The 57,671-nt window shown below is 65.0% G+C and carries 47 protein-coding genes (2 of these 47 cut by a window edge); 29 read left to right on the top strand and 18 right to left on the bottom strand.

Features of this window, described 5'->3' with window-relative positions:
* The 10 genes from H7X47_RS12990 to H7X47_RS13035 form a co-directional block, all read left to right on the top strand.
* A protein-coding gene (locus tag H7X47_RS12990) for a GcvT family protein (RefSeq protein ID WP_193369111.1) crosses the window boundary here: on the top strand, positions 1-1,623 show its 3' portion. The gene continues 795 nt to the left of window position 1, outside the view; the window shows 1,623 of its 2,418 coding nt (coding positions 796-2,418); its start codon lies beyond the left edge, outside the window; the stop codon is at positions 1,621-1,623.
* A 154-nt stretch (positions 1,624-1,777) separates the two neighbouring features.
* Positions 1,778-1,987 (top strand): hypothetical protein, encoded by a 210-nt coding sequence (locus H7X47_RS12995; RefSeq protein WP_193369112.1) that lies wholly within the window; start codon positions 1,778-1,780, stop codon positions 1,985-1,987.
* Positions 1,988-2,281: 294 nt separating this feature from the next.
* Positions 2,282-3,421 (top strand): TRAP transporter substrate-binding protein, encoded by a 1,140-nt coding sequence (locus tag H7X47_RS13000; RefSeq protein ID WP_319633600.1) that lies wholly within the window; start codon positions 2,282-2,284, stop codon positions 3,419-3,421.
* 105 nt (positions 3,422-3,526) lie between these two features.
* Positions 3,527-4,156, top strand: coding sequence for a TRAP transporter small permease subunit (locus H7X47_RS13005; protein WP_193369116.1), 630 nt, complete (start codon positions 3,527-3,529; stop codon positions 4,154-4,156).
* The gene (locus tag H7X47_RS13010) at positions 4,149-5,504 is read left to right on the top strand and encodes a TRAP transporter large permease (RefSeq protein WP_193369117.1); all 1,356 of its coding nucleotides are present in this window, start codon (positions 4,149-4,151) and stop codon (positions 5,502-5,504) included. The genes H7X47_RS13005 and H7X47_RS13010 overlap by 8 nt, the downstream gene beginning before the upstream one ends.
* A 13-nt stretch (positions 5,505-5,517) precedes the next feature.
* The gene (locus H7X47_RS13015) at positions 5,518-6,867 is read left to right on the top strand and encodes an amidase (RefSeq protein WP_319633601.1); all 1,350 of its coding nucleotides are present in this window, start codon (positions 5,518-5,520) and stop codon (positions 6,865-6,867) included.
* Positions 6,868-6,921: 54 nt separating this feature from the next.
* Positions 6,922-7,110, top strand: a complete 189-nt coding sequence (locus tag H7X47_RS13020; protein ID WP_193369119.1) for a hypothetical protein — start codon at positions 6,922-6,924, stop codon at positions 7,108-7,110.
* A 37-nt stretch (positions 7,111-7,147) separates the two neighbouring features.
* On the top strand, positions 7,148-8,098 hold the full coding sequence (locus H7X47_RS13025) for a D-2-hydroxyacid dehydrogenase family protein (RefSeq protein WP_193369120.1): 951 nt from the start codon (positions 7,148-7,150) through the stop codon (positions 8,096-8,098).
* Positions 8,099-8,189: 91 nt separating this feature from the next.
* The gene (locus tag H7X47_RS13030; RefSeq protein WP_193369122.1) at positions 8,190-9,017 is read left to right on the top strand and encodes a DUF547 domain-containing protein; all 828 of its coding nucleotides are present in this window, start codon (positions 8,190-8,192) and stop codon (positions 9,015-9,017) included.
* A 153-nt stretch (positions 9,018-9,170) separates the two neighbouring features.
* Positions 9,171-10,523 (top strand): tetratricopeptide repeat protein, encoded by a 1,353-nt coding sequence (locus H7X47_RS13035; protein WP_319633602.1) that lies wholly within the window; start codon positions 9,171-9,173, stop codon positions 10,521-10,523.
* A 13-nt stretch (positions 10,524-10,536) separates the two neighbouring features.
* Here the strand turns inward: H7X47_RS13035 and H7X47_RS13040 are convergent, their stop codons facing one another.
* Positions 10,537-11,325 (bottom strand): DUF1194 domain-containing protein, encoded by a 789-nt coding sequence (locus tag H7X47_RS13040; protein ID WP_193369124.1) that lies wholly within the window; start codon positions 11,323-11,325, stop codon positions 10,537-10,539.
* 124 nt (positions 11,326-11,449) lie between these two features.
* Complete coding sequence (locus tag H7X47_RS13045; RefSeq protein ID WP_193369126.1) at positions 11,450-11,677, bottom strand: hypothetical protein; 228 nt, start codon at positions 11,675-11,677, stop codon at positions 11,450-11,452.
* 508 nt (positions 11,678-12,185) lie between these two features.
* Between H7X47_RS13045 and H7X47_RS13050 the strand changes: the two genes are divergently transcribed.
* Positions 12,186-15,101: an HD domain-containing phosphohydrolase gene (locus H7X47_RS13050; RefSeq protein WP_193369128.1), complete on the top strand. Its 2,916-nt coding sequence runs from the start codon at positions 12,186-12,188 to the stop codon at positions 15,099-15,101.
* 49 nt (positions 15,102-15,150) lie between these two features.
* Complete coding sequence (locus H7X47_RS13055) at positions 15,151-16,470, top strand: ABC transporter substrate-binding protein (RefSeq protein ID WP_322096483.1); 1,320 nt, start codon at positions 15,151-15,153, stop codon at positions 16,468-16,470.
* A gap of 22 nt (positions 16,471-16,492) precedes the next feature.
* On the opposite strand, the gene phnN is transcribed toward H7X47_RS13055, so the two are convergent.
* From phnN to H7X47_RS13070, 3 genes are read right to left on the bottom strand one after another with little or no spacing between them, the layout of a single operon-like run.
* Positions 16,493-17,062, bottom strand: a complete 570-nt coding sequence (gene phnN, locus H7X47_RS13060) for a phosphonate metabolism protein/1,5-bisphosphokinase (PRPP-forming) PhnN (RefSeq protein WP_193369129.1) — start codon at positions 17,060-17,062, stop codon at positions 16,493-16,495.
* A 1-nt stretch (position 17,063) separates the two neighbouring features.
* Positions 17,064-17,663, bottom strand: a complete 600-nt coding sequence (locus H7X47_RS13065; RefSeq protein WP_193369131.1) for a phosphonate degradation HD-domain oxygenase — start codon at positions 17,661-17,663, stop codon at positions 17,064-17,066.
* Entirely contained in the window at positions 17,660-18,430 is a 771-nt protein-coding gene (locus H7X47_RS13070) for a DUF1045 domain-containing protein (protein WP_193369132.1), read from the bottom strand. The genes H7X47_RS13065 and H7X47_RS13070 overlap by 4 nt, the downstream gene beginning before the upstream one ends.
* Positions 18,431-18,779: 349 nt before the next feature.
* On the opposite strand from H7X47_RS13070, the gene H7X47_RS13075 reads away from it, so the two are divergent.
* Together H7X47_RS13075 and H7X47_RS13080 are read left to right on the top strand one after the other, a co-directional pair.
* Entirely contained in the window at positions 18,780-19,580 is an 801-nt protein-coding gene (locus H7X47_RS13075; RefSeq protein ID WP_193369133.1) for a UDP-2,3-diacylglucosamine diphosphatase, read from the top strand.
* 5 nt (positions 19,581-19,585) lie between these two features.
* Positions 19,586-20,593, top strand: a complete 1,008-nt coding sequence (locus H7X47_RS13080; protein ID WP_193369357.1) for a glycosyltransferase family 4 protein — start codon at positions 19,586-19,588, stop codon at positions 20,591-20,593.
* Positions 20,594-20,745: 152 nt separating this feature from the next.
* Here the strand turns inward: H7X47_RS13080 and H7X47_RS13085 are convergent, their stop codons facing one another.
* On the bottom strand, positions 20,746-21,219 hold the full coding sequence (locus tag H7X47_RS13085; RefSeq protein WP_193369134.1) for a hypothetical protein: 474 nt from the start codon (positions 21,217-21,219) through the stop codon (positions 20,746-20,748).
* Positions 21,220-21,229: 10 nt separating this feature from the next.
* Positions 21,230-23,023 (bottom strand): hypothetical protein, encoded by a 1,794-nt coding sequence (locus H7X47_RS13090; protein ID WP_193369135.1) that lies wholly within the window; start codon positions 23,021-23,023, stop codon positions 21,230-21,232.
* A gap of 256 nt (positions 23,024-23,279) precedes the next feature.
* Between H7X47_RS13090 and H7X47_RS13095 the strand changes: the two genes are divergently transcribed.
* Positions 23,280-24,188 carry an SMP-30/gluconolactonase/LRE family protein gene (locus H7X47_RS13095; protein WP_193369136.1) on the top strand — a complete coding sequence of 303 codons (909 nt, stop codon included), beginning with the start codon at positions 23,280-23,282 and terminating at the stop codon, positions 24,186-24,188.
* A 159-nt stretch (positions 24,189-24,347) separates the two neighbouring features.
* Here H7X47_RS13095 and H7X47_RS13100 read toward each other — a convergent pair whose 3' ends face one another.
* The 7 genes from H7X47_RS13100 to H7X47_RS13130 form a co-directional block, all read right to left on the bottom strand.
* Positions 24,348-25,079, bottom strand: coding sequence for an ATP-binding cassette domain-containing protein (locus H7X47_RS13100; protein WP_193369137.1), 732 nt, complete (start codon positions 25,077-25,079; stop codon positions 24,348-24,350).
* 31 nt (positions 25,080-25,110) lie between these two features.
* A complete protein-coding gene (locus tag H7X47_RS13105; RefSeq protein ID WP_193369138.1) occupies positions 25,111-27,384 on the bottom strand; it encodes an ABC transporter permease in 2,274 nt (757 codons plus the stop codon).
* Between the two features lie 89 nt (positions 27,385-27,473).
* On the bottom strand, positions 27,474-28,475 hold the full coding sequence (locus H7X47_RS13110; RefSeq protein ID WP_227010448.1) for a substrate-binding domain-containing protein: 1,002 nt from the start codon (positions 28,473-28,475) through the stop codon (positions 27,474-27,476).
* A gap of 333 nt (positions 28,476-28,808) precedes the next feature.
* Complete coding sequence (locus H7X47_RS13115; RefSeq protein WP_193369140.1) at positions 28,809-29,810, bottom strand: ABC transporter permease; 1,002 nt, start codon at positions 29,808-29,810, stop codon at positions 28,809-28,811.
* 10 nt (positions 29,811-29,820) lie between these two features.
* Positions 29,821-30,846, bottom strand: coding sequence for an ABC transporter permease (locus tag H7X47_RS13120; protein WP_322096484.1), 1,026 nt, complete (start codon positions 30,844-30,846; stop codon positions 29,821-29,823).
* Complete coding sequence (locus tag H7X47_RS13125) at positions 30,843-32,408, bottom strand: sugar ABC transporter ATP-binding protein (protein WP_322096485.1); 1,566 nt, start codon at positions 32,406-32,408, stop codon at positions 30,843-30,845. The genes H7X47_RS13120 and H7X47_RS13125 overlap by 4 nt, the downstream gene beginning before the upstream one ends.
* 70 nt (positions 32,409-32,478) lie before the next feature.
* Positions 32,479-33,600: a substrate-binding domain-containing protein gene (locus H7X47_RS13130; RefSeq protein WP_227010449.1), complete on the bottom strand. Its 1,122-nt coding sequence runs from the start codon at positions 33,598-33,600 to the stop codon at positions 32,479-32,481.
* A gap of 349 nt (positions 33,601-33,949) precedes the next feature.
* On the opposite strand from H7X47_RS13130, the gene H7X47_RS13135 reads away from it, so the two are divergent.
* From H7X47_RS13135 to H7X47_RS13180, 10 genes are all read left to right on the top strand, one after another.
* On the top strand, positions 33,950-34,648 hold the full coding sequence (locus H7X47_RS13135; protein ID WP_193369141.1) for a pentapeptide repeat-containing protein: 699 nt from the start codon (positions 33,950-33,952) through the stop codon (positions 34,646-34,648).
* A gap of 280 nt (positions 34,649-34,928) precedes the next feature.
* Complete coding sequence (gene xylF, locus H7X47_RS13140; protein WP_322096486.1) at positions 34,929-35,966, top strand: D-xylose ABC transporter substrate-binding protein; 1,038 nt, start codon at positions 34,929-34,931, stop codon at positions 35,964-35,966.
* Between the two features lie 118 nt (positions 35,967-36,084).
* Positions 36,085-37,344: a sugar ABC transporter permease gene (locus H7X47_RS13145; protein WP_193369143.1), complete on the top strand. Its 1,260-nt coding sequence runs from the start codon at positions 36,085-36,087 to the stop codon at positions 37,342-37,344.
* Positions 37,345-37,354: 10 nt separating this feature from the next.
* Entirely contained in the window at positions 37,355-38,143 is a 789-nt protein-coding gene (locus tag H7X47_RS13150) for an ATP-binding cassette domain-containing protein (RefSeq protein ID WP_193369144.1), read from the top strand.
* A gap of 59 nt (positions 38,144-38,202) precedes the next feature.
* On the top strand, positions 38,203-38,964 hold the full coding sequence (locus tag H7X47_RS13155) for an SDR family NAD(P)-dependent oxidoreductase (RefSeq protein WP_193369145.1): 762 nt from the start codon (positions 38,203-38,205) through the stop codon (positions 38,962-38,964).
* A 609-nt stretch (positions 38,965-39,573) separates the two neighbouring features.
* Positions 39,574-42,591: a molybdopterin oxidoreductase family protein gene (locus tag H7X47_RS13160; RefSeq protein ID WP_193369146.1), complete on the top strand. Its 3,018-nt coding sequence runs from the start codon at positions 39,574-39,576 to the stop codon at positions 42,589-42,591.
* Positions 42,588-43,340, top strand: coding sequence for a 4Fe-4S dicluster domain-containing protein (locus tag H7X47_RS13165; protein ID WP_193369147.1), 753 nt, complete (start codon positions 42,588-42,590; stop codon positions 43,338-43,340). The genes H7X47_RS13160 and H7X47_RS13165 overlap by 4 nt, the downstream gene beginning before the upstream one ends.
* A 15-nt stretch (positions 43,341-43,355) precedes the next feature.
* Positions 43,356-44,306, top strand: coding sequence for a dimethyl sulfoxide reductase anchor subunit family protein (locus tag H7X47_RS13170; protein WP_193369148.1), 951 nt, complete (start codon positions 43,356-43,358; stop codon positions 44,304-44,306).
* 135 nt (positions 44,307-44,441) lie between these two features.
* Entirely contained in the window at positions 44,442-45,362 is a 921-nt protein-coding gene (locus H7X47_RS13175; RefSeq protein ID WP_193369149.1) for a sulfite exporter TauE/SafE family protein, read from the top strand.
* A 1-nt stretch (position 45,363) separates the two neighbouring features.
* On the top strand, positions 45,364-46,107 hold the full coding sequence (locus H7X47_RS13180) for a TIGR02186 family protein (RefSeq protein ID WP_193369150.1): 744 nt from the start codon (positions 45,364-45,366) through the stop codon (positions 46,105-46,107).
* A gap of 7 nt (positions 46,108-46,114) precedes the next feature.
* Here H7X47_RS13180 and mdoH read toward each other — a convergent pair whose 3' ends face one another.
* From mdoH to H7X47_RS13195, 3 genes are read right to left on the bottom strand one after another with little or no spacing between them, the layout of a single operon-like run.
* The gene (gene mdoH, locus H7X47_RS13185; protein ID WP_193369151.1) at positions 46,115-48,151 is read right to left on the bottom strand and encodes a glucans biosynthesis glucosyltransferase MdoH; all 2,037 of its coding nucleotides are present in this window, start codon (positions 48,149-48,151) and stop codon (positions 46,115-46,117) included.
* Between the two features lie 13 nt (positions 48,152-48,164).
* A complete protein-coding gene (locus H7X47_RS13190; protein ID WP_193369152.1) occupies positions 48,165-48,671 on the bottom strand; it encodes a hypothetical protein in 507 nt (168 codons plus the stop codon).
* On the bottom strand, positions 48,668-50,212 hold the full coding sequence (locus H7X47_RS13195) for an OpgD/OpgG family glucan biosynthesis protein (protein ID WP_319633603.1): 1,545 nt from the start codon (positions 50,210-50,212) through the stop codon (positions 48,668-48,670). The genes H7X47_RS13190 and H7X47_RS13195 overlap by 4 nt, the downstream gene beginning before the upstream one ends.
* Before the next feature lie 997 nt (positions 50,213-51,209).
* Between H7X47_RS13195 and H7X47_RS13200 the strand changes: the two genes are divergently transcribed.
* On the top strand, positions 51,210-51,590 hold the full coding sequence (locus tag H7X47_RS13200) for a hypothetical protein (RefSeq protein WP_193369379.1): 381 nt from the start codon (positions 51,210-51,212) through the stop codon (positions 51,588-51,590).
* 253 nt (positions 51,591-51,843) lie between these two features.
* Here H7X47_RS13200 and H7X47_RS13205 read toward each other — a convergent pair whose 3' ends face one another.
* Positions 51,844-52,809 carry a patatin-like phospholipase family protein gene (locus H7X47_RS13205; protein ID WP_193369153.1) on the bottom strand — a complete coding sequence of 322 codons (966 nt, stop codon included), beginning with the start codon at positions 52,807-52,809 and terminating at the stop codon, positions 51,844-51,846.
* 219 nt (positions 52,810-53,028) lie between these two features.
* On the opposite strand from H7X47_RS13205, the gene H7X47_RS13210 reads away from it, so the two are divergent.
* The 3 genes in view from H7X47_RS13210 to metH are tightly spaced (at most 14 nt apart) and all read left to right on the top strand, a layout consistent with a single transcriptional unit that may run on beyond the window.
* Entirely contained in the window at positions 53,029-53,982 is a 954-nt protein-coding gene (locus H7X47_RS13210) for an ArsR/SmtB family transcription factor (protein WP_193369154.1), read from the top strand.
* Between the two features lie 14 nt (positions 53,983-53,996).
* The gene (gene metF / locus H7X47_RS13215) at positions 53,997-54,959 is read left to right on the top strand and encodes a methylenetetrahydrofolate reductase [NAD(P)H] (protein WP_193369155.1); all 963 of its coding nucleotides are present in this window, start codon (positions 53,997-53,999) and stop codon (positions 54,957-54,959) included.
* Positions 54,956-57,671 carry the 5' portion of a methionine synthase gene (gene metH / locus H7X47_RS13220; RefSeq protein WP_193369156.1) on the top strand. The gene runs 785 nt beyond the window's last position, so 2,716 of the gene's 3,501 nt are visible here — the first part of the coding sequence; the start codon lies at positions 54,956-54,958; its stop codon lies beyond the right edge, outside the window. The genes metF and metH overlap by 4 nt, the downstream gene beginning before the upstream one ends.

Below are 57,671 nucleotides of genomic sequence, written 5' to 3' on the forward strand. Positions count from 1 at the left end.
ACCTACGAGCGCAACTGCGTGCCCTGGTCGCCCAAGCAGACCCCCTGGGACTTCGGCCACGAGTTGCTGCAGCCGGACCTCGACCGCATCTCCGGCAATCTCGACCTTGCCTTCGACCATTTCCCGGCGCTGGAGACCGCCGGCATCAAGCAGGTCATCAACGGGCCCTTCACCTTCGCGCCCGACGGCAACCCTCTGGTCGGCCCGGTGCGCGGCCTGAAGAACTTCTGGGTCGCCTGCGGCGTCATGGCGGGCTTCAGCCAGGGCGGCGGCGTCGGCCTCGCGCTCTCCAACTGGATGGTGGAGGGCGACCCGGGCTTCGATGTCTTCGCGATGGACGTGGCACGCTTCGGGGACTTCGCGACCATGGCCTACACCAACGCCAAGGTGCGGGAGAACTACGGCCGGCGCTTCCGCATCACCTTCCCGAACGAGGAGCTGCCGGCGGCGCGCCCGCTGCGTACTACGGCGATCTACGATTGCCTCAAGGAGGAGAACGCCGTCTTCGGCGCGTCCTACGGCATGGAGCACGCCCTGTGGTTCGCACCCGAGGGAGAGGAGCCGGTGGAGACGCCGAGCTACCGCCGTTCCAATGCCTTCGAGCACGCGAAGGCCGAGTGCAAGGCGGTGCGCGAGGCGGTCGGCATGACGGAGACGGCCATCTTCGCCAAGTACGAGGTGACGGGCCCTGGGGCCGAGGGCTGGCTCTCGCAGCTGCTGGCCAACCGCATGCCGCGGGAAGGCCGCCTGGTGCTCACGCCGATGCTGAACCCCGGCGGCAAGATCATCGGCGACTTCACCGTCGCCAAGGCGGGGCCGGAACGCTTCTTTATCTTCGGCTCGGGCCCTGCCGAGGACTATCACCTGCGCTGGTTCGAGCAGCACCTGCCGGAAAGCGGCGTACGCCTGCAGTCCCGCAGCCGCGATCTTCAGGGTTTCATCATCGCCGGGCCGAGGTCGCGCGAACTGCTCGCGCGGCTCACCGACGACGACGTTTCCAATGCGGCTTTTCCCTTCATGGACTTCCGCCGCATGGATCTCGGCATGACGCCCGCCTGGGTCGGCCGGATCAACTTTACCGGCGACCTGGGCTACGAGCTCTGGGTGGCGCCCGATGGCCTGCGCCGCCTCTATGACGACCTGCTGGCGGCGGGCGAGGACCTGGGCCTGCGCCAGTTCGGCCTTCGCGCCATCCTCTCCCTGCGCCTGGAGAAGAGCTACGGCACCTGGGCGCGTGAGTACCGCCCGATCTACACCCCCGCCGAGGCCGGCCTCGACCGCTTCGTCGACCTGCGCAAGAACGACTTCATCGGCCGTGACGCCGTGCTGAAGGAGAAGGAGGCCGGCGGCCCCAAGCTGCGCCTCGTCACCTTCACGGTGGACGCGGACGGCGCCGACGTCGTCGGCGACGAGCCCGTCTGGCACAACGGCGAGGTGGTCGGCTGGGTTACTTCCGGCGGCTACTGCCACTGGGTCGACCGCTCGGTGGCGCTGGCCTACGTGCCGGCCGAGCTGGCGAAGGCTGACGGCGGTTTCGAGATCGAGATCCTCGGCGACCACCGCGCGGCAAAGCTGCAACCGGAGCCGCTCTTCGACCCCAGGCGCGAGCGCATGCTGGGGTAGGGGAGCCGCGCGGTGCGAATTAGCGCCGTGTCGGCTCCCGATGGTCCTGGCTAGCTGTCGCGGCGAACAAGCCGGTGATTGCTGCTGACCCTGGTTGCATCTGCGATAGTGCGATGCCGCACAATGGACAACGCCCTCCAAACGGGAAATTGGTATGAAAAACAACCCGCTGCGGGACCAATTTCTGACCAATTTCTGTTGTGGTCACAAAGAAATGTCGTGCAGTATGGAACGGGTTTCCGGTCTGCGGGAATTCGCCACGATGAAAGCCTCGGAACAGAGGCGGTGGAACGAAATGGTTTTTGGGGAGGAAAGCAGCAGCGCGCCGCAGGGCGTTGAAAAGCGCCGGTATCGCTCGGTCTAAAGCCTGGCCGTCGAACCGTAAGTCGACACCCCCTGCGTCCACGAAAATCCGTTCATGCAAATGCCTGCAATGCCACGGCGGCAGCGGTTTTCCGCCGGTGCCGGGCAACCCGGCAGGGGTATGACCGGCTCTGCTCGCGGTATTGCGGCGCGTTCACGATTTGTGGATTTGCACAAGAATCTGAGACGAATTGTGCTAGTTTTGACGGGTTGGTGACGTCTGAACTCGATGCCAGCCAAAGTCCGTAAAGGGCCGGCCCACAACGGGCCAACAATGAAAAAAGGGAGGAAAGCTGTGAAGAACAAGTCTGAAACCAAATCACTCTCGCGCCGTAAGCTGCTGAAAGGCGGCGGCGTTGCCGCCGGCGCGGTGGCGGCCGGCGCCATTGCCATGCCGAACGTCTCGCGGGCCCAGACGAAGACTCTGAAGATGCAGGGCTCCTGGGGGGCCTCGGATGTCTTCAGCGACATGGCCCGGCAGTACACCGAGCGCGTCGAGAAGATGTCCGGCGGGCGCCTCAAGATGGACTATCTGCCCTCCGGTGCCGTGGTGAAGGGCTTCCAGGTTCAGGACGCGGTCAACGACGGTGTTCTCGATGCCGCCCACACGGTGACGGCCTACTGGTACGGCAAGAACAAGGCCGCCTCGCTGTTCGGCACCGGTCCGGTCTTCGGCGCCAACGCCTCGCAGATCCTGGCCTGGATCCACTACGGTGGCGGCAAGGAGCTCTACAAGGAACTGACCCAGGATATCCTCGGCCTCAATCTCGTCGGCTTCTTCGCCATGCCGATGCCGACGCAGCCGCTGGGCTGGTTCAAGAATCACATCGAAAACGTCGAGCAGATGCAGGGCCTCAAGTACCGCACCGTCGGCCTGGCCACGGACATCATGCAGGGCATGGGCCTGAAGGTGACCCAGCTTCCGGGCGGTGAAATCGTGCCGGCGCTGGAACGTGGCGTGATTGAGGCTTTCGAGTTCAACAATCCCACGTCGGACAGGCAGTTCGGCGCTCAGGACGTCTCCAAGCACTATCACATGGGCTCCTACCACCAGGCGGCCGAGTTCTTCGAGATCATCTTCAACAAGGATCTCTTCGAATCGCTGCCGGCGGAGCAGCAGGCCATCCTGGAGTACGCGGCCGAGGCGGCCAACACCGCCAACTACGGCATGGCCATGGACAGCTACTCCAAGGATCTGCAGACCCTGATCAACGATGACGGTGTGAACGTCTACCGCACCGACGAGTCGATCATGGCGGCACAGCTGGTCTCCTGGGACAAGACGCTGGAGTCCCTGACGCAAGATCCCTTCTTCAAGAAGGTGGTCGACAGCCAGAAGGCTTGGTCGGAGCGGGTTGCCTTCTACGACTTGATGAACTCCGCCGACTACAAGCTGGCCTACAAGCACTACTTCCCGGGCAAGATCACTTTCTAACCGAAGCTGGTCGAAGCCATGAGGTGACAGAGGGCGGCACCCTATCGTGCCGCCCTCGCCTTAAGACAACGCATTCCGGCTGATCTACTTTATTTGAGGCGCTCCATGGAAGGGTATATCCACTTCGCCGACAAAGTGTCGGCTTGGTTCGGCAAGGCTTTCGCCTGGTTGATCCTGGTCATGACCTTTGGCGTGGGCTATGAGGTCTTCGTGCGCTACGTGCTGCGCGATCCCACTTCCTGGGCGTTCGACGTCAGCTACATGATGTACGGCACGCTCTTCATGATGGGAGGCGCCTATACCTTGTCACGCGATGGCCACGTGCGCGGCGACTTCGTTTACCGGCTGTGGAAGCCGAAGGTTCAGGCCACCGTGGAGTTGATACTCTATCTCTTCTTCTTCTTCCCCGGCGTCATCGCGCTGATCCTTGCCGGATGGAAGTACGCCGCGCGCTCCTGGAGCTATACCGAGGTCAGTGTTATGAGCCCCGCGAACGTGCCGATTTTCCAGTTTAAGACGGTGATTATCGCCGCCGGCATCCTGCTGCTGATTCAGGGAATCGCGCAGGTATTTCGCTCGGTAATCTGCATTCGAACAGGCGCATGGCCGAAGTATTCCGAGGAAGATGTCGAAGAAATGGAAAATGTACTCCTGCGCGAGCACGAGAAGGAGGTGCTGAGGCACGGCTCAGAGACCATCGACGTGGTTCACACCCAGGAGCGTCGCGATGACTGATCCTCAAATTGCGGTGATGATGCTTGGCATCTTCATCATCGTCATCCTGCTCGGATTCCCGATCGCCTTCACGCTGATGGCCATGGGCGTCGGCTTCGGCTACTACGCCTATTACGACCCGGAGCGGATGAGGACGATCTTCGACAACCGGATCTTTGACCTCTTCGTCAACCAGACCTATTCGGTGATGGCAAACGATGTGCTCACCGCGGTGCCGCTCTTCTTGTTTATGGGCTACATCGTCGAAAGGGCGAACATCGTCGACCGCCTGTTCCACACGCTTTACATCGCCTCGCGGCGCCTGCCGGGCTCCATGGCGGTGGCCGCCCTGGCTACCTGCGCCATGTTCGCCACGGCAACGGGCATCATCGGCGCGGTGGTGACCCTGATGGGCATGCTGGCCTTCCCGGCGATGCTGAAGGCGCGTTACGACACCAGCTTCGCCTCGGGCGTTATCTGTGCGGGCGGCTGCCTGGGCATCCTGATTCCGCCCAGCATCATGCTGATCGTTTATGCGGCGACCTCCAACGTCTCCATCGTCAAGCTCTATGCCGGCGCCATCATCCCCGGCTTCATGTTGGCGAGCCTCTACATGGTCTATGTCATTGGTCGCGCCATGATTAACCCCAAGCTGGCGCCCAAGCCACGGGCGGACGAGGTCGAGCATATCACCGCGGGGCAGGTGGCTTTCCAGCTCTTGACCTCCTTCTTCCCGCTGGCCTTTCTCATTCTTTCGGTGCTGGGCGCTATTCTCTTCGGCCTGGCGACGCCTTCGGAGGCGGCCTCCATCGGCGCCCTGGGTGGTCTGGTGCTGGCCGTTGCCTATCGGGCCTTGACCTGGCAGCGCCTGCGCGAGTCGGTCTACCTGACGGTCAGGACGTCGGCCATGGTCTGCTGGCTTTTCGTCGGCTCCTGGACCTTCTCCTCGGTCTTCTCCTATCTCGGCGGCGAGCAGCTCATCAACGATTTCGTGCTGGGCCTTAACCTCTCGCCGCTGGCCTTCCTGCTGATGGCGCAGCTGATCATCTTCCTGCTGGGCTGGCCCCTGGAGTGGTCGGAGATCATCATCATCTTCGTGCCGATCTTCCTGCCGCTGCTGCCGCACTTCGGCATCGACCCGCTGTTCTTCGGCATCCTCGTGGCGCTGAACCTGCAGACGTCCTTCCTGACGCCGCCTATGGCCATGGCGGCCTACTACCTGAAGGGCGTCGCGCCGCCACACGTGCAGCTGGTGGAGATTTTCAAGGGGGTTCTGCCCTTCCTCTCGATGGTCTTCCTGGCCATGTTCCTGCTGTACGTCTTCCCGGAGATCGCCCTGTGGCTGCCCGAGAAGGTCTATGGGCACTGATGGAAAAGGTAGTGTGGTGGATCAACTAGCCTCACCGGAGAACCTGAGCGCGGCAGAGCAGGCCGCGCAGATCGCCGCGGGCAGTCTTCGCTCGGTCGAACTGGTGGAACGCTGCCTCGACCGCATCGCGTCGAGCGAGGAAGCGGTGCAGGCCTGGACCTACCTTGATCCGGACTATGCCCTGAAACAGGCGCAGGAGAGGGACGAGCAACGCGGACTGGGCTTTCCCATTGGCCCCCTGCACGGTGTGCCGGTCGGGCTGAAGGATATCATCGACACCGCGGACATGCCGACGGAGAACGGCACGGTCATCGATGCCGGGCGCAAATCGCGCAACGACGCAACGCTGGTTTCCCGTCTGCGCGCGGCGGGCGCGGTTATCCTCGGCAAGACCGTGACCACGGAGCTGGCCTTCTATGCGCCGGGCAAGACGCGCAACCCGCACAATCCGGAGCATACACCCGGCGGGTCTTCCAGTGGGTCTGCCGCGGCGGTGGCGGCGTGGCAGGTGCCTCTGGCCGTCGGAACCCAGACCAACGGTTCGGTGATCCGGCCAGCGTCCTTCTGCGGCGTCGTGGGCTACAAGCCGACCCACGGCCTCATTTCCCGTCACGGTCTGCTGTCGCAGTCGCCGCCCCTGGACACGGTGGGTGTCTTCGCCCGCAGCGTCGAGGATGCTGGCCTGCTTGTCGACGTCATCGCCGGTTACGACCCGGCGGATGCGCACACCCGCCCCATGGCGCACCCGCGTCTCCAGGAAACCGCGCGCAGCGCGCCGCCGCTGCGGCCCTCCTTCGCTTTGGTCAAAGGCCCGACCTGGGAAGCGGCCTCCGCCGATACCCGCGACGGCCTGGAAGAGCTGCGCGCTTTCCTGGGCGAGGCCTGCGACGAGGTGGCGTTGCCCTCCGCCTTCGCCCAGGCGCACGACCTGCTGCGCCTTCTCATGGTCGCGGGCTTCGCCAAGAACCTGGCCCCCTACTACGAGAAGGGGTGGGATCAATTGAGCGATGTCATGTGTGCCGCCATCGAGGAAGGCCGCAAAGTCCTGGCCGTCGACTACAATCTGGCCGTGGAGTGGATCGAGGTCCTGAATGCCGGGCTGGGCGAGGTCTTCGAGCGCTATGACGCCATCCTGACGCCCGCCGCGGTCGGCGAGGCGCCGCAGGGCCTCTCGTCGACGGGCGATCCGACCTTCTGTACCCTTTGGAGTCTCTGCGGCACGCCTGCCGTCACCCTGCCGCTGTTGCAGGGCGGAGCGGGGCTGCCGATCGGCGTTCAAGTGGTGGGACGGCGCGGCGACGACGCCCGCCTGCTGCGCGCTGCCCACTGGCTTTCGGCGCAAGTGGCGGCGGATAGTGAATGATTGTTGCTTGCTTGGAGCCTTGCCGCGCGGCAAGGCGCGTAAGGAGGATTTGAAATGCCCCTGACCGACAAGGTATTGGCGGTTCTCTCCATGGCACTCGTGATCGCCTTCCTGGGAATCCTGGTCTGGTGGGTGCGCGAGCCGGACCTGATCGCCGTGGTCGTTCTTGTTTGTGGGCTGGCAATCTACGATTTCTACAAGGGCGCCGGCCACGACCAGACCATCCAGATGCACAAGGACTAATACCCCGCGGCAGGAAGCATAGGATAGGGGAAGTCATATGAAGGTCGCCCTCTTGGACGACTATCAGGGGGTGGCGCTGAGTTGCGCCGACTGGTCGGCGGTGCAGGCGCAGGCCGAAGTCACGGTATTCCGCGACACCATCACCGATCCGGATGCCCTGGTGACGCGGCTGCAGGATTTCGAGATCATCGGCATCATGCGCGAGCGCACGCCTTTCCCCAAGGCTCTGCTGGAGCGCCTGCCCAAGCTGAAGCTGCTGGTCACCACCGGCCACCGCAACGCCTCGGTGGACGTGGCGGCGGCCAAGGAGTTGGGCGTTACGGTCTGCGGCACACCGTCCTCGGCCCATGCGGCGGCGGAACTGACCTGGGCGCTGATCATGGCGGCGGCCCGGCGCCTCGACCTGGAAAACCGCTCCTTCCGCGAAGGCGGCTGGCAGGCCGGCCTCGGGCGCGACCTGCACGGCGCCACCCTGGGCGTCGTCGGCCTGGGCCGGCTCGGCAGCCTGGTTGCGGGCTACGGCCGCGTCTTCGGCATGAAGGTCATCGCCTGGAGCCAGAACCTGACGCCGGAGCGCGCAGCGGAGTGCGGGGCCGAGGCGGTCGACAAGGAGTCCCTGTTCCGCGAGGCCGATTTCATCACCCTGCACCTGAAGCTCAGCGACCGCAGCCGTGGCCTGGTGGGGAGTGAGGAACTGGCGCTGATGAAGCCGGATGCCTGGGTGGTGAACACCTCGCGCGGCCCGATCATCGACCGCACCGCCCTCCTGGCGGCCCTGGAGGAAAAGCGCATCGGCGGCGCCGTTCTCGACGTCTTCGACGAGGAACCACTGCCGGCGGAGGACCCGCTGCGCCGCCTGGACAACGTGGTGGCGACGCCGCACGTCGGCTATGTGTCGCGGGAGAACTACGGCACTATGTACCGCGTGACGGCGGAGAACATCGTCGCTTTCCTGGACGGCAAGCCACAGAACCTCATCGAGCCCTAGGCGGCCGGCCGCTCGCGGGAGGTTGATTTTGCCTGGCGGGTGAAGGGCGGCAGACTGCGGCAATTGTCGTCCCCAGACCTTCGGAACGCCCATGCGCCGGCTTGCCCTGCTGCTTTTCCTTATCCTGCCCCTCGGCGGCTTTACCTCGTCCGAGCGCCTCTTCGCCCCCTCGGCGGACCTCTGGCCGCGCTGGGAACGCCACGACCCTGCCAGCCGGGAAAGCCTCGACTTTGCCGCCTGGGACGCCCTGCTGCGGCGGGTCGTGATCAGTGGTGGCGACGGCATCAACCGGGTCGACTACCGTGGCCTCGCGGCGGCGGACGCGCTGGCGGGGATCGTCGCGGACCTGGCCGCGGTGCAGGTCTCTGCCTACGACCGTGACCAGCAGCTCGCCTACTGGATCAATCTCTACAACGCGGTGACGCTGCAGGTGGTGGCGCAACACTACCCCGTGGTGACGATCCGGGACATTGACATCTCCCCCGGGTGGTTCGCCGACGGCCCCTGGGACGCGGAAGTGGTCACCGTGGAGGGCGAGGCCCTGACCCTCAACGACATCGAGCATCGGATCCTGCGGCCGATTTGGCGCGACCCGAGGGTTCACTACGCGGTCAACTGCGCCTCGCTGGGCTGTCCGAACCTGGCCCGCGAGGCTTACCGTGGGGAGACGGTCGATCGCCAGCTTGAAGAAGCCGCCAGGGTCTACATCAATCATCCGCGCGGGGTCACAATCGCCGACGGGGAGGTCACGGTCTCGAAGATCTACGACTGGTTCCTGGAGGACTTTGGCGGCTCCACCGAGACCCTGCTGGCGCACCTTCGCCGCTATGCCGGACCCGAACTGGCGGGGCAGCTGGCGGCGGCGGGCGATATTGACGGCACGGCCTACGACTGGACGCTTAACGACGCGTCGGAGTAGGCCGCCGGGCGGTTGCCGCCGCAGGTATTCGGTTTCAATTGTAGCTCTGTGACCTTTCGCACAAGGAAGCGTCGCCTTTCAGCGGTAGAGGAGGGGCATGACACTGTAAGCCAGTGTCGTAAGCCGCAGGTGGTGTGAAGGGTTGAAACCGAAATGATGATCACTCGTGTCGATGCGAGAGGAGAACCGGTGAGCGGCGCCTCGGCGGCGGCGATCGCTCTTTATGAACAGGCGCTGGCCGAACTGCAGTGCTACAGCGGCGATCCGCTGGCGACCATCGACGAGGCCCTGGCCGAGAGCCCGGATTTCGTTATGGCTCATTGCCTGCGCGCCTATGTCTTTGTCCTGTCGACGGAGGCCCAGGCCGCCCCCGAGGTCCAGGCCAGTTTCGACGCCGCGGCTTCGCTGCCCAGCAACGCGCGCGAACGCCGCCACCTGGTTGCCCTGCGTCAGTTTCTGCAAGGCAGCTGGGACGGCGCGATCGGTGCTCTGGAGGATGTGCTGATCGACTATCCGCGCGATGCTCTGGCGGTGCAGGCGCTGCACCTGGCGGACTTCTTCGTTGGCGATGCCCGCAACCTGCGCGATCACGTGGCGCGCGTGCTGCCCGAGTGGTCGCCCGACGATTCGGGCTATCACGCTCTGCTCGGCATGTACGCCTTCGGTCTGGAGGAGTGCGGCGACTATAGGCGCGCTGAAGAGGCGGGACGCCGTGCCATCGCACTCAATCCCTGCGATGCCTGGGCGCAGCACGCCGTGGCGCACGTCATGGAAATGCAGGGGCGGGCCCAGGAGGGGATCGACTGGATGACGGGGCGCCAGGGCTTCTGGGCCACGAACAGCTTTTTCGCCGTACACAACTGGTGGCATCTAGCGCTGTTCCATTTGGAACTGGAGCAGGTCGACCGGGTTTTGGCGCTCTATGACGGACCGCTGCGCGGCGAGCGCTCGCAGGTGGTGCTGGACCTCGTGGACGCCTCCGCCCTGCTGTGGCGTCTCTACCTGCGCGGCATCGACACCGGCGATCGCTGGAACGAACTTGCCGCGGCCTGGGAACCTCTGGCCACCGACGGGTTCTACGCCTTCAACGACGCCCACGCGATGATGGCTTTCGTCGCCGACGGCCGGGATCGGGCCGCCGACGCCCTGCTCGCGGCCCAGCAGCAGGCGATCTCCAGCAGCACCGGAAATGCGCGGATGACCTGGGAGGTCGGCTATCCGCTGTGTTCGGCTCTGCGCGCTTTTGGGCGTGGCGACTATAGCACCTGCCTCAGCCTGCTGCGGCCGATCCGCAGCCGTCTCAACCGCTTCGGCGGCAGCCACGCCCAGCGCGATGTCTTCGACCTGACCCTTCTGGAAGCGGCCCGCCGGGACGGCCACTACGCCCTGCTGCGGGGATTGGCCAACGAGCGCATCGAGTTGAAGCCGTCCAGCCCGTTGAGCCGGCGCTACCGCCAGGACGCGGCGCGCTGGGCCGCCCAGACCGCGGGCATCGCCGCGATTTAGGTCTTTGCAGGGGTCAGCCGGCGGCGGACTCGGGCAGCCCGGCGATGAGGTCCTGCCAGAACTTCTTTTCCAGGGCTATCGGCAGGTCTGCCGGCTTTTGCACGGTCATCAGGAAGGCGCCGGGCCCGCCGACGATGTTGCGGCGGAAGTAGTCGGGCAGGTCCGGCATGTTTCCGAAGACCACGCCATTGATGGTCATGCCCTGGCGAATGGCCTCGTCGCGCACGACTTGCGGGTTCTGGCCATTGTTGTCGACCCCGTTGCTGAGGACGTTGATCACGGAGCGGCCGGCGGAGAAGGGTGCGGTCATGCTGATTTGCAGGGCGGACCTAACGGCCTCGGCGATATCGGTCATACCACGCGCGCCCTGATCCAGGCTGGAGGGGCGGAACATGCCGAAGCCCCTGCGGTCGATCCGCGGCGCGGCGTCGAGCAGGGCCGCTACCCGGGCGCCGTCGGCGCGGTCCTCGATCACCGTCCAGGGCACGACGATCCTGATGTCGCCACCGCTGGACCAGGTAAAGACCAGGAACCCGACACGCTGTTCCAGGCCTTCGGCAACGCGTGCGAGAAAGCGCGGGTCGACCACGCCGCGGGACAGCCCGTCGTACTGCAGTTTCTCTTCCTGCTGGGTGATTGAATCCGAAACATCGATGGCGGTGATGATGTTGATGTCCGTCCCGATCGGCATCGGATGATCGCGCGAGGCCAGCGACGTCCCGGCGAGATCATCCGCCGCCGCCGGCGCAGCGGCGGCGAAGGCCAGCCCGAAAAGGGCGGCGATCAGGCGTCTGAACAGCATGGCCAAAACAGCATCGATCGTGCTCCTTGGCCCGAAGTACAGCAGGTAGATGGAAAAAAGCGGTTAACGGGTCGCTAAGTATAAAATCCGGTGGCCAAGCGCGGTGCCCGCCCGAGGCGGGGCCTCAGGCGGCGATGCCCGACGTGGGCCAGGCTTTCGGCAGGCTGAAGCGCTTGGTCAAGGGGTTGAACATGACCCGGTAGCGCGCGACGAGCTCATCCAGGCAGGCGGCGGCTGTCACCGGATCCAGCCTTGTGGCCTCGGCGATTTCCTGCGCGGTTGAGGGCAGCATGTCGGCCAGGGCGTCGCAGATCAGGCGGCGCGGATCCTCGGAAATGGTCTCTTTGTCCATGTTGAGATCGGCCTTCTTGCTCAGGCGCTCTTTGCACCCGGAAAGGCGGGCGCAGAACGATACGACGGGACTCTCGACGGCAAACATATAACGCTTCCTTAACCAAAAGAGCTTTTGTGGCAAATACCCCTTTGGGGTATTCGCGGCAAGCGCGGGTGGCTTCCTGCTTCCAGTTACGGGTTTCCCCGCTGCGGGGTTTCATCGCCGTCGCGAATTATGCGGCTGGGCGGAACGGCGGCGATGGAATCGCGCCTAGATTTATTGATAAATCTAGAAAACAAGTGAAAGTTGCTGTCTCTGGTACCCTGCTGGTCCGGCTAAAAGCGGTCCATGACAGCCGCGAGATGAGGCGAAACGGGGCGCGCACACTCCTTTAGGTAGCTGATTCGTCTTTCATTCCCGGAAGAGATGTGCTTATGATTTTTCCCACTTAAGGGGTAAGTGGCGTGGAGGCGTGCTTTTTTTGGTCGCTTAATCGGTCCCTTGGTCGAGATGAGGACGAGCGCCGATGAGAGTCTTTGCCCTACCGCTGGTCGTACATCTATCGACCCTCTTCGGTCTCCTGACCATCGTGACCGTCGCGGTGCTGACCTGGGTCGGCTATCAGCGCACGACGGAGTTGATGGAGAACGATGGCGCGCAACTTGCCGAGCGCGCGGCCACAGAAGTGCGCCAAGCGTTCAGCAATATCATTGAGCCCGTCGAGTTGGGGGTCGCCCTCATCGGCCAGCACCAGGTTAATGAAGAGACGAAGTGGTACGGGCGTCTCGATCACCTGCCTGTCTTTGCCCAGGCGCTGGATTCTTCGCGCGGAGTCAACGCCTACTACGTCGGCTATCGGGACGGCGATTTCTTCATGGTGCGCCGCCTTCGCTCGACGATGGAGCACTTCCTGTTCGATGTCGGCGACAACGTTCACTACATAGTCCAAAGCATAGACCGGGAGCCCGGATCGGTTGACGGGCGATTCATTTACCTCGACAGCAACGGGGATATCGTCGGCCAGGTCGTTAAGCCGAGTTACCCGGACGAATTCGATCCACGCCTGCGGCCGTGGTACCGCAAGGCACTCGTGACCATCGGGGTCGCGCGGACGGAGCCCTATATCTTCGCGACGACGCACGAGCTGGGGATTACCTTCGCGATCAGCAGCAGCCGGGCCGACGCCGTCGTGGGGGCCGACTACAGCCTTGCCTCGGTGGCCGATCTGCTCAGCGCCCGCAAGCCGACACCTTCATCCCGCGTTGTGCTGGCAACTGAAAACGGCCACGTGATCGCCGCCGATGATGCGAGCAGCCTGGTCGTGTCCAGGCTCAACGGAACCTTGGAAATGAAGAGCCTCGGCGATTTCGATTCGGAGCCGGTGCGCGTCTTCAGTGGGGGAGGCCTGAAAAGAGAAGGTCTGCGGCGATTTGAAGTCGGCGACGAGGCCTATCTCGGTTGGAACTTTCTGGTCAACCTGCGAGGCGGCAGCCCGCATAACCTGATCATCACCATTCCGGAACGCGAGCTGCTCGCCGAGGCCTACGAAACGCTGCGGGATATGCTGATGTTCTCGGCCCTGGTCTTCGTCGTCGCCCTCTTGCTGACGCTCATCGCCGCCTTCTCGATGAGCCGCTCTCTGGTGAATTTGACGGTTGCTGCCGATCGCTTTCGGAAGTTCGACTACGACACGCCGCTATCCAACCGTTCCTGGATAGCGGAAGTTCGTAACCTGACGGAAGGCTTCCAGTCGTTGCAGGCGACCTTGAACCGCTACTCTCATCTACTCGATCTCATTTCCCGCGAGAAAAACCTCACTTCCCTGCAGCCAACCATCTTGAGCGAACTCTCGGCCGTCCTTCAGGTGGACAGGGCGGTTCTCTACGTCGTGCCTCAACAGGTCGACGGTCTCGCCCCCGTTGCGTTTAAGGACGGTGAGAATATCGAGCTCTTGAAGGTCAGGAAGGAGAGCGCCGATCCGGTTCCCGACCTGGTGAGTCGGACCTTGGATGCGGGGCAGCGCAGAGCACTGACCGGGACGGTCGTGGCTGACGAGATGGGGCTGCCGGGTTTGGCGGCGATCGACAGCAACGATACCTTTCCCAACGCGCTCTGCTATCCCCTGCGCGACCGCAAGGATGACTATATCGGCGCGATCCTTTTCCTCGATGCGGAGAACGCGTCACATGGCGCCCAAGCGCTCGTCGGCGCGCTCACCGGTATTGCCGCCGTGTCCCTGGAAACGCGACAGCTCATCGCCACGGAGAAGATGCTCTTCCAGGCCTTCATTGCGCTCATCGCCGGCGCCATCGACGCGAAGAGCCCCTATACCGGCGGCCACTGCGAACGCGTTCCGGAGCTGACCAAGATGCTTGCCGAAGCGGCGGAAGGGGCGCAGGAAGGCCCCTTCAAGGACTTTGCGCTGAGCGAGGACGAATGGGAGGCGGTGCATGTGGCCGCCTGGCTGCACGACTGCGGCAAGATCACCTCGCCGGAATACGTCGTCGACAAGGCGACCAAGCTGGAGACCATCTACGACCGGATCCACGAGGTCCGCATGCGCTTCGAGGTGCTGAAGCGAGACGCGGAGATTGCGAGGCTGGTGGCGGTTATGGCGGGGAAAGATCCGGCGGCGGCCGAAGCGGTCCGCGACGAGACCTGGCGCCAGCTCGACGAGGACTTCGACTTCGTGGCGCAATGCAACGAGGGCGGCGAGTTCCTCAGCGACGACAAGATCGAGCGGCTTCATGAAATCGCTGGGCGGACCTGGACGCGGACCCTGGATGACACCATCGGAATTTCCAACGACGAGCGCAAGCGCAAGCTGTCAACGCCTCGCCCTGTCCTGCCGGCAGTCGAATCTCTGCTCGCCGACCGCCCTGACCACATTGTCCGGCGGCCGGAGCGCGAGGTACTGGGAGAAGAGAATGAATGGGGCTTCAAGATGAAGCAGCCGGAGCATCTCTACAACCGCGGCGAGCTCTACAATCTCGCGGTGCGGCGGGGCACGCTCAGCGACGAGGAACGTTACAAGGTCAACGACCACATCATTCAGACGATCATTATGCTCTCGGCCCTGCCTTATCCGCGCCATCTGCGCAACGTGCCGGAGCTTGCGGGCGGTCATCATGAGCGGATCGACGGCAAAGGCTATCCCCGTAACCTCACGGGCGACCAGATGAGTCCCGTTGCCCGCATGATGGCCATTGCGGACATCTTCGAGGCGCTGACCGCCGCGGACCGTCCTTACAAGAAGGGGAAGTCCCTGTCGGTCGCCATCAAGATCATGTCGGGCATGGCCGACGAAGGACACGTCGATCCGGATCTCTTCAACCTCTTCCTGACGTCGGGCATCTATCGTGCCTACGCAAAACGCTACATGACGAAAGAGCAGATCGACGACGTGCGCATCGAGGATTATTTGACTTCAAAGGCGGCATAGAGGGAGGCCAACACGCAAAGGTGCCGGCCGTCTGGTGCAAGGGGGTAGATTGGAGAAGAAGCGGATGCAGCCAATGCGGATTCTTCGACGGATTGTCCTTGTTTCAGGCGTCTCTATTGCGCTCTCTGGCGGAGCGGCGCAGGCGCAACAGGCGGCGGAGGTCATCAAGATCGGCATCCTGCACTCGCTCAACGGCGAGATGTCGCTCTCGGAGACCAGCCTCAAAGACTCCTTGAAGATGCTGGTCCAGCTGCAGAACAAGAACGGCGGACTGCTGGGCCGGGAAATCGTCGCGATCCAAAGGGATCCCGCTTCCGATCCGGAAGTCGCCGCCCAGTTGGCCCGCGAGTTGATCGAAGAGGAAGGTGTGGTCGCGATCTTCGGCTGCTGGACTTCGTCCTGCCGAAAGTCCGTCAGGTCGGTGGTCGAGGAGCTGAACGGACTGCTGTTCTATCCCGTGCAATATGAAGGGCAGGAGTCCAGCCGCAACATCATCTATACCGGCGCGACCCCAAATCAGCAGGCGCTACCCGCTGTCGACTTTCTGATGGGCGCGCGCCGCATCGAGCGCTGGGTATTGCTGGGTTCCGACTACGTCTATCCGCGCGTCACCAACGGCATCCTCTCCGCCTATCTGCGGGGTAAGGGCGTCGCAGCAGAAGACATCCTGGTGCGCTATGCGTCGTTGGAAGAGCGGGATTGGCATGACGCTGTCGCCGAAATCGTGGCCTTTGGATCGCAAGGCAAGAGGGCGGCGGTCGTCTCGACCATAAACGGCGAGTCCAACATCTATTTCTATCAGGAAGTGGCGCGGGCGCAGATCAGCGCCAGGGACATCCCCATCATGGCGTTCTCGGTCGGCGAGGAGGAACTCGTCGGTCTCGATACCGCGCCCCTGGCCGGGCACTTGGCAGCCTGGAACTACTTCATGTCCGTCGATAACGCCTTCAACCGCACCTATATCAAGCTGTGGCAAAACTTTGCGCAGAACCCGCGCCGAGTCACCAAGGACCCCATGGAGGCCCAGTTCATCGGCTTCAGGCTCTGGGTGAAGGCGGTGGAGCAGGCGCAGAGTACTAAGATTGAAGCGGTGTTGAAGGAAATGGTCGGCCTTTCCGTGGACAACCTTTCCGGCGGCATCGCCACCGTGCTCCCCAATCACCACATCACCAAGCCGGCTTTTGTCGGTGAGATCCAGGGCGACGGGCAGTTCAAGGTGGTGTGGGAGTCGCCGGAAACAATCGCGGCCGACGCCTGGTCGGATTACTTGCCTTCTACCGCGAAGCTGACCGCGGACTGGCGCCCGCCGGTTTCCTGTGGGCGTTACAACACGGTGACTGAATCCTGCGAGGGCTTCGTCGGCGAATAGGGCTTGTGGTCCCGTCGCCCGCTCAGGTCTCGGCGGGGGCCTTCAGCACCGCGAGAAAACGCTCCACCGCGCGCTCCAGAGGGCCGTCGTTCACGATGGTGACCACGTTGGCGCCGGCGGGCAGGGCGGCGCTGCGGGCCAGGCGCCGCTTCACCGCCGCGGCATCTTCGCGTCCGCGCGCCAGCAGGCGCTGTGTCAGAATCTCCTGTGGGGCGGTGACGAAGACCACGGTAGTGGCGGGGTGGCGCCGGCGCGCGTCGTCGATCACCCTGCGCGAGACGTTGGCGATGACCGTGCTGCCGCCGGCAAGAGCATCGGCGATGGAACCGGGCAGGGCATAGCGCAGCTCATGCGCGCCCCAATGCAGGAAAAAGGCGCCGGCGGCCAGCTGCACGTCGAATTCGGCCTCGCTGAGGGTGAAGTGGTCCTCGCTGGCCGGGTCGCTCTGGCGGGTGATGACGCGCCGGGGGAAGACGAACTGCGGCAGGCCGGCGAGCGCCTGGCGGGCGCCTTCGATCAAGCTGTCCTTTCCGGCGCCACTGGGGCCCACCACCAGGAACAGATGACCGGTCTTGCGGCCCGCCTGGGGCATCTCAGGCCTCCCGGCGCTCGGCCCGCTCCAGCACCGGTCGGAAGGCCTCCAGCGTGGGCGTCGCCATCTCCGGGTCCTTGGCCAACTCGTCCCAGCGCCGCAGCGCCACGGCGTCCTGGGCGTAGGGGCGGGCCAGGAAGTCGGCGGCCTGCGCGGCGTCGAAGGGACCGCCCTGGACCGCGAGGCTGCGCACGGATTCTTCCGACAGGCGATCGAAGTAGCCGTCTTCGGCCTGGCAGAGATAGCGCTTGGCCGCCACGTGCTGGGCGACCGGCGCGGTGACCGCCGGGCCGAACCAGCGCGCCAGGTAGTTGGCCCCGACCTTCTCGTGGGCGGCGTCTATGCCGCGCAGGGTGGCGTCTTCGTCCTTGGGGTTCACCAGGTGCCCGATGTCGTGCAGCAGCGCGGCGGCGACCAGGCTGTCGGAGGCGCCCTCGCGCTGGGCGAAGGTGGCGCACTGCAGCGCGTGAGCCAGCTGCGTCACCTCTTCGCCGCCGTAGCGGTCGCCCCCCAGTTCCTCCAGCAGCCAAAGAAGATGCCCGATGGGGTCGGTGACCGCCGCGTCGCCGCCGTGGATTTGGGGTTCGGGAGACTGGGTCATGAAATCACGGGTCCTTCCACGCTGTCGGCGCTTCCCTCCACCGAGGCGGTTGGTCCGGCGCCGAAGCGGAATCGGTCCACCAGGGTGAAGGGCTTCTCGGCCGAGTTCTGACTATAGAGAGAGATTTCCCCGACCGGAACGGGCTCTGCGAGCACCGGGCGGAAGAGGGCGGTGAGCTTGCTCCGCAGCACCTCGCGACGGCTTTCCTCGGCAATCGGGCCGGTCAGGGTCATATGAAAGCGGAACTCCTCCAGCACGTAGGGGTAGCCCCAGGCTCGCAGCAGTTCCTCCTGGCGGGGCGACAGGCCGCCGGCGAGGCGGCGCTGCAGCTCCGCGTCGCTCAGCGGCGCGCGCAGGGGGTCGAGTTCCTGCACCGCCGCGGCGGCCAGGCTTTCCATCTCCGGCGATGGTGTCGAGAAGGTCAGGGCCAGAAAGGGCCCGATGGCCGAGACCTTCAGCGGCGGCGCCTGGAACGGCTGCCGGGCGGCGGCAAAGGCGCCGAGGCTGTCGTGCAGGCGCCGGAGCGAAACGCCCGGGGCGAGGCGAAAGGGGGCCTTCAGGGTGCCGTGGAAGCCGTAGTGGCGCGGGCTGCCGGTGGCCGCTTCAGCGTCCTCCGCGCTCACACCGTCCAGCGCCGGCCGCTCCAGGATCTCGCCGCTCTCACAGTCGCGCCCCAGCCAACTCTGCGCCAATTGCCACAGGGCGGCGCTGCGCGGCGGTGCGTAGTAGACCGCATAGCGGGGCTGGGGCGATGAGGTATCGGTCACGTCGTGGCCCGGATTATCTGCGTCGAAACTCTTGCTTCCTTCTTGTAGCCAGCGACGGAGGCGGCGTACAGGCCTCAAAAGCCTACGGTTTCATGACGGCGGCATGACGGTGATTTTGGTTTGCCGAGTCGTGCTCGCCGTGTTTCAGGAGACGCCATCGGCAGTGACTCGATGTCGAAAATTAACCAAAGACAAAGTCAATGTGGCACTTCAATGACGGTGTCGTGAAGCTGCCATTATATTTGCGTCTACTTGGCTGTCCCGCCCTTGTACTGCAACAACATGTTGCTATAAGCCGCAGAAAGTTCGCTGAGTTTTGCGATCTACTCGACACCTGCGGAGTCGAAACATGGACGGCCTGGCACCTCATTCGCGCCCTTCGCGCTACCGCACGATCTTCATCTCCGACGTCCATCTGGGGACGCGGGGCTGCAAGGCGGACTACCTGCTGGATTTCATCAAGCACACCGACTGCGAGACCCTGTACCTGGTCGGCGACATCGTCGACGGCTGGCGTCTGAAGCGCACCTGGTACTGGCCGCAGGCGCACAACGACGTGGTGCAGAAGCTGCTGCGCAAGGTGCGTAAAGGGATGCGCCTCGTCTACGTGCCCGGTAATCACGACGAGTTCCTGCGTGATTACCTCGGCAGCCATTTCGGTGGCGTCGAGGTGAGGAAGGAGGCGATCCACGAGACCGCCGACGGCAAGCGCCTGCTGGTGATCCACGGCGACGAGTTCGACGGCGTGGTGAAGTACGCGCGCTGGCTGGCGCTGCTGGGCGACTGGGCCTACGTCACCATGCTGCACGTCAACACCTGGTTCAACTACCTGCGGCGCAAGCTGGGCTTCGGCTACTGGTCGCTCTCGGCCTACCTGAAGCACCGGGTGAAGAACGCGGTGCAGTTCATCAGCAACTTCGAGGAAGCGGTGGTCGACGAAGCGCGGCGCCAGGGCGTCGACGGCGTGGTCTGCGGCCACATCCACCTGGCCGAGATGCGCCTGATCGACGGTATCCTCTACATCAACGACGGCGACTGGGTGGAGAGCTGCACCGCCCTGGTCGAGCATATGGACGGCCGGCTGGAGATCCTGCCCTGGGCGGAGCTGCGCGCCTTCCCGATGCTGGAACCGGTGACGGTGGCCGCTTGAAACCCATGAAGATCCTGCTGGCGAGCGACGCCTGGTACCCGCAGATCAACGGCGTGGTGCGGACCCTGAATCGCGTGCGCGAGGAGCTGGAGGCCCAGGGCCACGTCTTCGAGGTCATCTGCCCCGAGCAGTTCCGCACCTTCCCCTGTCCCTCCTACCCGGAAATCCCGCTGGCGATCCTGCCCGGCCTCGGCCTGGCCCGGCGCATCGAGGCCATTGGCGCCGACGCCATCCATATCGCCACCGAGGGACCCATCGGCCTGGCGGTGCGGAACTACTGTGTGAAGCGCGGGCTGCCCTTCACGACCTCCTACCACACCCGCTTCCCCGAATATCTCAGCGCGCGCCTGCCCGTGCCGGTCTCCTGGGGCTACGCCTTCATGCGCTGGTTCCACCGGCCCGCCAAGGCAATCATGGTGGCGACCCAATCCATGAAGCGCGAGCTGGAGGCCCAGGGCTTCGAGAACCTGGTCGACTGGACCCGCGGCGTCGATACGGCGCTGTTTCGCCCCGACGCGCCCAAGGCGCTGGCGGACCTCGACCTGCCACGGCCGATCCACCTCTATGTCGGCCGCGTCGCGGTGGAGAAAAACATCAAGGCTTTCCTGGAGCTGCCGCTGCCGGGCTCCAAGGTGGTGGTCGGTGACGGACCGCAGCGCGCCGAGCTGCAGGCGGAGTTCCCCGATGTCACCTTCACCGGCGCCAAGCAGGGCGAGGAACTGGCCGCGCATTACGCTTCGGGCGACGTCTTCGTCTTCCCCAGCCGGACCGACACCTTCGGCCTGGTGATGCTGGAGGCCATGGCCAGCGGTCTGCCGGTCGCCGCCTTTCCGGTGCCGGGCCCGCTGGACATCGTCGACGGGGTCGGGGTCGGGGCGCTGAACGAGGACCTGGGCCTGGCGGTGGGCGAGGCCGTCAGGCTGGCCCCCGAGCGCTGCCGCGAACACGCGCTCAAGTACTCCTGGACCGCCTGCGCCGAGATGTTCCTGGAGAACCTCAGCCCGTTGCATTGAGTTATCTCAGCTAGCCCCCCTTGTCTCCATTGTCATCCCGGGGCTTGACCCCGGGATCCATTGGCATCAGCGAGCGGTGATATCCCGCCATCCCTGCGCGGAGAGGGCAATGGGTCCCGGCAACAAGTGCCGGGACGACAGCGGAGATTGTATCAGTCCGGCGGGTTCCGGAAACCGAGACCACGTTCCTCGATGACCGCTTCCAGAGCTTCCGACGTCACGTCATCGACCATGTAGAGGCGGATCAGATTCTCTACTTGTTCCAAGTTCTCATCGGAGAGGACGCAATTCACTTCGAGCTCATCGATCCTGGCAAAATCGGGATCGGCGACTTTCAGACAGGACTCGAAATAGGTTTCCGGCTGAATACCATATCCCGTCATCTTGTCGGCATCCTTCAACCAGATGACGATCCCTTTTCGCCGCTCTTCGCAGAACTGCGTGTAGACCGGCGAACCATCGCCATAGAGACGTGTGCCGCTATTAAAAGTATAAGTGTGCCACCGGGTCCACATTGGTCCCTGATATTCCTCACATTTGATGCGGTCGAAGAGACGCCGCAGGACAGCCTCCGCCTGGAGGTATTCCATCGGATCGTTGAAGACATCTGGGACGAGGATCGACATCCTCCTGCTTTTAATAGCAGTCGTTCGCCACGGCCAGTGTTTCGGTCACCGGCTCCAGCTTCACCTCCGAGCCCTCACCCCGGGAAAGGCGGTAGACGATCGGCTGGGTGGTCACCGGGTCCTCCTCCGGCAGGGTGGTGTGGATCACCAGGTCGACCGGCTCCGACAGGTCTTCCGGCTTGAGCGCGAAGTGGGCGCCGAGGCCCTGGACGCCCTTGGCGGCGGAGGAGAAGCCGAGACGGTTCCACACGCCTTCTTCCTGCGCGCTGCCGGGCTGCAGCGCGGCAATCTGCGCGGTCTCGCGGCCGCTTTCCGACCAGCCGCCTTCCTTGTGCTCGACGTGCTGGCCGTCGACCCAGCGATCGTAGGTCCACCAGACGGTGAGGGTCCACTCGCGCCAGAGGTCGTAGATCTCGTAGCGGTCGGGCGTCATGCGCCGGCCCTGGCCGTCTTCCAGGAAGACCGCCTGGAAGGTGCCGTCACCTGGGGAGTCTTCGATCCTGGTGCTGACCAGCAGGCCGTCGCTCACCAGCATCGCGCCGGTCTCCAGTTCGGTGTCGCCGATCTCCTGGGCGACCTTGTCGCCGTCGTCGATGGGATCGTCCTGGGTCTTCGGCTGCTTGCCGCCGCCGGCCCGGTTCGGCACCGTCTTCGGCTTCTTGCTGCCGAAGGTGCTGCCGCCGCCGCCGCCGAGCAGGCCGCCCAGGCCGCCGCCGCCGCCCAGCGATTTCTTGATGTCCTGGCCCAGCTGCGCACTTGAGCCGACCTTGTCGTTGGGCCCGACCGACACCGACTTGTGCGCCGGAGGCTCCGGGCAGGTGATGGTGGTGGGGTCCTTCGCATCCGCCGCCTGCTGCAGGCAGCGCCGCAGGCAGGCGTTGTAGGCCTCCTGCGCTTGCTGGACCCGCTGGCGCTGGTGGGCCAGCACAGAGTTGACACTCTGAAGATGCGCCCGGGCGGTAGTCTCTTCGGCGGCGGCCCGCCCGAAACGGTCGGTCGCGTCGCTTACCGCGCGCTCTAGGGAGCGGCTCCGGGTCTGTGCATTCACCCACTCGTCCTTGCGGCTCTGGGGCCAGTTGCCGTTGTAGGCAACCGAGGTGATCTTTTCCAGGCCGTCCAGTTCCGCCTGCCAGTCGCGGGCCTTCCGCCGCCACTCCTCGGCGCGCGCGCGCTTTTCCTGGACCCGCCGCTCAGCCCTCTGTTTGCTTTGCTCGATTTCGGCGAGCCAGCGCTGCTCGTCCTGCAGCCGGTTCAGATAGGGCTGGCAGCGGTGGCGGCAGATCGCATCGGCTACCGTCTCGCCGGGACGCCGGTTGAGCGTACTCCCGGCGTTCTCGGGCTCCGGCAGCATCTCGTCGCCGCCCGCGGGGGTCCCGCCGCCGGAAGCGCCGCCGCCCGGCGTGTTGCCGAGCAGGCCGACGCGAGTGCATTCGAGCTCCAGCTGCGCGGCGAAGCGCTGCGCCTGTTGAATGAGCTGCTGGTGCCGGATCTGCTCGTCTCCGCTCATGCCGGTGTTCTGGATGATCATGTCGCGGATCTTGGTGCGGAAGCCGATGATCCAGGCGCTGCAGATCAGGTTGCCGGAATTGAGCGCCAACTCCCCGAGCGCGCCGCTGGCGCCGCGTGTCGCGCCGCCTTTGGTCGCCCAGGTCGTCAGCTCGCTCTGCAGCGCATCGCCGGCGTTCTGCACCTGCGGGCTGGCGCCCATCTCGCCCAGGGCGGCACCCACCGGCCCGGCGGCAGCTGGCCGGGCGAGGCCGCCGACAGCTAGGACCAAGACAAAGAAGCAAAGAATTTTCCGCATAACCGCACCTCGCCGTTGTGGTTGTCCGAAACCCGAACAATCGGCGGGGTTTGCCTAGCTTGCGCCGGCCGATCTCCCCGGCATCTAGTTTGGGTAGAATTTCTCGAGAAGTCGACGCCCAAGAGTCAGGCCGGCCCGCCGACGGTGCATAACCCGCTAAGTCCTTATGCGGATTGGCAGCTAGCGCTACCTTGACTACACTTCCGAGCAACAACGCGGCGCAGAATGCCCGGCAAAATTGGGGGAGGAGCAGCAGATGTTCCCGGAATACGACCCGCGCGACGCGCGCTTCAACGACTACATCAACGGCAACTGCCAGCTCGAGAAGCTCTACACGGGCACGCTCTGGGCCGAGGGGCCGGTCTACTTCTGCGACGGGGACTTCCTGCTGTGGAGCGACATTCCCAACGACCGGATGCTGAAATGGACGCCCGGCGGCGGCGTGAACGAGTTCCGCCGGCCCTCCAACTACGCAAACGGCCATACCCGCGACCGGGAAGGGCGGCTGGTCTCCTGCGAGCACGGCGCCCGGCGCGTCACCCGCACCGAGTGGGACGGCTCCATCACCGTGCTGGCGGACAAGTATCGGGGCAAGCGCCTCAACTCGCCCAACGACGTGGTGGTGAAGTCCGACGGCTCGATCTGGTTCACCGATCCGCCCTACGGCATCCTCTCCGACTACGAGGGCCACAAGGGCGAGAGCGAGATCGGCGCCTGCCACGTCTATCGCATCGACCTCAAGTCCGGGAAGGTGGAGATCGTCGCCGACGACTTCGACAAGCCCAACGGCCTGGCTTTCTCCCCCAATGAGAAGACCCTCTACATTGCCGACACCGGCGCCTCCCACGATCCGGAGGGGCCGCGCCACATCCGGTCCTTCAAGGTCGGCAAGGACGGCAAGCTGACCGGCGGCAAGGTCTTCGCGGTCTGCGACAACGGCCTCTTCGACGGCTTCCGGCTGGACGAGGACGGCAACATCTGGTCCAGCGCCGGCGACGGCGTGCACTGCTTCTCCCCGAAGGGTGAGCTGCTGGGCAAGATCAAGGTGCCGGAGGTGGTCTCCAACGTGACCTTTGGCGGACCCAAGAAGAACCGCCTCTTCATCACCGCCACCACCTCGCTCTACGCCATCTACCTGAATCGCCGCGGCGTGCAGTGGCCGTAGCCACTTTATCATGCTCGGACATGTTTCGAGCATCCAGGGCAGGCGCGCGAACGGTCACCCCTGGATCCTCGGGACAAGCCCGAGGGTGACAAGAGGAAAGGTGGCGGGAGAGGGTTCCTACTTCCTACCTTTTTCCTGTCCGCGGACCCGCAACTCGACTCATTTTGCCTGAGTCTTTTCCTCGGCGTCGCCCTGGACGATCAGGCGCAGAACCTCTTCCTGCGTGGACTGGCTGACATCGCGCTCACCCACGTGCCGGCCTCTCTTGAGAACCATCACCCGGTCGCCGACGGCAAAGATGTCCTGCAGCCGGTGACTGATGATGACCTGGGCGACGTTGTGCTTCTTCAGTTCCAGCATGGTCTCGAGCAGCCGCTCGGTCGCCATGACCGAAAGGTTGGCGGTCGGCTCATCCAGGATGATTACTTTTGGTTCGAAGGAAATGGCGCGCGCGATCGCCACCGACTGCTGGCGGCCGCCGGACAGACTCTCGACCTTCTGGTAGACCGAGTTGACGTCCACCTTGAGGCGCTGCAGGACCTCGCCGGCGTCGCTGTACATCTTCTTGCGGTCGACAAAGAGGCCCCGCCGCGGCCAGCGTCCGAGAAAGATGTTCTGGCCGACGTCCATGTTTCCGCAGAGCGCGAAATCCTGATAGATCATCTCGATGCCGACCTCGCGGCTCTCGTGGGGGCTGCGAAAGTCGGTGCCTTTGCCGGCGACTAGGACGTCGCCCGAATCGCGCTGGTAGGCGCCGGTGAGGATCTTCATCAGCGTGGACTTGCCCGCCGAGTTGTCGCCAACCAGACCGAGGATCTCTCCAGGCTGAAGCTTGAAATCCACGTCAATCAGCGCCTGGACCGCACCGAAGGTCTTGTTGATCCGGCGCATCTCAACAATCGGGGGCGATTCTGCAGTGTGTTCAGGCACGGGTGGTCACTCGCGGTGTCGGTTTTCGTCGTAATAGGGCTTTGCGCAGCCGGCCCAGGATGTTGGCCTGGCGGATCCAGATGTCGCTGATGACCGCCACGATAAGGATAGCGCCGATGAAGACATTGACCCAGTGCTGGGGCAGGACGATCGACTCGCCGCTGGCGGTTATGATGTTCAGTTGCAGCAGTGCCCGGATCAGCGTGATCACGGCCGCGCCGGCCAGTGATCCGATGATCGTCCCGTAGCCGCCGAATATGGAGCCGCCGCCGATGATCACCGAGGCGATGGCATCCAGTTCGCGGAACTGGCCGGCCACTGGGTTGAAGCTGCGGAAGAAGGCGACATTGATGATGCCGGCCATGGCCGCGCAGAGCGCCGAGAGCATCAGCGCGGTAAAACGCACACGCTTTGTGTTGATGCCGGCGTAGTCGGCGGCGCGACGGTTGCCACCGGTGGCATAGACGCTTTGACCGAAGGTCGTGTAGGCTAGGATGACGCCGGCAATGACGGCGACCAGCAGAAGCCAGAGGGTCTGGATGCTGACCACGTCGGTGACCGCCCGCAGCAGGCCCGGCAGCGCCGGCAGGTCGAGGTAGTTCAGGATGTCGCCGACCTTGCGGCCCAGCAGGTTGAAGTCCTCGCTCCAGCCGGTCAGCTGCTGGCCGGCGACCAGCCAGGCGGCGAGGCCCCGGGCGATGTAGTACATGCCCAGCGTCGCGATGAAGGCGGGCAGGCCGAAGGAGACAGCGACCAGGGCATTCATCGCGCCGGCCGCGGCTCCGACGAGCATTCCCATGGCGACGGCGGTCATCGGATCGGCGCCGAGGACCTTGAGGAAGTAGGCCGCGGTGCTGCCGGCCAAAGCCAGGACCGCGCCGACAGAGAGATCGATGTCGCCGCAGGCGATGACATAGGTCAGGCCCACGGTCAGGATGGCGAGTTCCGTGTAGTTCAGGAGGATGGCGAAGGTGTTCGGCAGGTGCCACCAGTAGTCCGGGCGCAGATAGAGTCCGATCAGCCACAAGGCCACGACGAGGATGATGGCAAGGGAGTCCCGCCGTGCCAGGAACTTGCCGAATCCGCGTGCCGTGAGCGCCTTGTCACTGGCGGTAGAGCCTGTGGTCTGGGCGCCTTCCAGGGCGACGCCGCCGGCCTCGATCGCCGGCGGCGGTGGCCGGCTGCGCAGCCATGCCCAGAGGCGCGCGGGCAAGCGGCGGCGGATGACGTAGGGCTCGATCAGCACGGCGGTGAGCAGCAGCAGGCCGAGGAATACGGGCACGGCGCCCACCGGCAGCGAGGAGACGGCGTTGACCTCGAACTCCACGCCGTTGATCTCAATCGTGCGGGTGATCGGCACGCCTTCGCGCAGCACCTTGTCGATCAGAACGGTCAAGAGGGCGCCGAGGCTGCTGCCGATCACCCGGCCGCGTCCGCCGAGGATCGAGGCGCCACCGATGATCACCGCCGCGATGACGATGAGCTCCGCGGTGAGACCCGCCTGGGAGGTAACGCCCTTGTCCTGGGCGACGGCCATCAGGCCGGCGATGGTGGCGCAGAGCGAGGAGATGAGGTAGGCGCGGATGCGGACCCAGCGAGTCGGGATGCCGGCGTAGATCGCCGCCTGCTCGTTGCCGCCGGTGGCGAAGGTCTCGTAGCCCCAGCGCGTCTTGGCCAGGACGTAGGCGCCCAGGGCGATCACCACCAGGGCGATGGGGATCTGGCTGTTGAAGCCCAGGACGTTGGTCTCGCCGAGGCTGAAGAAGGCCGGGAACTCACCTGCCTTGGTTGAATAGAGAATCGATTTGCCGCCCGTGAGGCCCAGGATGATGCCGCGGCCGATTAGCAGCATCGTCAAAGTGGCGATGAAGGCCGGTACGCGCAGGACGGTCACCACCACGCCGTTGATCAGGCCGATCGCGGTGCCGAGGAAGAGGCAGATCAGGATCGCCGCCGTGGGGCCGAGGTCGTAGAAGGTCGGCGCGAAGGCCACGGAGAAAACCACGCCCACCAGCCCGTAGGTGGAACCGACGGAGAGGTCCAGATCCTTGTTGACGATGACGAAGGTCATGCCCACCGCCATGACGGCGAAGCGGGCTGTGTCGCGCAGCAGGGCGTGGAAGGCGTCGATCGAGCCGAAGTAGGTCGAATTGACGAGCACGCCGCCGAGATAGAGCAGGCCCATCAGGGCGAGCAGGCCGAGATCCCAGCCGCCAACGATTTCGGTGGGCAGGCGCCGGCTCTGGCTCGTGTCGTGCGCGACCATTTGTCCCTTTCGAGTTTCAGCCCGGCCCGGGAAGCGCCGTGGGAGACTTCTCAGCCTCCCACGGCGATGCCGTAATGAACGAACAGGTTCTAGTTCTCGTAGCGGCTGCCGACGGCGCTGACGTTCTCCTGCGTCACGAGCTGCGCGCGTGTGTCGAGATTGGCCGCCGAGATACCGCGGTCGATCTGCAGGTAGAGCTGCATGACCGGCCAGAAGCCCTGCAGGAACGGCTGTTGGCCAAGGGCACCGGTGAGGGCGCCGGAACGCAGGGCTTCCTGCTGGGCCGGGCCGAGGTCGAAGCCGTAGGCGCAGATCTCGCCGGTCTTGCCCATCTGATCCACCGCCTTGGCGAGCGCCGGTGTGAACACATTGTTCCCCGCGAAGGCGCCGACCACGTCGCCCCGCGATTCGAACAGCGCCACGATGCCGTTGACCGGATCGTTGGGATTGACGTCGATGCCGGTGTTCTCCGGGCCGGCATCCACCTTGAAGTCTTGAAGCTTGCCCATGGCCTGGAGCTTCGTGACGACCGCGTTGAAGGCGGAGGTTACGCGGTTGTTGACCTCGATGTTGCCCATGGCGGTCGACGACGGCAGCAGGATGGAGCCGGACTCGATGCCCCGTTCCATCAGGCAGTCGACCAGGGCCTCGCCGGCGATGGCCGCGGCCGAGGCATCCTGACCGGTATGGCTGATGCCGCTGCGGTTATGGATGGTGCCGTCGTAGGAGTTGGTTGTGGCAACGGGAATTCCGTTCCGCATCGCAGTCTTGACGATATCGTCGTAGGCCCCGACCTGTGGCGTGGTCAGGATGAGGCCGTCGAGTTTCGGGTCCTGGATGATCTGATTCAGGATCTCGATTTCACGTGCCGGATCGTCGGTCGGCGATTCGGATCCCAGGAGCAGGATCTTGGCGCCGATCATGTTGCCGGCGACGGTCGCGCCGACATAGACCGGATCGAAGAAGCCGTTCCCGGCAGTATGCGTGACGATGGCGAAGGTCAGAACGCCGTCGTTGGAGTGGAAGTTCTTGGTGGCGGGGTCTTCCTTTGCTGCCTCTTCGAAGGAATAGCCGCCGACTGCCTTCTCCAAGGCGCCCGATTGAGCTGAGGCTTGTGAAACTGGGACCAAGATTAGCGCAACGAGAACGATGATTATTCTCTGTAACATTAGATCCTCCCCAATTTTGAGTTCGGCCGGTTACCTGTGCGAAAGCCCAGATTCCGGCTTTGGAAGCAGAACTGCGAACCTCGTCTTATCCGTTATCAAAAAGCTTGATAGAACAACCAGTACTATAGGGTATGCTTCAACAAGTCGTTCGTGAAGGCCACGGCGGCGGCCCGCAGTCCAACACATTGCCCATGACTGCCCCGGCATCTTCTGACTCCGGCCTTAGACCAGCGCCGCCGAGGTTTCAAATGCCAGTCAGCGCAAAGCCTTCTGGCGGCCATAGAGCAACAACATGGCAACAATGACGAGGCCGAAGACCACCTGCCGGAACGTATCGGCGGGTATGTCGAGGCCAAGCTGTGCGAAATAACGCTGGGGCTGCACCACCGAAAGCATTGATTGCAGGATGGTGATCAGAATAACCCCGGCGACGGTACCGGTATATTTGCCGCGACCACCGAGTACATTGGTTCCGCCGAGAATGATGGCGGCGATGGTCGGGAGCAGATAGGGATCCCCCATGGCCTGGTAGGATCGGTTGGCCCAACCGGCCAGCAGCACGCCCGTAGCGGCGGCGCAGGCGCCCGAAATCACGAAGCAGATCATGATCACCCGGCGGGTATCCACTCCGCTCAGGAACACCGCCCTTTCCTGGTTGCCGATCGCATAGATCTGCCGGCCGAGCGTTGTCCGGTTGAGCATGAACATGGTGGCGCCGCCCAGCACGATCCAGATCAACAGCGGGTTGGGCAAGCCGGGCACGAGATGCCCGACCGTGAGCTCGCGCATGAACGGCGTCGCTCGGTCCTGCGGCGCAAAGCCGCCCGTGTGATACACCATCAGTCCCTGAGCGACGGCGTTCATGCCGAGCGTGAAGATCATGGCGGGGGCGCGCAGATAGGCGACGCCCAGTCCGTTGATCGCGCCGATGGCGGCCCCACACAGAATGCCGAAGGGAATGGCGAGCACCACGCCCAGCTCGGGACCGAGGATACCGGCTGCGCCGGTCGCCATCATGCCGCCGACTGCAATTGTCCAGGGAATAGAAAGGTCGATATGGCCAAGCAGAATGACCAGCATCACGCCCGTGGCCGAGACACCGAGAAAGGCGGCGACATGAAGCTGTTGCAGAAGGTAATCCGACGACAGGAATGCCGGCTCGGCCAGCGCGCCGATAAGAAGGATTACAACGATGCAGGCAAAAGCGATCAGGGTCGCCCGGTCGAATTGCCTGAATATGACTCTTAACACCACCATTCCCGGTGTCCTATCGATACAGATCAAGTTTGTTTTTGATGCGCAGTACGCGCAGGGAGCCCATGCAGACGGCGACCAGCAGAACGATCCCGACAAACAGCGGCTGTAAGACCGGGTTGATGTCAAAGACGATCAGCAGATCGCCGACGGTCCGCATGACGAAAGCGCCGAAGATCGACCCGATGGCGCTTCCCACGCCGCCGAACAGCGATGTGCCGCCAATCACCACCGCGCCGATTGAATTAAGCGTGTAATCGTTGGCGATCGACAGCTTCGCCGCGCCCGAATAGGTGATCGCCGTCAATAACAGCCCGCCGATTGCGGCCAGCAGGCCCGAGAGGGCGAATGCGAGGATCTTCGCCCTTTCGATCGGCACGCCGGACATATAGGCGGCTTGCTCGGCCGATCCGATTGCATAGGCCGCACGGCCCAGCACCGAACGCCGGTATGGTATCCAGATGAACAGGACGACAAGAAGCAGCAAAATCGCTGAATGCGGTACGGCCAGGGTCGAGTTCGTCATGAAGTCGGCGAGTTCGAAATTGACCGATCCGCCGGGCTGAGGGCGCAGGGCCAGGGAAATGCCGAAGTAGACCGCCCCCATGGCGAGGGTGACGATCAGCGGTTGCAGCCGACCGTAGACAATGATGGCTCCGTTGATCGTGCCGCACAGAAGTCCCACCAATAGCACCGCCAGGATCCCGAACGTCGTCGAAACCGGATTGCCGACAACGACTGTCGAGGCCAGGCAGTTGGCAAGCACAAAGATGGCGCCCACTGACAGATCCAGACCTCCGACCAATACCGGCAGTGTCTGCGCCATCGCGACCAGAGCCAGCAACGCGCCCTTGTTGGACGCGGTGTTGACGATGTTGGCCGTCAGCGGGCCCGGCTGCTTCCAGGCGTAGGCCATGAACATAACCGCGAAGATCGCGATTGCGACCAGGATACCGCGCTGGGCGACCGAGAGGCGCATTTCGAATCTGCGGCGTCCCGTGCCGGCCCCGCTTCCGGCTGTTTCGGTGGGGGCGTTCATGTCGCAACCTCTCGTGCGCGTGCTGCCAAAGCAGTCTCATCGGTACCGGCTGGAAGGTTGAGGGCTGCCGAAACCAGATTGGTCTCGGTGAGCTGGTCGCCGGCAAGTGTTCGAACGATAGTGCCCCCATACATGACCAATACGCGGTCACAGCAGCCGATCAACTCGTCATAGTCGGTCGAGTAGAACAGAATGGCCGCGCCCTCCGACGCAAGCCGCTGCAAGAGTTGATAGATTTCCTGCTTGGTGCCGACATCGATGCCGCGGGTGGGATCGTTGAGCAGAATGATCCGCGGCCTGGTCATCAGCCATTTGCCGATGACCACCTTCTGCTGGTTGCCGCCGGATAGCGCGCCAACGGGCCCGTCAATGCCGTCTGATCGAATCTTGAGTAGGTCGATCATCTCGTCGATCGCCGCCTCTTCGGCCTTGAGATTAACAACACCGGCACGGCTGATCTGTTCGATGGAGGCGAAGGACAGGTTCTCGCGCACGGTCATGGGCAGCATCAGACCTTCGTTCTTACGGTCCTCGGGGATCAGCGCCATGCCTATCTCGTCGGACTTGGCCCGCTTCGGGCTCGACAGCTTGACCGGTTTGCCGTCGATCTCCACCGACCCCGTGGCTCCGATCAGGGTGCCGAACAGGCCGAGCAGCAATTGCCGCTGGCCCTGGCCATCCAGGCCCCCCAGGCCGACGATCTCGCCGGGCCGGATATCGAGATCGATGCCATCCAACTCGTTTTGCCAGCTAAAGCCACGAACCTTGAGTGCGGGCGCCGCCTCGAGCTTCTTGTCGGTCTTGGGCGGAAAAACGCTTTCATATTCGCGCCCGATCATCATTTCGACGATGGCGTTGTCGGACTTGGTGCCGGCTTTGAACGTTTCGACTTTTTGGCCATTGCGGTAGACCGTGCACACGTCGGCGAGTTCGGCGATCTCGTGCATGCGGTGCGATATGTAGATGATCGCCATGCCTTCCTCGCGAAGCTTGTGCAGCATGACAAACACTTTCTCGACGTCGGCCGCGGTCAGCGCCGAGGTCGCTTCGTCAAGGATGAGGATTTTTGGATTGCGGGCCAGGGCCTTGGCAATCTCAACCATCTGCCGCCGCGACAGCGACAGTTCGCGCACGGTCGTCGAGGGATGAATTCCCTCTCCGCCAACGCGGGCGAGAGCCTCTTCTGCCAGACGGCGCTGGGCCCGGTAGTCGATCAGGCCAAAGCGCTTCGGCGGGCGGGTAATGCCGATATTGTCGGCGACCGTGAGGTCGGGGAGCAGCGAGAGCTCCTGAAAAATACAGGCTATGCCGGCATCGTTCGCTTCGGTCGGATTGGCGAATTCGACCGCTTGACCGTCGAGTTCTATGGTCCCGGAATCGGGTTGCACCACACCGGACAGGACCTTGATCAGAGTAGACTTCCCGGCACCGTTCTCGCCGAGAAGGGCGTGAATGGTTCCCCGGTTTGCCTCGAAATGCACGTTCTCCAGCGCGCGAACACCACCGTAGTGCTTGGTGATGCCGGACATGCGCAGCAGAGGTGTCGGACCGGAATCAGCCACTTCGGAATTCCCGTACAAAGAAGTGCAGCCGGTGATCTCGTCACCGGCTGCACGCCAACCCTATGCGGTTTTAGTTGTTTTCGCCCGTCTGGGAGGCGATCTCCTCGGCTGTAAAGCCGATGTTGCAGGCTTCAAAGTTATTGCCTGCGAAGAAGCTGCCCGGCAGCGACGGAAACACGTCGACACCTTCCTTGAACGGCGCGTAGGAAATGGAAGTCGGCAAGGCGATGCTCTGTGGAACGACTTCACCTTTGAGCGCCGCAATGGCGGTCTTTATCGTCACAGACGACTGCGCCGGGCCGGTGCCACCGGATTGGCAGGTCAGGTTCTTGTCGTTGCAGAGCTGGCGGAAGGCATTCTCGGTTTCGCCGGAGATCGGCGCGGTGAATTTGCCCGCGTCGAGCATGGCCGTAGCCGTGCCTTGCGACCCGCCCTGTACATAGATGCCGTCGAAAACGCCACCAGCGGCGATAGCGTCGGCAGTGACTTTCTGTGCGTCGCCCGGCGCCCAGTTGCCGACGACGTCCGTCACTTCGACAGTACGTCCGGACGCACCAATCGCTTCATGAAAGCCGTCGTTGCGGGCGATGTCGACCGGTTGGCCGGCGGGGCCTCGCACGTGCAGGAACTTTGCCGGATTGGCGTTCGTCTTCGACAGCAGGAATTCGGCAGCGGCTCGACCCAGACCCTTCTGGTCGACATTAATGGCGATCTGGTTCGGATCGTCGATCACGTTGTCGAACGACAGCACCACGACATTGGCGGCGTTCGCCTTGCGGACCACCGACCCGAAGGCGGCGGTGTTGTTGGCGTTGATGATGATGGCATCGAAGCCCTGGTCGATGAAGTTGTTGGCCGCGGCGATCTGGGCGGCGATGTCCTCACCCACCGAGATGACCTTGAACTCTTTGATATCCTTGGCAACTTCGGGTTGGCTGGCATAGGCCTTGGCGACGGCGATCATCTGCACTCGCCAGTCATTGGCGATGAATCCGTTAACAAGCGCAATCTTGTAGGGCCCATTACGGGCAGGCCACTTGAAATAGGTCGTCTCGCCGGATACCGGTGCGAAGCAAGCTGGATCGGCGCCGGGGCCGGCCACTTTCTCGGGGCCAGCGGCTACAGCCTGCGAGATTGTCCCGGCGGCCAATAGGACAGCCAGGCTCATTCCGAAAATCGATTTCGTGAGCATACCTTTTCCTCCCTAGTGCCGGGGCCAGGCTGCGAGAGCACGGCCGCCGGCAGATTTTTGCTTTTTTGCCTTTGGACCCTGACGGCGGTGTTTCTTACCCTTGAGCCGCGTCAGGTACTCCTCTTTTTGATAGCGCTACCCTGAACCAGCTTGCGGAGGCAGTCAATCGGGTCGTTGGTGCAATGCGCGCCGGCGGGCCGATGCCGGGTTGCGCGAAAGGGGTGTTGGGCGAGACCCTTGGGTTGTATGGCAAATTTCGATCACGAGGGAGCGAGCGCTGCTGTTCAAGGCCCCGGTCCTTCGCTACCATCCTACCGAGATACGCAACAGTTCGGAGCCCGGCAGCGGCATGAAACACGCGACTCGCAGCTTTGCGCTCGGCCTGGTGGCCGTGCCGCTTTCCTTGGCCTTGCTGTCGGGACCGGTTTCCGCCGGCTGTGGTGACAGTCCGGCTGCCGGGGTCGACTGGACGAAGTGCGAAAAGCGGCGGCTGATCCTGCGGGAGCGCGACCTCAGCAAGGGCACCTTCCTGCGCACCGATTTCAGCCGCAGCGATCTGGCCGGGGCCAAGCTGATGGGTGCCGACCTGAGCGAGGCGAATTTCGAGCACGCGCGCCTGGCCGGAGCCGACCTGTCCCAGGCGGTGCTCATCGAGTCCAGCGGCGATCGCGCCGATTTCAGCGGGGCCGTGCTGCGCGAAGCGAACCTGAGCAAGGCGGAGATGGGGCGCACGGACTTCACCGGCGCCGACTTCACCGGGGCTAACATAGCGAAGGCCGAAATGGGACGCGCCGTCCTTGCCGACGCCAATCTGGAAGGGGCCAACCTGAAGCGCGCCGAGATCGCCCGCGCGGTCTTCAAGGGCGCCAAGCTGGCCGGCAGCGACTTCACCGGTGCCTATACCTACCTGACACACTTTGAAGGCGCCGATCTCTCGGGGGTAAAGGGTCTCACCCAGCGTCAGCTCGATGATGCCTGCGGCGACGGCACGACCAAGCTGCCTGCGGGACTCAGTGCGCCGGAGAACTGGCCCTGCGGCCAGGAGTAATCCCAAACCTGTTGAATTTCCGTACGCCGTGGCGCCTGCCTGCGTCGTGCCGCTGCGCGCGGGCATTCGCGGCGGGGGACGAAGAGGGCCCCCAATTGGAATGATGTAATCCCATCATTTGGCTTCCCGGAACCTTTAACGAAGTTAAGAATTCAGCCTGTTGACAGGGCGTGTGCGTACGTCAACTATGACCCGCAAGAATGAAGAGTCGCCTGAACGAACAACCGTGGCGCGCAAGCCGGGCCGCGGCACCAACAGGGAGGAAGTGATGAAAGGTTTCATGCGTGGAGTTTCCGCGGCGATTGTCGCTGCGGGTGTGACGCTGGCGGCGGTCCCCGCCTTGGCGCAGGATCTGGTGGTCGGCGTCAGCTGGTCGAACTTCCAGGAAGAGCGCTGGAAGACCGACGAGGCCGCCATCAAGGCGGAGCTCGAGAAGCTGGGGGCGAAGTACATCTCCGCCGACGCACAGTCCTCCAACGAAAAACAGATCGCCGATATCGAGGGCCTCATCGCCCGCGGGGCCAATGCGCTGATCGTTCTGGCGCAGGATGCCTCCGCCGTGGTGCCGGCTGTCGCCAAGGCCAAGGCCGAGGGCATCCCCGTGGTCGGTTACGACCGCCTCATCGAGGTGCCGGACGTTTTCTACCTGACCTTCGACAACAAGGAAGTCGGGCGCATCCAGGCCCGCGAAGTGTTGAAGCGTCAGCCCGAAGGCAATTACGTCTTCATCAAGGGCTCTTCGGCCGATCCCAACGCCGACTTCCTGCATTCGGGCCAGCTCGAGGTGCTGCAGTCGGCCATCGATGCCGGCAAGATCAAGGTTGTGGGTGAGCAGTACACCGATGGCTGGCTGCCGGAGAACGCCCAGAAGAACATGGAGCAGATCCTCACCGCCAACGACAACAAGATCGACGCCGTGGTCGCCTCCAACGACGGCACCGCCGGCGGCGTGGTGGCGGCGCTGACGGCCCAGGGCCTGGAAGGCCTGCCGGTCTCCGGCCAGGACGGCGACCATGCCGCCCTCAACCGGGTCGCCAGGGGCCTGCAGACGGTCAGCGTCTGGAAGGACGCGCGCGAGCTCGGCAAGGCCGCGGCGGACATCGCCGTGCAGCTTGCCAAGGGCACCGGGCCGACGGCGATCGCCGGCGCCGAGAAGTGGAGCGGCGGGCCCAAGGGCGTCGAGATGAACGCCATCTTCCTGAAGCCGATTCCCATCACCAAGGACAACCTTGACCTGGTGATCGAAGCCGGCTGGGTGAGCCAGGACGTGGTCTGCCAGGGTGTCGATGGCGGCATGGCGCCCGGGGCCTGCAAGTAGGCTGCGCCTGCAAGCAAGGCTTTTCACCTGAAAAGGCCGGAAGGGTCGGGCAGCCTCGGGCGCCCGACCCTCCCGGATTTCCAGCGCATCCAAGTTCCGTTGCAGATGTAGGTAGGCCATGGCGAGTCACGTCGAAGCCAAAGAAGTCGAGCCGGAGGCGGCAGCGCCCACGGCTTTACGCCTGGGGGCGGTCGAGCAGTTTTCTCGCCTGACCGGCCTTGATACGCGCCTTCTGGCCATGCTGGGGGCCCTGGTCGTCATCTGGGTCGTGTTGGATTTTCTCTCCGGCGGCCTCTTCCTGACGCCCCGCAATCTGTTCAACCTGGCGGTCCAGGGATCTGCCGTGGGGATCATGGCGACCGGCATGGTGCTGGTCATCGTCGCCCGCCACATCGATCTCTCGGTGGGTTCGGTGTTGGGCTTTATCGGCATGTCCATCGCCTTCCTGCAGGTCGAGGTCTTTCCCCTGGGGGCCGCCTGGAACTGGCCGCTGACCATCGTGGCGGGGCTGGCGCTGGGCGCTTTGGTCGGGCTGTGGCAGGGCGCCTGGGTGGCCTACGGCGGCGTGCCCGCCTTCGTCGTGACCCTGGGTGGCCTGCTGATCTTCCGCGGCGGCGCCTTCGAGATCACCGACGGCCGCACGGTGGCGCCGCTCGACCCGGTCTACCAGCTGCTCGGCGGCGGCGTCGACGGGTCCATCGGCGCGACGCCCAGCTGGGTGCTGGGATTGATCGCCGTGGCCGCGGTGGTGTTCTTCTCGTTGAAGGCCAGAACCAAGCGCGCCCGCTACGGTTTCCCGATAAAGCCGCTGTGGGCCGAGATCGCCATGATCTGCGCCTGGTCGGCGCTCATCATCGGCTTTGTCATAGTGATGAACGCCTACACCAAGCCGCGCAGCGACATCCCGCGCGGCATCCCGGTGCCGGTGCTGATCCTGCTGGCGGTGGTCATCGTCATGACCTTCGTCGCCCGCTTCACCACCTTCGGGCGCTACGTCTTCGCCATGGGCGGCAACCCGGAGGCGGCGGCGCTCTCGGGCATCAATGTGAAGCGCACGACGATCATGATCTTCGTGGTTATGGGCATGCTCTGCGCCGTCGCCGCGGTGGTCACCACGGCGCGCCTCAATGCCGGCACCAACTCCATGGGCACCCTGGCGGAGCTCAACGTGATCGCCGCGGCGGTGATCGGCGGCACCTCGCTGGCCGGTGGGTTGGGCACCATTCCGGGCGCCATCCTGGGCGCCGTCATTATGCAGAGCCTCGACAACGGCATGGTGCTGCTGGGCGTCTCCAGCTCGCTGCGCAGCATCGTCATCGGCCTGGTGCTGATCTGCGCGGTGTGGTTCGACGTCGTCTACAACCGCAACCGGCGCTGAGGAGAGGAACATGTCCACACCCCCGGCATCTGCTCCCCTGGTGGAGATGCGCAACATCTCCAAGCGTTTCGGCGGCGTGCACGCGGTCGACGACGTCTCCGTCGACCTATATCCCGGCGAGGTGGTTGGGCTGCTGGGTCACAACGGGGCTGGCAAGTCGACCCTGATCAAGATGCTGGCCGGCGCCTATCCGGCCGACAGCGGCGAGATCTATATCAGCGGCGAGAAGGTGGCCATCGAGACGCCGCGCGACGCCCGGCGCTACGGCATTGAGACCATTTATCAGACGCTGGCGCTGGCCGACAACCTGGACGCTCCGGCCAACCTCTTTCTGGGGCGCGAGCTGCGCACGTCGCTGGGGCTGCTGGACGACGACGCCATGGAGCACGAGGCGCGTGCCGTGCTGCACCGCCTCAATCCCAACTTCAAGAACATCAAGGATCCGGTGAAGAACATGTCCGGCGGCCAGCGCCAGTCGGTGGCCATCGCCCGTGCCATTCTCTTCAACGCCAAGATCCTGATCATGGACGAGCCGACGGCGGCGCTGGGCCCGCAGGAGACCGCCATGGTCGCGGAGCTGATCAAGCAGTTGAAGAAGGAAGGCATCGGCATCTTTCTCATCAGCCACGATCTGCACGACGTCTTCGACCTTTCCGATCGCGTGTCGGTGATGAAGAACGGCCGCCTGGTCGGCACCCGCGATACTTCCAAGGTGACCAAGGACGAGGTTCTCGGCATGATCATCCTCGGCAAGCTGCCGGAGGAGGAGACGCCCGAGGAGCTTGCCGAGCTGCACTAGGCCGTCCCCGCCTCAAGCTTATTTCCGCCGGAACGATATATTTTCGAAAGGATCCCGCTATGACCGCCATCTATCCCAGCCTGAAAGGCCGTGTCGTCTTCATCACCGGAGGCGGCAGCGGGATCGGCGCTTCCATCGTGGAGCACTTCTGCCAGCAGGGCGCCAAGGTCGGTTTTGTCGACATCGACGACACGGCTTCCGGCGACCTGGTGGAGGCGATGGCCGCGGCGGGGCACCACAAGCCGGTCTACGTGAACTGTGACCTGCGCGACATTGAGGCCCTGCGCAGCGCCATCGGCACGGTGCGCGCCGCGCTCGGTCCCATCACGGTGCTGGTCAACAATGCCGCCAACGACCAGCGTCACGCCATCGACGAGGTGACGCCGGAATACTGGGACGACCGGGTCGCGGTTAACCTGAAGCATCAGTTCTTCGCCGCGCAGGCCATCTACCCGGACATGGAGGCCGCCGGCGGCGGCGCCATCGTCAACCTGGGCTCGGTCTCCTGGATCATCGGGCAAGGCGGCATGCCGTGTTACACCACGTCGAAGTCGGCGGTGGCCGGGCTCACCCGATCCCTGGCGCGCGACCTGGGACCGAAGAATATCCGTGTGAACTGCGTGGTGCCGGGCTGGATCATGACCCAGCGCCAGATCGACCTCTGGCTGACGCCGGACAGCGAAGCCGAGCTGATGGAACGCCAGTGCCTCAAGCGGAAACTCGTTCCGGCGGATATCGCCCGGGCGGTGCTGTTCTTCGCGGCGGAGGATTCCGGCGGTTGCACCAACCAGAGCTACATCGTCGACGGCGGCTGGGTGTAGGCCGGCGAATTGGTGAAGGGGGCGACGGGCAGGAGGGGGCTGGAAGCGGCCACCGCCCTTAGCGCCGCTCTGCCGCAGGCGGTGGCCACTTCGCCTGAAGGCAGGGGATAGGTCCGCTGCTTCAGTTTCGTGTCGGACGGTCTCCATCCAAAAGACCGCCTTTTGCCGGCGCCGCTGAGCGAAGCCGTCGAGGGCCGGCTGTCTATACCTACGAGCGCGGGCCGCGAGTCGTTTCACCCCCGGCGATATTTTTTTCCGCCCGCGGGGGAGAGGGCCGGGCCACCGGCCCGGCGCGGTGAATTCCCACATTTGAGAAAGCCCTGGCCTCAGGAACAGGCCGGTGGGGTACTTTGTGTATCCAAGTGGCAACAATTTATGGGGCCAGGGGCTGAATCGCCCAGGATTCCTGTTATCTTCGCCAAGGCAATTGGTTAGAAGCGCCAGACAGGCGTTTCACTAAGCTGTGGTACAGAAGACCGGCCGTGGCACCCGGCTCGGTACCCTTGCTGTGGCGGCGGCAGGGTGCCGCAGCGGCAGGCGGGATCAGTGGAAAACCGCGGCAGCCTATCGGCCAGGGGCGAACCCGGCCGGGCGGGACTGGGAGGATCGATGGTCAGGAGTGTGTTGGATACCGGTCAGGAAGCCGTCAATACCTGCCCGGAAGTCGCCGACGAGATCAAGCAAACCACCTGCTACATGTGCGCCTGCCGTTGCGGCATCAACGTCTACTTGAAAGACGGCAAGGTCCGCTATCTGGAAGGCAACCCCGACCACCCGGTGAACCAGGGCGTGCTCTGCGCCAAGGGGTCGGCGGGCATCATGCAGCACTATTCGCCGGCGCGACTGTCCAAGCCCCTGCTGCGCACGGGTGAGCGCGGCAGCGGCGAATTCAAGGAGATCGAGTGGGACGAGGCCCTGGCGCTGGCCAGCGAGTGGCTGGGCGAGGTGCGCCAGACCGATCCCCGGCGGCTTGCCTTCTTCACCGGCCGCGACCAGAGCCAGTCCCTGACCGGCTGGTGGGCGATGCAGTACGGCACCCCGAACTTCGCGGCCCACGGCGGTTTCTGCTCGGTCAACATGGCAGCTGCCGGGCTCTATTCCATCGGCGGCTCCTTCTGGGAGTTCGGCGAGCCGGACTGGGACCATACCCGCTACTTCATGCTGTTCGGCGTCGCCGAGGACCACGACTCCAACCCCATCAAGGCCGGGCTCGGCCGCATGAAGACAAAAGGCCAGGCCAAGTTCGTCTCGGTGAACCCGGTGAAGACCGGCTATTCGGCAATCGCCGACGAATGGATCGGCCTGCGCCCCGGCACCGACGGCCTCTTCGTTCTGGCCCTGGTGCACGAGCTCTTGAAGGCGGAGAAGATCGACTGGGACTTCCTCGGCCGCTACACCAACGCCACCTGGCTCGTGATCGACGACCCCGAGGGCCCGGAGGACGGGCTCTTCCTGCGCAATCCCGAAGGCGCGACGCTGTGCTGGGACACGGCCCGCGGGGAACCGGTGCCGACCGCCGACGTCACCGCCAAGGCCGCCGTGGTCGGGCGCTTTGCGCTGTCCGACGGCCGCGCGGCGGTGCCGGTCTTCGAACTGCTGGCCAAGCGCTACCTCGACCCGGTCTACGCGCCGGAGGCGGTGGCCGAGCGCGTCGGCATTCCCACTGCCACCATCAGGCGCATCGCCGCCGAACTGGCCGAGGCCGCCTTCGAGAAGGAAGTGGTGCTGGATGTCGCCTGGACCGACTGGGCCGGGCGCAAACACGACAAGATGATCGGCCGCCCGGTCTCCATGCATGCCATGCGCGGCATCTCCGCCCATTCCAACGGCTTCCACAGCTGCCGGGCCATCCACCTGTTGCAGATGCTGCTGGGCTCCATCGACTGCCCCGGGGGCTTCGGCTACAAGGCGCCGTTCCCCAAGCTGATCCCGCCCAGCCCCCTGCCGGCCGGCAAGACGGCGGCGCCGGAGCGGCCGCTGCCCGGCATGCCGCTGGGATTTCCGCTCGGCCCGGACGACCTGCTGGTAGACGCCGAGGGGCGGCCGACGCGCCTCGACAAGGCCTACAGCTGGGAGTTTCCGCTGGCCGCCCACGGCCTGATGCACATGGTGATCCACAACGCCTGGGCCGGCGATCCCTATCCGATCGACGTGCTGATGATGTACATGGCGAACATGGGGTGGAACTCCTCCATGAACGTCCAGGGCACCTTGAAGTACCTGACGGACAAGGACCCGGAGACCGGCGACTACAAGATCCCGAAGATCATCTACTCCGATGCCTACTATTCGGAGATGGTGCCCTACGCGGACCTGATCCTGCCGGACACCACCTACCTGGAGCGCTGGGACTGCATCTCCCTGCTGGACCGTCCGATCAGCAGCGCCCACGGTCCCGGTGACGCCATCCGCCAGCCGGTCTGCGCGCCCGACCGCGATGTGCGGCCTTTTCAGGACGTCCTGATCGACCTGGCCGGCCGGCTGCAGCTTCCCACCTTCGTCTACCTCGACGGCGAGCCGAAGTATCCCGGCGGCTACCCGGACTACATCGCCAACCATGAGCGGACCCCCGGCATCGGCCCGCTGGCCGGCTGGCGCGGCCCCGAGGGCAAGCAGCAGGGCACCGGCGCGCCGAACCCGGACCAGCTGCAGCGCTATATCGAGAACGGCTGCTTCTGGACCCACAAGCTGTCGCCGGACCAGCTCTACTTCAAGCATGCCAACAAGAGCTACCTGGCCTTCGCCAAGAAAATGGGCTGGATCCCGACGGAAGAGCCCATCGTGATGCAGCTCTACAGCGAGATCCTGCAGAAGTTCCGCTTGGCGGCGCGCGGACACGGCAAGGTACAGCCGCCCGACGGCGAGCGCGCCCGCGTCGAAGCCTATTTCGACCCGCTGCCGATCTGGTATCCGCCCATGGAGGAGGAAGCGTTGGACGGCGAGGACTTCTCCCTCCACGCCATCACTCAGCGCCCCATGCACATGTACCACTCCTGGGGTTCGCAGAACGCCTGGCTGCGCCAGATCACCGCGCGCAATCGCCTCTACGTGCATCCGGAGACAGCGGCGCGCTTCGGCATCGCCGACGACGACTGGGTCTGGGTCGTCAGCCCGCACGGCCGGGTGAAGGGGCAGGTGCGGTTGATGCACGGCGTCAATCCGTCGACCGTGTGGACCTGGAATGCCATCGGTAAGCGCCGCGGCGCCTGGGGCCTGGATCCGGAAGCGCCGGAGAGCAACCGCGGCTTCCTGCTGAACCACATCATCTCGGAGCTGCTGCCGGAGCGCGAGGGCGGCCACCGCTACTCCAACTCCGACCCGGTGACCGGCCAGGCCGCCTGGTACGACCTGCGCGTCCGCCTGGAACGCTGCCGGCCCGGAGAAGAAGGCGCGACCGACCCCCTGATGGAAGCGGTGAAGGCGCCGCCGCGGCGCGGCCTCGACGAGGGCGGCAAGCTGCGCTACGGCGCCGAGCTGAAGGACCGCAGGGCCGCCGTCGCGGGCCAGGGGACGCCTTTCCAGGAATGGATCGGCAACCGCCATGAGGTCTCGGTGACCGTACCCGGCGTCGCCGACGGCAAGGGCAACGTGAAGAAGCCGGGCGGCGGCGGGGAGGGCGGCGCATGACCAGCTTGCCGCGCAATGCCGGCCCGGTGAAGCTGGGCCTGGTCATCGACCTCGACATCTGCGTCGGCTGCCACGCCTGCGCGGTGAACTGCAAGGAGTGGAACACCTCCGGCCATTCCGCGCCGCTGACCGACAGCGACCCCTACGGGGCCGACCCCAGCGGCGTATGGTTCAATCGCATCCACACCTTCGAGGTGGTGAACGAGGCCGGCGACAGCCGTACCGTCCACTTCCCCAAGTCCTGCCTGCACTGCGAGGAGGCGCCCTGCGTCACCGTCTGCCCGACCGGCGCCTCCTACAAGCGCCAGGAGGACGGCATCGTGCTGGTCAACGCCGAGGCCTGCATCGGCTGCAAGCTGTGCTCCTGGGCCTGCCCCTACGGCGCGCGGGAATATGATGAGGACGTGGGCGTGATGAAGAAGTGCACGCTTTGCGTCGACAAGATCTACAACGAGAACCTGGACCCGCGCAGCCGCGCCCCGGCCTGCGTCTCGACCTGCCCGGCCGGGGCGCGCCACTTCGGCGACCTGGGCGATCCGCAGTCGGAGGTCTCGCTGCTGGTGGCCGCGCGGGGCGGCTACGAGCTGATGCCCGAGCAGGAGTGCAAGCCGGTGAACCGCTACCTGCCGCCGCGCCCCAAGCGCCAGACGCCGGCGGTCGACTCCGGCGCCGCCCTGCAGCCCGCCACGCCCGAGGGCGAAGCGGCCGGTCTGCTGGCCCGCTGGGTCGACCGGGTGCTGAGTCGTTAGGAAAGGGGGTCAGCGGTGCATCCGGCGAAATCGGTCATTCTCTTCACCACGGCCTCGGGCGCGGGCTACGGGCTGCTCGCCTGGCTCGGACTGCTGGCGGCTTTCGGCGTCCTGCCCTCCGAGCGCTGGTTCGGCCTCGCGGCTTTCGCCCTGGGCCTCGGACTGGTGGTGACGGGCCTGCTGTCCTCCACCCTGCACCTCGGTCACCCGGAGCGGGCCTGGCGGGCGCTCACCCAGTGGCGCTCTTCCTGGCTGTCGCGCGAGGGCGTGGCGGCGGTCGTAACCTTCCTGCCGGTTGGGCTTTTCGCTTTCTACTGGATCGTCGACGGGACCAACAGCGACACCTTGGCGGTGGTGGGGTTGCTGGCCAGCCTCTGCTGCCTGGTAACGGTGATCTGCACGGCGATGATCTATGCCTCGCTCAGGACCATACGGGCCTGGGCCTCGCCCTGGACACTGCCGAGTTATCTGGTGCTCTCGGCGCTTTCCGGGGCGGTGCTGCTGAACCTGCTGCTGCAGCTCTGGGGGCTGCCGCACAACGGCGCCTTCGCCTGGATGGCGGCGGCTCTGTTCATCCTGGCGGGGCTGGTGAAGGTGCTCTACTGGCGCAATGTGATGTATGGCGAGCCCGCCGGCACCGCGGAGTCGGCGACTGGCCTGGGGCCGCAGGGCCGGGTGCGCCTCCTTGAAGCGCCGCACAGCGAATCTAGTTATCTGATGCAGGAGATGGGTTTCAGGATTGCGCGCAAGCACGCCGAGAAGCTGCGCCGCCTGACGCTGCTGGGCGGCTTCCTGGCACCCTTCGTGCTGATCGTGGTGGGCCAGGCGGCGCCGGGGCTCGGCAGCCTGCTGGCGGCCCTCGCCAGCCTGCCGCTGCTGGCCGCCGGGCTGGCGGTGGAGCGCTGGCTCTTCTTCGCCGAGGCCAAGCACGTGGTCACCCTTTACTACGGGGAGAGCCGTGCGTGACCTGGGTTGGACAATAGTTGCCCTTGGGACGCATGATTAAGAATGCTTTTATTGCAATGCTGTATCTACGAAAGCTAAGCTCGGAACACTAAAGTTTAGGCCCTGCGGCGCACGGCCGATCGAAAGCCGATTTTGATGAACATCTATCTGCCCATCGCAGAGATCTCTGTGAATGTCTTTCTTCTCTTGGGCATGGGCGGTGCCGTCGGGTTTCTTTCCGGGCTGTTTGGTGTCGGTGGCGGGTTCCTCATGACGCCTTTGCTGATCTTCATCGGTGTGACGCCCGCGGTGGCGGTGGCCACGGAGGCCAACCAGATCGTCGCCTCTTCGGTCTCGGGCGTGCTGGCGCACTGGCGGCGCGGCAATGTCGACTTCCGCATGGGCTTCGTGCTCTTGGCCGGCGGCACCCTGGGCTCGTTGTTCGGCGTCTGGCTCTTCACCGTCCTGCGCGGCGCCGGCCAGCTCGATCTGGTCATCTCCCTCTGCTATGTGGTCTTTCTGGGCATCGTCGGCGGCCTGATGTTTCTGGAGGCGAGCCGCGCCCTGTTCCGCCGCCGCCGTCAGGGAGACGTCAAACGCAAGCTGCACCAGCACCACTGGATGCACGGCCTGCCGTTCAAGATCCGCTTCCGCAAGTCGAAGCTCTACATCTCGGCCCTGCTGCCCGTCTTCATCGGCTTCATCGTCGGCGTGCTGGCCGCCATCATGGGCGTCAGCGGCGGCTTCATCATGGTTCCGGCCATGATCTACCTGCTGGGCATGCCGACCTCCGTGGTGGTCGGCACCTCGCTGTTCCAGATCATCTTCGTCACGGCGACGGTGACCTTTCTGCAGGCATCCCAGAACCAGACCGTTGATGCCGTACTGGCGCTCATCCTGTTGACCGGTGGGGTCATCGGCGCCCAGATCGGCACCCGCGCGGGCACCCGCCTGCGCGGCGAGCAGCTGAGGATCCTGCTGGCGCTCATGGTGCTGGGGGTCTGCGGCAAGCTGCTGTTCGATCTGGTGGTGACCCCTGAAGACCTCTTTGCCATCGGCTCGGCGGGGGCGCACTGACATGAACCTGCGCGCCGTCTTCCTCTCCATCGCCGTGCTGTTCCTGGCCATGCCGGGGGCGGCGCAGACGCCGCTGATCGCCGATCTCTCGGAGCACCAGATCCAGATCACCACCGGCTTCGTCGGCACGGACGTGCTGCTTTTCGGCACCGTGGAGCCCGAAAGCAACGTGGTGGTCGTGGTACGCGGGCCGGAGGAGGAGACCACTGTCTGGCGCAAGGGCCGCTACGCCGGCGTCTGGGTCAACGACCGCCGCGTGATCTTCGAGCGGGTGCCGAGCTTCTACGCCGTGCGCAGCAGCGCGCCCCTGGACGAGATCGCCAGCGAGGTGACGCGCATGCGCCATGGCATGGGCGCCCACTTCCTGCGTCTGCGCAGCCTCGACGACCGCATCAGCGAGGCCGATCTGAAGGTGTTCCGCGCCGCGCTGATCCGCAACAAGCAGCGTCAGGGTCTTTTCGCCACCGGCGCCAGCGACATCTCCTTCCTCGGCGGGCAGTTGTTCCGCACCCGGCTGCACTTCCCGGCCAACGTGCCGACCGGCTTCTACGACGTGGAAGTCTTCATGCTGCAGGACGGCCGCGTGACCCATGCCCAGACCACGCCCCTGATCGTGCGCAAGGCCGGGTTGGGCGCCGACGTCTTCTTCTTCGCCTACAACTACTCCGCCCTCTACGGCATCATCGCGGTGCTGCTGGCCGTCGCCGCCGGCGCCCTGGCGGCCTTCGTCTTCCGCAAGGGCTGAGCGGGCGTCAGCCCGCGGCGGCGGACTCGCGCGCCTGCCAGGCCAGGGCGTGCAGGGTGGCCATGGAGGTGGGGTCGCACAGCAGATCGCGCTTCTCGTCCCGGCTGAGGCCGCCGGCGCCGCCTTCCTGCAGGCGGGCGATCAGGCCGTCAAGGCGCAGACGCTCGCTCTTGGCGCGGGGCTCGCGCTCCAGCAGGGTGCGGTGCAGGGCGTTGAGGAAAGGATCGCTGATCGCCTGCTCGAAGAGCGAGGGCTCACCCGGCGTCGCCGCCGGCTGCCGGGCGGCCAGCGCCTGCGTCAGCCGCTGCAGCACGTCCGGCGGGGCGCTCTCGCAAGGGGTGAGGAACAGGCCCCGGTCACGCAGCCTGCGCCCCACGTCGGCACGGCTGGTCAAGCGCGACAGCGGAATGGAGAGCAGCGGGCCCGCCAGCACCGGGGTGAGCCACCAGAAGAACTCGGGGATGAAGGCGTAGCTGACGCCGCCGGCCAGCAGGGCGAGGGCGGTATGGCCGCCATGGGCGGCGACCGCCTCGTGCCACGAGGTCTCGCCGTCGTCGCGCTGCTGCGGCGCCCAGCGCACGCTGCGCCCGGCCAGGATGGAGACGATAAAGCCGCTCTGGAACAGCATCAGGATGGGCGCCAGCAGGATCGACAGCAGGCTCTCCAGGGCGACGCTGAGACCGGCCTTCAAGGCGCCGCCGTGGGCCGCTAGGCGCTGCCGGTCGGCCAGCAGCGTGAGATAGCCCATGACCTTCGGCAGGTAGAGGATGGCCAGCGTGATGGCCAGCAGGGTGGTGGCCTCGAAGGCATAGGACACCGGCCAGTTGGGGAAGAGGTCGCCTTCGATGAAGTAGCTGTGCTCGGTGCCCGCCTGGCGCCAGGCCTCCAGCCCCGAAAGCGCCAGCAGGAGCAGCCACAGCAGGGAGGAGAGGTACGACATCACCCCCATGCCAAGGTGCAGGCGGCTGAGCGGCCGCAGGCCCCGCGCGGCGACCACGCCCAGGTGCTGCAGGTTGCCCTGGCACCAGCGGCGATCGCGCTTGGCGTGGTCGATGAGGGTCGGCGGCGGCTCCTCGAAGCTGCCGCCCAGGTCGTCGGCCAGTCGAACCTCCCAGCCCGCGCGCCGCAACAGCGCCGCCTCGACGAAGTCGTGACTGAGGATTTCGCCGCCGAAGGGCTCGCGGCCGGGCAGCTCGGGCAAGCCGCAGTGTTCGATGAAGGGGGCGACCCGGATGATGGCGTTATGGCCCCAGTAGTTGGAATCGCCCTCCAGCCAATAGGCCAGGCCGGCGGCGAAGGGCGGGCCGTAGACGCTGCTGGCGAACTGCTGGCTGCGTGCGAAGAGGGACTCACGCAGTACCGGCAGGGGCGGCACCTGGATGAGGCCGACCTGCGGGTTGGCGTCCATGCGCTCTGCAAGCTGGATCAGGCAGGCGCCGGACATGACGCTGTCGGCGTCGAGCACCACCATGTAGTCGTAGCGGTAGCCCCAGGACTCGCAGAAGTCGGCGATATTGCCGCTCTTGCGCGCCAGGTTGCGCGGCCGGTGGCGGTAGAAGACGGAAACACGGCCGGCGAACTCCCGGTTCAGGCGGCTCCAGGCCAGCTCCTCGGCCAGCCAGATGTCCGGGTCCGTGGTATCGCTCAGCAGGTAGGCGTCGAAGCGGCCCTCCGGCTGCTGCGCGCAGAGCGAGTCCAGGGTGGCCCGCAGCCCGGCGGCGACGCGTTCCGGGTCTTCGTTGTAGATCGGCATGACCAGGGCGGTGGCGCCGGGCCGGTCGGAATGCGCCGCCGTGGTGTCCGGCCGCCGCCGGGCCTGTCTCCGAAGGTGCGCCGCGAAACCGAAGAGGGAGATCCAGAAGGCGGTGTTGATCCAGGCGAAGAGCGCGGAGAAAAGAAAAAGGATGCCCAGTTCCAGCAGCGAAAAGCCTTCCGCCGCCAGGATGGTTCCCAGCACCAGGGCTGCCGCTGCGGTCGATGCCAGGACCAGGAGCAGCAGGATCTGGCGGCGGAGGCGGGGAGGGGCGTCTGCCGGGGCGGGCATACCGGCCGAGCCCTCAGGGGATGATGAGGACCGCGAGCCAGCAGAGGCAGGCGGCCAGACTCTGGGTGGAGCGGCTGATCTGGTAGCGGTACAGCCAGGCGGCGTCGCCCAGGAACTGCGGGCGCCATAGCGAGAGGCTCTGGGCGTGCATACGGCGGCGTTGTCGCGGCGGCGTGCCCCATTCGTCCTCGGTCTGGGGATTGACGGCTGGGCCCTGCTTCAGCGCCACGCGGCCGCGGGCGCTCTGCGCTCCGGGTCCGACTGTGCAGATCTCGGCGGCCAGACAGGCATCCACGGCGGCAATGATCTCGGCCCAGGTGGGGCGGGCCGGGGCGGCCGGGCCATCGCTCCCGCGTTCGGCCAGGAGCTGCCGGGTGGCGGCGATAAGGTGCCTGCGGCGCGCGGGGTCCTCGGCGCCGGCGGCACGCAGATAGGCGTCGAGCCGCTCGCCCAACGTGGCCGGGCGCGACCCGCCGCTGCCGTTGCCGGACAGGCTCCACTCAAGAGACATATCGATCAACTGCGCTTCCACAGGTAGCTCCAGGTTTCGGTCAAGGCGTGGTCCTGGTCCTTCAGGAAGGCGCGCAGTTCCACCGCGTCCTCTCCTTCGGGATCCAGCTCGAAATGGGCGAGCCAGGTGCCGGTCGCGGCGTTGCGGCGGCTGCTGGCCTGCAGGATCTTTCCCGGCGAGGCGCTGACCACCAGTTGCACGGGCGCCCCCTCTGCGAGCTCGGCCAGGGGGCCGCCGCCGAACTCGATGGCGAAGCGGCGCAGGCCCTCGTCGCTGCCGCTGGCTTCCCGGGTCGCGAGGGCGCGGCCGCTGGCGGGAAAGTCCGGATAGCTGCTGGCGAAGCGCAGGCGGTAGGCGAAGGGCCAGGCCTGCCCCGGCTCCACCGGCCGGTCCGGCACCCAGAACAGGCCGATGTTGTCGTAGCGCTCGGAATCGCTGGGGATCTCGATCAACTGCACCACGCCCTTGCTCCAGGCGCCCTGGGGTTCCACCCAGGCGCAGGGCCGGCGCTCGTAGTTGAACGCCAGGTCCTGGTAGTGGCGGCTGTCGCGGTCACGCTGCATCAGGCCGAAGCCCTGGGGGCTTTCGTCGGCAAAGGAGGAGATTTCAAGCGCGTCGCGATTGGCCAGCGGGCGCCAGATCCACTCGCCGCGGCCGGTCGCCAGCAGCATGCCGTCTGAATCGTGCACTTCCGGGCGCAGGTCGTCGATGGGCCGGGTGGTGTTTTCGCCGTAGAAGAACATGGAGGTGAGGGGCGCGAGGCCGAGCTTCTCCACCGCGCTGCGCGTATAGAGACAGCAGCGCACGTCCATCTGTGTCTCGGCACCGGGCGTCAGTCGAAAGTGGTAGGCGCCGGTCAGGCTCCGGCTGTCCAGCAGCGCGAAGATCTCCATGCTGCGCGCGCCGCGCTGTGGCTTCTTCAGCCAGAACTCGCGGAAGTAGGGAAACTCCTCTTTCTTGGCGAGGCCGGTATCGATGGCCAGGCCGCGGGCCGACAATCCGTAGTGTTGCCCGGCGGCCAGGACCCGGAAGTAGCTGGCGCCCAAAAAGACCGCCAGCTCGTCATGGCGGTCCCCGCCGTTCAGCGGGTACATGAGACGGAACCCGGCGAAGCCGAGATCCTCGGGCGGCAACTCGGCCATGTCGGCGCCGGAGAAGTCGAAGAAGCCGGGCGCGTAGGGCACCGGGGCGACACTGTCACCGTCGATCACATTCACCGCGACGGCGTGATGGAAGTAGGAGCCGCGGGGGAAGAACTGGACCTGGAAGGGCATACTCTCGTCGCGCCACAGGCTGGCTTCGGCGCGAAAGCGGATGGCGTGGTATCGCTCCGGCGTCAGCTGCGCCATGGCCTCCGGCAGCGGCATGGCGTTCTCCCGCATGGGCGTTTCGGCCAGGGAGGCCGCCATGTCGTTGACCTGCTCGAAGCCGAAGCCGGCGCCGGGCATGGCAAGGGTCCAGTTGGTTTCGGCCCGCGCCACGGCCGGCAGCAGGCAGCCAACGCCTGCCCCAGCAAGGAACCTCCGCCGGTCGAAGTAACGAGATGACACGCTTTCCCTCTCAATAAAGTGGCCCGCCGAGTGGTCCGGGGCATCCGGCCAATCTGCTTCCCCGGGGCCGCCGAAGCGCTGCCGGGGCTTGTACGGTCGGGTGCTCTCCTGTGGCGTGGCACGTCGCTGAAAATACAGACCTGCGTGCCCCGGATTTGTTCCAGCGGTTGAGAGGCTCCGCGCCGCGAAGCAGGGCTAGGCGATTGAAATTGCGGCCTCTTAAGGGCCTTGATTGCATCGTTAGCCCCGATATAAGCCGCCGGTTCGAGATGGCGGAAGAGTCAAGGAAGTGGCATCGCCGGCGCTTTGTTCGAGCACTGCCAAGCGGTGCGATCCCGGGCCGGCGGTCTTGCCGGGGCGATGAAGGCGCACGGCCTCGCTGGTGGAACGGCGCGGGAGCCCCTGGGCATCGGAAAGAGGATGCGTGGTCTCCTCGGCGGCGGCCCGCGGGAGGCGCACTTGGAGAAGGCGTCGTTCCCGTTTTTACATGCGACGGCAGAAGAAGGGAAAGCGACCCGGCGTGCGATCGCGACGACCGGAAAAAGAGTCGTTGCCCGGATGTCGCGACCGCACCGCCGATACTTTGCGAAGACGAAAATGCAGGTCGAAGAATCGACTCCGTAGACGAAGCTTGACGGTTCTCACGAGGTCAGCGCGCAGTCCGGCGACCACCCTGCACAAGGTGTCCTAGACCTGGCGGCCGAGGCGATGTGTCGCGACAGAAATCGTTAAGCAATTCGTCGATGAACTTTACCCGCGACTCGTGTCGCGGCGTCGCCTGCAAAGCAAAGAGCAGTGCGTTATCCGCGTCGAGACGATGACTCGCTTGTCGCGATGCTGGAAGTCGTCTGGGGAGGTGCCGTTCAGTCGATGAGAAAACGCTTGCTCATTGCTTCGTTATGTTCTCTCTTTTCTTGTCAGTGCTTCGTCAAGAAGGCACAATTCGCATCGCAGGGTGGCATCACCGGATTCGTTCTTACGTTAGGGGATTAGACAATTGGCAACCAAGAGCACTAAGAAGAAGCCTGCGAAGAAGAAAGCGCCGGCTAAGAAACGCGCAGCCAAGAAGAAGACGGCTGCGAAAAAGAAGAGCGCCGCCAGGAAGACGACGCGCAAGACCACCGCTAAGAAGCGCACCGCCAAGAAGACCGTGCGCAAAGCTGCGAAGAAGCGGCCTGCGAAGAAGAAGGCTGCTAAGAAGAAGGTCGCGAAAAAGAAGGCCGTCCGTAAGACCGCTAAGAAGCGGCCTGCGAAGAAGGCTGCTAAGAAGAAGGTCGCGAAGAAGAAAGTCGCTAAGAAAAAGGTCGCTAAGAAGCGGGTCGCCAAGAAGAAGGCTACCAAGAAGAAAGCGACCAGGAAAAAGACCGCCAAGACGTAGACAGCCGACAACAGCTGTCCGAAAATTGGCAGTTAAAACAAGGTCTTACAAAGACATCAGAGGCGGTCTCGTGCCGCCTCTGACTACCGGAAACGGTAGAGCGAAAATTGAAATCGGCGGCCATCGACACGGTGGTCGCCGCTTTCTTTTCAGGGCTGCTTTCAGTGGTGAAGGGGGCAGTGCAAGCGATCGATCGGGCGTCAATTTATCAGCCGAATCTTCCGCCGGTTTGCCGGTCGATTCACCCGCCGACTCAGTTGTCGCCGACGTGCATGTCCTGACCGAAAATAGAGATGGCGTCGTGCAGGTCCGGGAGGACTCGTTCGACCGCCGCTTCGCCTTCGGCGATGATTTCGTCGGCGCGATCAAACTCAAAGAGCCCGATGTTACCCAGCCGCGGGGTGATGTGAACGTCGGGCGGTTCGCCGGCTAGGCGTGATCGCGAGATGCGATCCTGGACGATTCCGAGAGACGAAATCATCACCCCGAACATGCTCGGGTGGGTCGGTTCGCGCCGGAAGAGGCGGCGGGCCAGAGTCCCGATTCGCGACGGCTTCGACGATTCTTCGCCCTGCTGGAGCTCATTCAGCAGGTCGAAGCCGGCCACCGTGGGCACCGGCGCACCGGCGCGGCGCTCCTTGCCGATGATGTCGGCATTGAGGTTGACGGCGATCGTCATCTGCGCGCCGAGCGCCCGGCAGACTGAAACCGGAACCGGATTGACGAGGGCGCCGTCGACCAGCCAACGGTTGTCGTGCTCCATCGGTTCGAAGACGCCGGGCAGGGAGAAGGAGGTTCGCATGGCGTCGATCAGATCGCCCTCGCGCAACCACACCTCGTGGCCGGTGACCAGGTCGGTCGCGACCGCCGCGAAGGGAATGCCAAGATCCTCGATGCGAAGCTCGCCGATGTTCTCGCGCAAGGCATCGACCAGGTGGCGGCCGCCGATCATGCCGCCGTTGCGCACCCGGAAATCCATGTAGGAGATCATGCGCACTTTCGTGAGAGCGCGGGCCCAGGCTTCCAGGGCGTCGGCTTTGCCGGCCAGGTGAACCCCGCCGACCACGGCGCCGATCGAGGTGCCGACGATGACGTCGGGTTCAATGCCATGACGGCTGAGCGCTCGGATGGCGCCGAGGTGCGCCCAGCCGCGCGCCACCCCACTGCCGAGGGCGAGGCCGATACGCGGTCGCGACTGCGGATGCAGAACCTGGACCATGCCGAATCATAACGTTGTGCGGTTTAACGAATCATAATTAAGAACGCTCTCCCGCGGATACCAGGGAAAGGCGGTCTTGCCTGGGAACCTTGGGTTAATCCCCCTGTGTCGCGGCCTGTAGGCGCTCGCCGCCCCTTATCTTCGCTTGACATAACGATATCTTTATATCCTTATTATAGCATCTTGATCCGATGGAACGGCACCCCGGGGAGGGCGCTCATGGACAACCTTCTCTCCGCCATGAAGGCGGCTGCCGAACCGACCCGGCTTCGGCTCCTGGTGCTCTGCGCCCATGCCGATCTGACGGTGTCCGATCTGGTCCACATTCTCGGCCAGAGCCAGCCGCGGCTGTCGCGCCACTTGAAGCTGCTGACCGATGCCGGGCTGCTGGATCGCAACCGTGAAGGCAGCTGGGTCTACTTCCGTCTGGCGCACGAAGGGTCGTCGGCGGCGTTGGCGCAGACGCTGGTGGACGCCCTGCCGGAAAATGATCCGACGGTGCTGCGCGATCTGGCGCGCCTGGAAGCGCTGATGAGCGACCGCGCCCAGCGCGCCGAGGACTACTTCCGCAAGGTGGCCGAGCAGTGGGACGAGTTGCGCTCCTTCTATGTGCACGACGACGAGGTCGAGAAGCAGCTCAGCGCGCTCATCGGGGAGGAGAAGGTGAGCGACCTGCTGGACATCGGCACCGGCACCGGCCGCATCCTGGAGATCCTCGCCGACAAGGTGGAACACGCCGTGGGCATCGACATGTCGCCCGACATGCTGCTGCTGGCGCGCTCCAAGCTGGAACGGGCGCGCCTGCGCAACTGTGTGGTGCGTAAAGGCGACATGCATCATCTACCTCTGGGTGAAAGCAGCTTCGACGCGATCACCATTCATCAGGTGTTGCACTACGCGGAGCGCCCCGCCGCGGCCATTCAGGAAGCCGCGCGGGTGCTGCGCCCGGGCGGGCGCCTCTTCATCGTCGATTTCCAGGCCCACGGCCTGGACATGCTGCGCAGCGAGCACGAGCACCGTTGGCTCGGCTTCGAGGAAGACAAGATGGCCGACTGGCTTAAGGCCGCCGGGCTGAAGCCGGAAGGCTGCCGGCGCCTGAAAGGCGATCCGCTGACCATCTGCATCTGGACGGCGCGCCAGCCGCAGCTGCGCGACCGTTCCCGGGCGGCGTAGGGGGAGACAAGCTCTTGGCCGACGCCCGCCGCAAGACCCGCAATTCCGCCTCCGGCCCCTCCGGATCGAAGGGAGACATCGCCTTGCCCCGCTTTTCGTTCGAGTTCTTTCCGCCGGCCACGCCGGCCGCAGAAGCGCGTTTTCACGAGGCGGCGACCAAGCTGGCCGCGCTGGCGCCGGACTTCGTCTCCGTGACCTACGGCGCCGGCGGCACGACCCAGGAGCGCACCTTCAAAGCCATCGACTGGGTACGGCAGGGGACCGAGCTGGAACCGGCCGCGCATCTGACCTGCGTCGGCGCCAGCCGGGCGCAGATCGACGCCATCGCCGAGCAGTATTGGGAAGCGGGCATCCGCCGCATCGTCGCCCTGCGCGGCGACGCGCCGCAGGGCAGCCAGGGTTACGTTCCGCACCCGGAGGGCTATGCCTATGCCGCCGACCTGGTGGCGGGCCTGAAGCGGGTGGCCGACTTCGACATCTCCGTCTCGGCATACCCCGAGGTGCACCCGGAGGCGCGCGACGCCGCCGCCGACCTGGACAACCTGAAGCGCAAGATCGACGCCGGCGCCAGCCGCGCCATTACCCAGTTCTTCTTCGACCCCGACGACTACCTGCGCTTTCTGGACCGGGCGCGGGCGGCGGGTATTACCGCGCCGATCGTTCCCGGCATCCTGCCGATCGTGAACTTCGAGCGCACCCGCCAGATGGCCGAGAGCTGCAAGGCCGCCATGCCGCAGTGGCTGATCGACCTCTACGGCGACCTGGAGGAGGATACGGCGGTGCGCTTTCCGGTGGCGGTTTCCGTCGCCGCCGACCTCTGCCGCTACCTGGCGGCGCGGGGCGTCGAGGACTTCCACATCTACACCCTGAACCGGGCCGATCTGACGGGCGCCCTGTGCCGCCTGCTGCGCAACGACGCGCGTTCGGGTCAGTTCCAGAACGAGCAGCCTAAGCTCTTGGCCGGAGGCCTTTCGTGAGTCGTTTCCTCGATCATCTTTCCGACCGTGTCCTGCTCTGCGACGGCGGCATGGGCAGCCGCGTCCAGGCCATGGACCTCTCCCTGGCGGAGGACTACTGGGACCAGGAGAACTGCACCGAGGTCCTGAACCTCTCGCGCCCGGACATCGTGCGGGAGATCCACCGCGGCTACTTCGAAGCCGGGGCGGACATGGTGGAGACCAACACCTTCGGCGGTTCCCCCATCACGCTGGGCGAGTTCGGCCTCAGCGAGCGTGCGCTGGAGATCAACCGCCGCGCCGCGGAGATCGCCCGCGAGGCCGCGGAGCTCTTCGCCGCCGACGGGCGCGACCGTTTCGTGGTGGGCTCCGTCGGGCCCGGCACCCGGCTGCCCTCGCTGGGCCACATCGACTATGACGCCCTGGAAAACGCCTTCGGGACCCAGTGTGAGGGCCTGATCGCCGGCGGCGTCGATGCCATCCTTATAGAGACCTGCCAGGATCCCCTGCAGGTCAAGTCGGCGGTGAACGGCGCCAAACTCGCCCGCAAGGCCGCAGGCGCGGATTTGCCGATCATGGTACAGGTGACGGTGGAGACCACCGGCACCTTGCTGGTCGGCGCCGATATCGCCGCCGCGGCCACGGTGATGAAGGCCCTCGACATTCCGGTCATGGGCATGAACTGCGCCACCGGCCCGCAGGAGATGGCGCCGCATCTGGAATGGCTGGCGGAGAACTGGCCGGGCTTTCTTTCGGTGCAGCCCAACGCCGGCCTGCCGGAACTGGTCGACGGCCAGACCCGCTATCCGCTGCAGCCCCAGGAACTCGCCGGCTGGCTCGACCGCTTCATCGAGGAAGACGGCGTGAACCTCATCGGCGGCTGCTGCGGCACGACCACCGAACACATCGCCGCTCTGGACGCCATGCTGCGCCGCCGCGCGGGTGACGAGGGCAAGCTGCGCCCGGCGCCCAAGCAGCGCCAGCACTTCTGGGTCCCGTCGCTCGCGTCCCTCTACAGCCAGGTCGGCCTGCGCCAGGAGAACGCCTACCTCTCCATCGGCGAGCGCTGCAACGCCAACGGTTCCAAGAAGTTCCGTGAACTGCAGGAGGTCGGCGACTGGGACGGTTGCGTGGCCATGGGCGTTGAGCAGACCCGCGAGGGCTCTCACGCCGTAGATGTCTGCACCGCCTTCGTCGGCCGCGACGAGATGGCCGAGATGACCGAGGTTGTGACCCGCATGCGCGGCTCGGTCTCGGCGCCGCTGGTCTTCGATTCCACCGAGCTGCCGGTGCTGGAAGCGGCCATGAAGCTCTATGGCGGCAAGCCGATCCTCAACTCCATCAACTTCGAAGACGGCGAGGAAGCGGCCCACCAGCGCCTGGAGCTGGCCCGTCGCTTCGGCTCGGCGGTCATCGCGCTGACCATCGATGAGGAGGGCATGGCCAAGAGCGCGGAGCGCAAGGTGGAGGTCGCCAAGCGCCTGCACGATTTCGCCTGCGTGAAGCACGGCCTGCCGGCCAGCGACCTGATCATCGATCCGCTGACCTTCACCATCTGCACCGGCAACGAGGACGACCGCAAACTCGGCCTCTGGACTCTGGAGGCCATCGAAGGCATTGCGCGCGAGCTGCCGGACTGCCAGATCCTGCTCGGTCTTTCTAACATCTCCTTCGGGTTGAATGCCGCGGCGCGGCATGTGCTGAACTCGGTCTACCTCGACCACGCCATCAAGCGCGGCCTCACGGGCGCCATCGTGCACGTCAGCAAGATCATGCCGCTGCACAAGATCCCGGAAGAGGAGGTCAAGGTCGCCGAGGACCTGATCTTCGACCGCCGCGCGGAAGGCTACGATCCGCTGCACGCCTTCATGAAGCTGTTCGAGGGCCGCACGGCGGCGGCCAGCGAGAAGCGGGTCCGGGCCGAGGACGTGGAGACCCGCCTGAAGGACCGTATCGTCGACGGCGACCGCCAGGGGCTTGAGGACGACCTGAACGAGGCGTTGGAGAAGCACTCGCCCCTCGACATCATCAACATTCACCTGCTGGCGGGCATGAAGGTGGTGGGCGAGCTGTTCGGCGCCGGCAAGATGCAGCTTCCCTTCGTGCTGCAGTCGGCGGAGACCATGAAGGCCGCGGTGCGCTTCCTGGAACCCTTCATGGAGAAGGTGGAAGGCCAGGAAAAGGGCACCATCGTACTTGCCACGGTGAAGGGCGACGTGCACGACATCGGCAAGAACCTGGTCGACATCATCCTCACCAACAACGGCTACAAGGTGGTCAACCTGGGCATCAAGCAGCCGATCGACAACATCCTGGCCGCTGTGGTTGAGCACGGCGCCGACGCGGTGGGCATGTCCGGCCTGCTGGTGAAGTCCACGGTGGTGATGCGCGAGAACCTGGAGCGCATGACCAAGGACAACGTGAAGGTGCCCGTCATGTTGGGCGGCGCCGCGCTGACGCGCAACTACGTGGAGACCGACTGCGCGGCGGCCTACGCCACCGGGCAGGTCGCCTACGCCCGCGACGCCTTTGACGGCCTCTCGCTGATGGACAAGGTGGTCAACGGCGACTTCGGCGCTCTCGTCAGCGAACGCCAGGAAAAGCGCCAGGCGCGGCCCAGCAACAACAATCGCACGCTGGGAACGCCGAACCGCGCCGACCAGCGGCCCGTCGACCTGGAGGAGACCCGCCTGCGCCGCGACGAGCTGGCCGCCGGTGTGGCGATCCCCGAGC

Origin of the sequence: Pelagibius marinus (genome assembly GCF_014925385.1) — a bacterium.
Classification (GTDB): Bacteria; Pseudomonadota; Alphaproteobacteria; order Kiloniellales; family Kiloniellaceae; genus Pelagibius; species Pelagibius marinus.

Coding starts and splice junctions, on each gene's coding strand:
- H7X47_RS13145 (WP_193369143.1), top strand. CDS start 36,085: ATGGCGAGTCACGTCGAAGCCAAAGAAGTCGAGCCGGAGGCGGCAGCG.
- H7X47_RS13105 (WP_193369138.1), bottom strand. CDS start 27,384: ATGGTCGCGCACGACACGAGCCAGAGCCGGCGCCTGCCCACCGAAATC.
- H7X47_RS13090 (WP_193369135.1), bottom strand. CDS start 23,023: ATGCGGAAAATTCTTTGCTTCTTTGTCTTGGTCCTAGCTGTCGGCGGC.
- H7X47_RS12995 (WP_193369112.1), top strand. CDS start 1,778: ATGAAAAACAACCCGCTGCGGGACCAATTTCTGACCAATTTCTGTTGT.
- H7X47_RS13040 (WP_193369124.1), bottom strand. CDS start 11,325: ATGCTGTTCAGACGCCTGATCGCCGCCCTTTTCGGGCTGGCCTTCGCC.
- H7X47_RS13020 (WP_193369119.1), top strand. CDS start 6,922: ATGCCCCTGACCGACAAGGTATTGGCGGTTCTCTCCATGGCACTCGTG.
- H7X47_RS13180 (WP_193369150.1), top strand. CDS start 45,364: ATGAACCTGCGCGCCGTCTTCCTCTCCATCGCCGTGCTGTTCCTGGCC.
- H7X47_RS13150 (WP_193369144.1), top strand. CDS start 37,355: ATGTCCACACCCCCGGCATCTGCTCCCCTGGTGGAGATGCGCAACATC.
- H7X47_RS13005 (WP_193369116.1), top strand. CDS start 3,527: ATGGAAGGGTATATCCACTTCGCCGACAAAGTGTCGGCTTGGTTCGGC.
- H7X47_RS13080 (WP_193369357.1), top strand. CDS start 19,586: ATGAAGATCCTGCTGGCGAGCGACGCCTGGTACCCGCAGATCAACGGC.
- H7X47_RS13205 (WP_193369153.1), bottom strand. CDS start 52,809: ATGGTCCAGGTTCTGCATCCGCAGTCGCGACCGCGTATCGGCCTCGCC.
- H7X47_RS13050 (WP_193369128.1), top strand. CDS start 12,186: ATGAGAGTCTTTGCCCTACCGCTGGTCGTACATCTATCGACCCTCTTC.
- xylF (WP_322096486.1), top strand. CDS start 34,929: ATGCGTGGAGTTTCCGCGGCGATTGTCGCTGCGGGTGTGACGCTGGCG.
- H7X47_RS13035 (WP_319633602.1), top strand. CDS start 9,171: ATGATGATCACTCGTGTCGATGCGAGAGGAGAACCGGTGAGCGGCGCC.
- H7X47_RS13075 (WP_193369133.1), top strand. CDS start 18,780: ATGGACGGCCTGGCACCTCATTCGCGCCCTTCGCGCTACCGCACGATC.
- H7X47_RS13095 (WP_193369136.1), top strand. CDS start 23,280: ATGTTCCCGGAATACGACCCGCGCGACGCGCGCTTCAACGACTACATC.
- H7X47_RS13065 (WP_193369131.1), bottom strand. CDS start 17,663: ATGACCCAGTCTCCCGAACCCCAAATCCACGGCGGCGACGCGGCGGTC.
- H7X47_RS13165 (WP_193369147.1), top strand. CDS start 42,588: ATGACCAGCTTGCCGCGCAATGCCGGCCCGGTGAAGCTGGGCCTGGTC.
- phnN (WP_193369129.1), bottom strand. CDS start 17,062: ATGCCCCAGGCGGGCCGCAAGACCGGTCATCTGTTCCTGGTGGTGGGC.
- H7X47_RS13135 (WP_193369141.1), top strand. CDS start 33,950: ATGAAACACGCGACTCGCAGCTTTGCGCTCGGCCTGGTGGCCGTGCCG.
- H7X47_RS13130 (WP_227010449.1), bottom strand. CDS start 33,600: ATGCTCACGAAATCGATTTTCGGAATGAGCCTGGCTGTCCTATTGGCC.
- H7X47_RS13045 (WP_193369126.1), bottom strand. CDS start 11,677: ATGGACAAAGAGACCATTTCCGAGGATCCGCGCCGCCTGATCTGCGAC.
- H7X47_RS13085 (WP_193369134.1), bottom strand. CDS start 21,219: ATGTCGATCCTCGTCCCAGATGTCTTCAACGATCCGATGGAATACCTC.
- H7X47_RS13160 (WP_193369146.1), top strand. CDS start 39,574: ATGGTCAGGAGTGTGTTGGATACCGGTCAGGAAGCCGTCAATACCTGC.
- H7X47_RS13120 (WP_322096484.1), bottom strand. CDS start 30,846: ATGAACGCCCCCACCGAAACAGCCGGAAGCGGGGCCGGCACGGGACGC.
- H7X47_RS13010 (WP_193369117.1), top strand. CDS start 4,149: ATGACTGATCCTCAAATTGCGGTGATGATGCTTGGCATCTTCATCATC.
- mdoH (WP_193369151.1), bottom strand. CDS start 48,151: ATGCCCGCCCCGGCAGACGCCCCTCCCCGCCTCCGCCGCCAGATCCTG.
- H7X47_RS13155 (WP_193369145.1), top strand. CDS start 38,203: ATGACCGCCATCTATCCCAGCCTGAAAGGCCGTGTCGTCTTCATCACC.
- H7X47_RS13100 (WP_193369137.1), bottom strand. CDS start 25,079: ATGCGCCGGATCAACAAGACCTTCGGTGCGGTCCAGGCGCTGATTGAC.
- H7X47_RS13115 (WP_193369140.1), bottom strand. CDS start 29,810: ATGGTGGTGTTAAGAGTCATATTCAGGCAATTCGACCGGGCGACCCTG.
- H7X47_RS13175 (WP_193369149.1), top strand. CDS start 44,442: ATGAACATCTATCTGCCCATCGCAGAGATCTCTGTGAATGTCTTTCTT.
- H7X47_RS13030 (WP_193369122.1), top strand. CDS start 8,190: ATGCGCCGGCTTGCCCTGCTGCTTTTCCTTATCCTGCCCCTCGGCGGC.
- H7X47_RS13210 (WP_193369154.1), top strand. CDS start 53,029: ATGGACAACCTTCTCTCCGCCATGAAGGCGGCTGCCGAACCGACCCGG.
- H7X47_RS13025 (WP_193369120.1), top strand. CDS start 7,148: ATGAAGGTCGCCCTCTTGGACGACTATCAGGGGGTGGCGCTGAGTTGC.